This window comes from Paenibacillus sp. strain BS8-2 (assembly GCF_054483835.1).
Genome location: NZ_CM137010.1, coordinates 4,636,659 through 4,694,329, shown reverse-complemented (window position 1 = coordinate 4,694,329; position 57,671 = coordinate 4,636,659). Strand labels below are relative to the sequence as shown.

The following is a 57,671-nucleotide window of genomic DNA, read 5'->3' as shown; positions in this document are numbered from 1 at the left end:
AACTCGAGTCACCTCAAATTCAAGATGAAGTTGGTGTCCCGGCTTTACTTGTTTTTTGAAGCGACAATTATCAATACCGGTTAATAATCCGATCTTGTTAGGATTGCTTAACCCATTAGACATGGCGATTCCACCAACTTGTGCCAGTGCTTCAACAATCAAAACCCCGGGCATAACTGGATAATCGGGAAAATGACCAGTGAAGTATGGTTCATTGACTGTCACATTTTTAATACCAACTGCTTTCTTTCCATCAACAACTTCTATGATTTTATCGAACAGAAGAAAGGGGTACCTATGGGGGATAATCTCTTTAATTTTATTTATATCAAACATGATTTGCCTCCTCTGATATTGGCATCATATTACCCATTATACTGCTAACTGGTAATATCGACCATATTAATGCAGCCTGTTACAGCAAAGGCAGCCGATCACGTATCCGGCTGCCGTCATTTCGTGGCGCTATTGTTCTCCGTTAGTTGAACGATTCTTCGGTAATAAAAAATCCAACAGGATAGTTCTCTTCGTCTTCTGCAGTTACATCAGGGTACTGACTAAAGACTGATTGAAAATTGTCATGTCTGATTAATGATCAATTAGTTGTTCAATTCTTTCTCTACTTATAATATCAATCAACACCATGTCGCTGGACCAAAAATATGCGCCGTTCAAGCATTCACCGGATTGTATATTCTTTTGCCTCAACGTCTCGATATTTTGGTAAGTAAAAAAACTGGCAGTCCATTTCGAGCGATCTGGCAAGACAACAATAACATCGGAATTGTCATCCTTACAATCCCATGAGCCCTCGGGCCATATTTCAGCTTCTATCCATATATAACGATTCAAAAAGTTCATGGCCAGTCTCCTATCTATGGGGCTACATTTAGCTATCGTTCTCCGTTAGTTCAATAGAAGACCTTAATCTTTTCCCAATGTTTTAGTAGTTCCCAAGAAACAAGACTCGTTCTTGGATACTGTATTTTTGCTTAATTTTCACTGAAGTAGAAGGTGTTTCCTACATCCTGGGCTTTACAGCCAGTTAGAAGGTACACATTAGGGTTCTGTGATTCATCCATTGGTTCTCTCTTTTTGATCCCTCCACAAGTTGTGTTTTGTTTGCCATTTGTTTGTCCGTCAAAAACAGCCATGGATTCATCATAGGTATATGCAATTTGTTCCCCATTAAAGGAAAGCTCGTACAAAATTGGGTCGCCTTCATCAGATGTATATTGGGTAATTCGAATAGCGTCTGCATTTTTTTGCTCAATATTTTTCAAGAAAACTTGCCATCTTTCCAAATTTGATGAGGATTCGCCATTCACATTTACAATATCCCCGTTCTCAGCCGCTTTTTCAGGCAAATACGGTTTTTCAACATTGGGTAGAGTCCTTACCTTTGCATCTGTTGAAGAGACATCGTTCTTTGTTGTATCCGAATGATTTTCATTGTTTTGAGACGAACAACTTGTAATTAGTACAGCCATTCCGAGAACCATAAAAATTTTAAATAGTTTGATAACAATCACCTCATTCATCTAAACGCTTCCGTAGTAAAAATGTTGCATATGAAGGGATTATTGGAACTATTCTGCCCTTTAGTTTAACAAGCGACGGATTTCTAAATGGAGATCCGCCGCCAATACAAATTAAAAGTATCGTCGATAAAGCTCTCCCCGACGTTCGCCGCGGAGTTGTGCGTAGATTTGAGTGGTCGATGCTTTCTCATGACCGAGCATACCTTGGATAAAATCTAATGGGGCACCATTATCAAGGAGTTGGCATGCATAAGTATGTCGAAAGCGATGCGGGTATACGTTCGCTTCAATTTCTCCACGATCTGCAAGCCGTTTTAAGGCCCATCTAATCGTAGGTATCGCCATTCTCTTTGTAGGATGCGTATCGGTAACAAATAAGGCTTTGCAGGAGTCCTCACGGCTTGCCAGGTACTTCTTTAACCATACCTTGCACTCGGTCGTGAAGTAAACTTCTCGCTGCTTTGATCCCTTGCCATTAACGATTGCTGAGCAGTTCTCCCAGTTGAGATCCTCGATATTGATCTTCTCCACTTCCCCAACCCGGCAGCCAGTGCTGTAGAGAAACTCAAGCAACGCTCTTTCCCTGAATGACTGACAAGAGATCTTTAAGTGTATAACGTCTTCCTCAATCAAAAACTTAGGAATGCGTTTATCTAATTTGGGTTCTCTTAATTTAAGAGAAGGATTTGAGGTCACATACGTCTCTTCATAAGCATAACGGAAAAGAGAACGAACAAACCGAATTCGATGACCTAGGCTGCTTGGCTTCAAACGATCAGCCTGTTTTGCCAAGTACTCTTTCAGCATAGTTAAAGTTACTTCTGTGATATCAAGATTACCTAGCTCTTGCATTAACATTTTGTGCTGAAGGGCGTAGGCTTTTAAGGTTCTCGTACTGAATCCTTGTATGCGCTTGTCAGCTTCATACAACTTCCACAGCTCACTTAATTTCATAACAAAACCTCCCTCTAGAAGCTATTAAATCTAGTTTGCTTCTAAGGAGATGTTTTAATAATCAGCAGGGGCGTGTTAAACTAGCGTCTCCCGTTAGCGTAACGTCCTTCGATTCGAATCATTTACTTATGATGAATGATCTAACCCATATTTAACCTTCATTCGTTGATATAACCTAAAGCCTTGATTCCGATCGATAATTTCTTTCATCACCTTTTCCCATTCCGTTTCAATCCATTCTGGTTTCTTATCTTTAATTGTTGATTCATCAAATTTTTTACTAATATAAATCAAATCAGCTTTAAGGACTTCAAGTTCTTTTACGATATTTGCTCTCGATTCAACATTAAGCTTTATTTTGTTGGACAGGATGTCATCAGACAAATCAGCTCTGATGTACCAAAATAGATCTTCAAAAAAGTTATACATCTGATAAGATGATGCTCCGTAATGATTAAAGTCACGATCAAGCAAAGTAAAGGATTCTTCTGCGGTATTTATTGAAGTTCCCAAATTCCCTAGTGTATATAAGATTGTATCTTTGGTTGCATTCTCATTTAGGCTCTTAATGACATATTCTAAATTTCCAATAGATTGCGTATTTCCGCCAGTGAATCCATGATTCAACTTTAAATATATGCTGTTCTCTAAAGTGCTTTTGTACTTGTTGATTTGCACACGATAAAAGAAAATAACTGAAATAAATACGAATAAAATAATAATCACTAGTGTTAGAGCCGTTCTTTTCGAGACGTTCATTTTTCCCTCCATTTTTTATGTTTTATCTACCAATAATCTATAAGTTAGTCTAATCTCCACATCATGTAATTAGACGAAACTAACCTGATATTGTTGCGCAATCCTGCCAGTTACTTCAACGAACAAAGGCAGCCGATCACGTAGTCGGCTGCCTTCATGTCGCGGTGCTAACGTTCTTCTTTAGCCTAGTCGATAATTGTCATGCTATTCTGTAATATAATCTTCGATGTCTGTTGAGACGGAATAGTATTGTCCACTATTTCCGTAGTACAAGTATCCATCTCCAATATAGAAGAAATCGGCTTTGGGGAATTTTATCAATACGGTTTCATTCGCAACATCTAGTTTTATTCCCTTAGCTTTTTCAGGAGGTTCTATTGCTTTACTTTTGTTTAGGACATTTACCAAGTCGGATATCTCATTTTCATCTGTAATTGTTTTCTCAATCTTTTCGCTCTTTACCAATACTTCATCTTTACTTTCTAAATTTTCTCCGAATGGGCTTTTATTACTACATCCAACAATCAATATTATGGTCATTATTATTGCTACAACGTACATTCCATACTTCAGATCGATCACTCCTTTCTTTCCAAATTGAACCATAATTTATACGTAATTACAAGGCAGTGAGTTGCGCTAAACTGCCCGTTAGCTTAACGCCGGCTGCTATTTGCTTACTTTTTGATCGACTAATATAATCATTGAAATTTCTCGAACTCATTTTTTAACCAAATCTGATTCTGCTGAGCAACATATAGTTCTAGCCGTATCAGATGTTCTACCAGTTCGGCCTTTGTGGACTGCATATAACGCTGTCTTACGCGCTCTAGGTCACGGTTAATCTTGATCTGCTTGAATGAGTCCATTTCGTCCAGAAGCTGCTTTACAGCCCTTTTACGCGGCTTATATGGCTTGGCAGTTCGGTGCCGAACGAAATAGTCATGAAGTTCACTATTTTTACGGATCGTATTAGGGTGAATGCCTTCACCATCCGGATCCAACTCCCTAGTTAGTTCCGATACAGTGCGATAAGAAACGGGATTATTATCTTTTACAAGCTTATCGATGGCATTGATTCCTAACTCTACGGATCTGTTTTTTCGTTGCTCATATCTGACCTGAAGCCAAGATAACTCATTATTTACGGGCGATTCTGATTTCTGGCGCATGTTTTTCATCCCTCTGGTATCTTTCAATTAATTGTATCTCTTTGAGCTCATTTCGAGCGCGGTTCTTAGTTATCTTCATCTTTTGAGCTTCAAGTGGCAATCCAAGTTTTTCAAATCGCTTCTCACTTTCATCTGCCCAATCGTAAAGAGCCGTTATTTCATCTTTAAACTCTGGCCGTGGAACCTTTGCTGCACAACCGATACATGCCATTTTTGTAGGGCAAACCGAATCGATCGTACAGATACCTCCTACTACCTTTGAAAGGGTACCTACTTTCCCACGGTAGTCATCAAATAATTCTTGAAGTTCCTCTGGCCCTCTTAATATCCCCTTCTGAATATCGATTTGAGTAATCCAACTTTCATGGAGACTATTAATTGAATCGGAAATTTGCTGGGATGTGGGAGCTGAGTAGTATGCAGTTACCTCAACATCCTTCTGATGGAGGAGCGATTTGACGATATCCAGCGGAAGCTTTTCGCTTTGAACGGCATGCGTTGCAAATGCATGACGAAATAAGTGGGATTTAACGATTACCTGATTGCCTTCAGCTGTTTGAATGATGATGCCGTGTAGTAAGAACCTTAAAATAGCATTGATAGTGAACACATTGATATGCCTAGACTGATACTGAAAAATATACTTTTTAATGTCCAGAAGATGTTTCCGGCTTTCTACATCGAACTCAACATCAGGAATTCCATCATTACCGTATGACTCTTTTAGCATCTTAACAATTTCAGTCATAAACTTAAAAACATCTTCAGGCATGTAGTAATTCTCAGCCTCTTCTCGTCCCTTGGGAGTGAGACGGAAGATGTAATTTTTCCTGGGTGGTGAGGCACTTTTATCGACCGTTATTATACAGCACTCTTTGTCATAGCTGATTTGTAGCAATTCATTTATTCTGGCTCCTGAAGACGTAATAATGTCCAAAGCAAAGCGAGCAAACATACAAGCTACATAAATCGGTTCAATGTTGATGAATACCTTATTTGTGGTTCGCTGCTTCTTTGTAAGATACAAACCCTGGATTAATAAGCCAGGGTTGCGCGGGAGAAACGGGGCTGTAGTCTTACCATCCTCATTCACATCATACCCCCAGTGGTTAAGGTATTCCATTACTTTGGCCCGATGTTCCTCACTTGTATATTGGGTATCCCATTGACCTAATAATCTTAGTCGCAGGAGGTCTAAAAACCAGGGGCCTTCCCCGGCAGAGCCGTCATCGAGTTTTTCGGCCTTAATGTACTCCAGGAAGTAATCCTTATCATTCGGCTCACGATATTGGTTTTTTCCTTCAATCTCGTGTTCATAGCTCGAGATATCCCAGAGTGTGAAGAGCCATCTTTCATTTGCGTACTCCGATTCATCATAATAAAAATCAACTGGTAGCGTCAGGTTGTCGTTTTTAACGGATTGTACAGCCTTAAGATAGGCCTCACGCAGCCGGCTAACTTGATTCCACCTCAAATGGCCGATGGCTCTTATTTCAGGCAGTAGAGGTGTCACGGCAGATGTATCTTCTTTTCTCTTATTCTTTGCGTTGGTAATTGCCTTGGTTCGAACACTAAAATCACGATTATCGAACGGTAAAACCGGCAATTGATATTGAGCAAGGTTCTGCTGAATTTCATCCGTGAACTGTGTTCCAATCCACTTCTTAAGATTAAACATAAATGTATTGTACAGCGTGAGAATACTCTGACGTTGTCTATCCGAGTGTTCCTGAAGAATCTGGCCAGTTACATACATTTCGACGTGAGAGGGCAATAAGTCCTCGACTTTGCTTAACTTAAAGTGATTGAATAGGTCACGGAACCGTGCATTTAAAACCGAAGTTATGTTCATGATTGAGGATGGAGTCAATCCTCGATCCGTTAAGCATAACAACGCCAGGCCAAAATGATCTGCCCATGGATTTCCTAGACATTGCTTTGCAAAATATTTGAGATTCTTCTCCTCGACCTGTTCCCAATAAAAATTACCGTTAGGATCGGTTAAAAACAGGATTCTGTCAGGGAGCTTACCGAATAAAAGCTTAGCCCATGCTTTATCTTGAAATTCGACTGGTAGTTCCATGCTGCTGTTCACTAATCATTCATTCCTTCATAAAAGTCAGTTAACCATTCAGAGTCATCAGAGGTAATACTCTCCACTAACTCGGCCGGATCTTTATTTAGTTGTTCAGGCGTTGAACCATTCTTAATTGATTTAAGATACGCTTTTTCACGTTTCAAGTAATTTTCTTGCATTTGTTCATGTAAGTCGCGGAACTTCTGCTCGTCATAATAATGCTCATACACGGTCAAGGTTTCAGGATCACGCCACTTCATATACTCTATTAATTGTTTCTTTTTCCTCTCAATGTCAGCACCTGAACTCGCGTTTTCATAAATCCCACGCAGTATTGAGGTTACAAACCAATGACGGGCTTTATGAGGATTTATCTTAATTCCAGCACTCATAGTAAGCCGAGTCCAATTCGAGTAGAATGCTGAATATGTGTAAGCCGTGCCTCGTGTGGATAAAAATAAAGGCGCTGAATCAGGTAAGTCTTGAAATTTGACTTGGGTGGGTGCGGATTGTCTCCTCTCTGTATTGACGTATCGTATAAGCAGTTTCAATGTCTCAGGAGAGATTCGAATGAACTTTATTCTTTTCTTGAAGCTCCCCTTATTTATCGCAGCTAACTCATGAATATCTGAACGCTTGCGATAGTCACCAACTGTTAATTCTAATATTTCTGATATTCTTGCGCCTGTCTCAAACATGAATCGAGAAATGACCTCATCCCGAAGACGCCAGTTATCAATGGCCCCAGCGTGATAAATGCGATATGGTAAATCCCAGTCTCCTATAATTTCTGGAACCCATTCTTCGTTAATGATCTTGAAATAAGAATCAGTTCGCCCACGAAACGAAAGAGGCTCTTCAGTACCGGCAGCTTGTGGCATCCTAGGTCTATTCTGGCGTGCTCCAGGTAGTTCACCATAGTTATCTTCCCACTCTAAATCCACCAAAGGATTTTCATAAGGATACATTTTCATACGTAACATGCTCCTGTAAAAGCCCTTGATCGCAGCTAAGAACAACTGGACTGTTTTTGAACTTTTACTCGTCATGTAAATACCTTCATGATTTTCCCTGCCGCGAACTTTGCAATGCATCTCCTGTATTAAATATTGTCTTACAGCTTCCTTAACGCCTTTGGGTTCACCATTCCATTGAACGATGGCCCCCTTATAGCTACTTTTCTTTTCAATCCAATAGAAGAACGGCTTAAGGGTGTTTAAATATGCTAAAACTGAACTCTCATTTATTCGCTTTATCTGATCGTGATAATACTCGGTCAACGGAATAAAGGGCTCCTTCTTAGAATCGTAAACAATCAGCCTGTATTTACTGGTCACTCCTTTGGGACAAAATACATGAAAATAGGATCCCACTTGTCCTCACCGCCACAATCATTTTTGCCACAAAAAAAAGGACCTCCCACATTCTCTTTTGTGGATGTCCATATATAATGTGTAACACTATATGAAAATACAGTAGATTCATAGCTTTGTCAACAAAACTTACATTTTAATATTACGTAGTATTTTGTACATATGTTTATACGAGAAGCATTCCGCGCCCTGTAATGGTCATTCCATAATAACCGGGCATTTTTTGTAACAATTGCCCTCTCTTGTTACATCGCCTAAGGAGGTTCTATTTTCATGGAGCAACGTGATATTTTACGCAATGAGTTACAAGCCTTTATCACGGTGTACAAACTGTTTGTCAAACGGCTGCGGGGTCGCTGTGCTCACATTTACGCCGGACATTTACGACCGTCTGTTTCAATGCTATGAGGTTGGCAGACCGACAGATCCAAGAGCGCGACAAGATCTGGATACCCATAACGAGCGTAAAACTCGCGATGCTCTCCCAAGTCAACATGACTAGGCCAACGTCCCTTTTTCGCAGCGTACAAAATTCGGGCTAGCCCATCTTGTACGCCAATTGCTACGAAGAAAGCTGTTTCGTAATGTTCTTTGTCGCATGCGGTTAGCAGCTTGTTCATCATTCCTCTTTCCTCTTCGTAATACCCCTTCATTCGTCCGCTGAAAGAGCGAATTTCTTCTCGTCTCTCTTGTCGCCCCGATATAAGGCGAAGCGTATCACCAGTTAGTTTCTCACACGCTTTCAGCACGATCCCATCCGATTAGCCAGAAATCAAAACTTATTCCGTCGATTATAAACTGGCACTCCACTTCTCTTCCTCTGGCTGTGGCCGGAATGAAAAAGAATTCCAAATCCGATCGTTCAGTCGCTCGACCCTGTAAATATGATCCGTAGTATCCGTCACTAGCAACATCTTGAGGGAAATGGGTCTTAATAAGTTTCACAATAATGTCAGCTACAGCAAAAAACTTCAACCATCAGATAAACTCCTTGTTGTTCTATATGATTATATCAAATACAGTCCCAAATTTTGAGAAACAATAATTATAACTATTCTGATCATTAACACAAAAAACTGCCGATCGTTCGCCGGCAGTCTCCCGTTAATTAAACCTGAATTACGAAAGTGCTCTCTCATAAAAATATAAAAAAGTGCCCCGACCTTTGGTAGAATGGTGTTTGCGAAGACAACATCACCCAAAGAGAGGAGCACCCATAAGGGAGAGCACTGAAAAAGTCGTTGTTTTGTTGCCTCGAGCAACAAAACAACGACTTTTTGGCATTTATGGTTTAATGGGATCGGGGATGTGTCCCTTAAAGGGCCACTTTGGGCTCCGCCAACTTCACCATTCGTTTCGCATTTACGGCAATTGCCGTTAATACAGCTTGTATTCGCATGCCAAGAAGACCTCGGCTATACTGTGAAATCGCCAGGCCATGATGGTTTTTTAATTCATGGTTCTTCTGTTCAATTTTGTACCTCATCCGGTAGCGTAGCTTAAAGGCTTCGGACTCGTGATACTCGACTGCTTTCCGTTTGAACTCAGGTACAATAGGAACGGAGTACGTTTTTGAGCTAGACCCTGGTTTGTAGCAGCCTTCTTGAAGTGGACAACCCTTGCATTTCTCTACATCAAAGAAGAAAGTAAGCCGCTGGCATTCGTTTCCGTTTTTACGACCCATCTTTGCTTTACGATTACTGTGATGCCCTGCTGGACATTCCACTGATTCACTGTCTTTGTGGTAAACAAACTTCTCTCTTTGCTCGTCCTGATGCCCATATAGCATCATTTCATTTAACTTAATGGTAGGGGTTATTTCGTCCTTCGCGAGAAGTTTGAGGTTTGTAAAACTACCGTAGGCTCTATCGGCTAGCACTTCTTTTACAACAAGCCCTGTTTCGGTGGTATGCTTCAACAGATCAGGGAATGCTTTAGGATCACTTGCATTTCCGGGCTCGACTTTCATGGCCGTAATAATTCCGTCCTCTGTCATCGCGATGCTTTCTTTGTAACCAAAAAATGAAGTTGTGGCGCTTTTCCAGCCAAATCGAGCGTCGGGATCAATCGCCGACTGTACGCCTTTCCAAGCTAATAACCGCTCGTCGGTCACAATTTTCTTCGTTTCCTCTAAACGCGACATCAAGGAACCCTCAGCATCAGGAAGGAGTTGCTCTACGGTCTCACCTAGATGCGCTAGGTAAACAAGCGCCTGTTTTTCTTTCTCCCTCGTTTCCCCTTCAAATTCAGGCATTTTTGGCAACTGCTTCAGTAGGTTCCCATTGTGCTTTTTAACCGCACGTCGCAAACGATTAGCAGCTTGTTTAAGTACTTGAAGAGGCTTGGAGGCTTCATATTTGGAATGGGTATGCGTCGCGTCGACAAGAATAGCCGATGATTTCACAAGTCCCTTTTCTACGCATTGTTTGACGACCTCAGTTAGAAGATTTTCAACCTCACCAGCCCCGATTTTATGGACACGAAAGAGAGAAAGCAGCGAAGGGTCCGGCAAAGGATCTTCTGGGTTTAAACCTATAAACCACTTGTACGCCAGATTTACTTTGGTTTCTTCAATAACTCTCTCGTCGGAGAGGTTGTATAATTTTTGAATAAAGATCAACCGAAATAACATCTCGGGATCTTTCGCTCGCCGGCCATAATACAGGTTATATTGCTCTTGGACAAATTCAAGAATAAAAGAAAAATCGATGAGTTGATGAATTCGAATGAGTAAATGATCTTGGGGTATGAGCTTATATAACTCGCTGTGAAAAGACAGCGTTTGTTGTTTGTTAAGTTGTAACATTTTTTTCACCTCAGGATTATTATATCATATTACCGCGGTGAATCGATGAAGTTGTTATGCAAAAAAGAGACTGATGATCGCTCACCAGCCTCCCTTACATATTCTGTAACCGTTTTTCAGTGCTCTCCCATAAGGTGAAGTCTACCACAAAAATCGCGAACTTGAAAACGGAATTTTCTATGAGAAATGCTACAAATTTTGCAGGCAGCTAGGTGATCCTGGCTTTTCTCGAATCCATTGGATTAATCCATGGCTTGCAGACCTTGGGCCTTCCAAAAGCATCCAACGCTTTATTCCCTACCCATCGCGTCCTTCAGTATCTGATAATAGGCTGGTTGCTCGGATGCGAACGTCTCTTTCATTTTAATTCGCTGCAGCAGGATGCTCTTATTCGTCATGCACTTGGCGGCCGCTTGCCTCATCATACGTTATAGAACAAGGAGTTGCTTCGCTTTGGCAAGTCGCAGGAATCCTTCCTACCTAACTTTCGCGTCCTCAACTTCGACATCATTGCTCCAGTGCTGCCCGAACATTCCATTCTCGATTTGGATTCATTTGTAGAAACCGTTTATGGCCATCAACAAGGCACTGCTGTGGCTGTTATTCGTAAATGCAGCGATATGCGGACGATCATCCTCAGCTTGAACTGGACCTTCTCTGGCAGTATGAAGCAATGGTAACCACCGAGGCGTGGGAAGCCATTGATGTATGGCGCTTCTACAACCAGCGTTGCTGTATAGAGCACTACATCAAGGAAGGCAAAAATGGTTTCGCGATTCATCGTATTCCGACACAGTCGTTTGCTGCCAACGAGATTGACCTTCAGCTCAAGCTTTTGGCTTACAATCTGTTCGAGCGCTTCAAACTCCAATGCTGTGATCCCATTCATCGTTCCTATACGATCCAACGGTTTCGTCGGAAATTCATTCTGTGTGCAGGCGTACTGGTTCGAAGCGGCCGCCAGTTGACCTTAAAGTTGGCGGAAGCGTTCCAAAACCGATGGGCCTGGCTGCACATGGAACGTAAAAGTATTTTACTGGAATAACGAATAATCCCATAATGCGTCTAGGAAAATACCGTTGCCTCTTCATGTTGGGAGGGGGAATCTGTGGCTTCATTTCGCCCCTAAGCGTATTATAGTGAATTCGGTCCACCAGAACTGGTTGATATTCCCTGTTCACGCAACAGACACGGCTTAGTTTTATAAGCTTTGGTTATTCAGGTTGAATTATGATCAAAGTTTCTCGAAAAGTGTAACATTATCAGTAGGCGAAAATACTTTTACGATCAGAGCATTGAATAGCGATGGTATACTACGAATTGCAGAATTAATCGTCGAACAAATAGAGATACACATCCTCCAGATTAGGTCTGGCCATATGTTCGCGCCAATGCTCCGGCCAGCTATCGCCAACCATCCGCACACGGAGTCCGTCGCTGTCATTCGAGATATTGCTTACCTTATATTGCTGCTGGGCAGCCGCCAGCTCTTCCTCAGTCATGTATCGCTCAACAACCTTGCCCTGCATGCCCTTTAGAATAACGGCAGGTTCATCCTGTTGAATCAGCTGACCTTCCTTCATCAGAATAATTTCCTTCGCAATATATTCAATATCCGAAACCACATGCGTTGCGATAATCACGATCTTATTCCTCGATATCGTAGAGATATAATTCCTAATTCGAATTCTCTCCTTAGGATCAAGTCCTGCCGTCGGCTCATCCATGATCAATACAGCAGGTTCATTTAACAAAGCCTGAGCGATCAATATGCGCTGCTTCATGCCTCCGGAGTAGGAGCCGATCTTCTTCCTCGCATCCTTCGTTAAATTGACAACCTCCAACAGCTCCCGAATTTTCAATTCCGCTTGCCGATCGGACAAGCCCTTCAAAGCTGCGACATACCACAGAAACCGGAGTCCTGTGAAGTCCTCATACAACCCTTGCTGCTGCGGCACATACCCTAACACATCACGATAAGAGTTACCAAGACTTCCGATCGAACGATCATTATAAGTCACTACACCTCCATCCGGCTTCAGATTGTCCGTCAGAATATTCATTAAGGTAGACTTCCCTGCTCCATTTGGACCAAGAATCCCATATACGCCTGGGCTCAATACCGTATTCAGCGTACGAAGCGCAGGCCGTGTGCCTTTCTTATACGTTTTTGAAATGCCATTCAACGCTAATTTCATTTCACCCTCACCGCCAATGACAAGGTATGATGCGCAAACTTATTCCACGATAAGATCGCAGCCAACACGCCGGAGCATCCTATTCCGAGCAGGACGTATAAGGCCGCGGCATGCTCTGCGAACAATTCATTGAGCAATTGGACTCCATTCAGCGAATACAGACTGATCCCTTCGAGCCCTGTCATCTGTATGAACAGCGGACAGAGAAGCAGTACCGCGCTTAATAGAATGGCAATCGAGTGTTTCTTGGTGAACAAGGCTGCCACTATGACCCATTCCGCAATGACAAGTGCCCCTAGTAGACGAACACTTACCGAGAATAGCAAGAACTCGAGAATATTAAGTTCAATTGTCACATGCTGAAATTGTTCGACGCTTTGAATTGAGGCTTGCCAATCGATCATGCTATAATGAAAGATTAGATTCACGTATTGCGGCAGCAGAACAAATAGAGCAACAATAAGAGCGAACAGGAACACAGCAACATGCTTGCGGCAAAATAAAGACCACCTTCCCTTCACCGTACTATGCAGCAAGCCTGTCAGTCGAAACCGCGGTTCAATGGCGAACAGCAGACTTGTGCCAATCATAATGAACAGAGTCATTATGATACTATTCCAATGTTCTCTGCCCTGATCGTCAAAGAGATACTCCGTATTAATCTCATTCACAAAGCTCCCTTGAATGCCTCTCTCTTGCTCCAATCTCAGCAAATATTGAAATTGATCCTTTACTCTAGCGAATGCTTGCTGCTTCTGTGATTGGAGCTCTAGAGCCGACTTCTGCAACACATATTCATCGATTGTCACTCGCTCTGCGCTGTAATCTTCTTGGAGCTTAGCCGTAGCCGCAGCTACGGCATTAAACAGTTCCTGTTCCTCCCGGATCATAACGGCTTTCTCATCATCCAACGGGCCGGTAAGCTCATCCAGATAACCGTTATAGAATGCATCTTGTTGTTCAAACCTCAACTCATCCGTATGTATGCCATCCAAGCAAATCATTGCAGCAGCAATAAGAATGATATAACCTCTGCCCGATACCGCGAGTTTGAACCATTCATAGCGGAACAGCTTCGCTCGGAAACGAGGTTTGAAGAACCTTGCTCTTACCTGCCCTAACCAGATCATTATTCTAGGTACCGCAACAGACGGATATTGTTTTGTGTAGATGAACATAGTCCCTGCGACTAATAGGATGAACATAAGAGTACTACCGATGAGCGAGAGGTACAACCGTAGTACCGGGTATCCGAAAAAATTAATGTTTCGATACTCACTGAGCCACGATTGAACCTCGAATAATGCCACGAGATTCATATACTTGAACATCCCGAGTGAGGATAAGGAATCAATCGAGTGATAAGCCCATGCGCTTAACCCCAAGAAGCATGCCAATCCGGTTATGGCTAAGCTGATATGACGGAAGAATGTGAATGCGCAAGCGAAAAGCGATGCTAACAATCCCGTCACGAGCAATTTGCCAAACAGGAAATAAATCAAATAGGATCGAACGCTCATCAGCACATTCGAGTGTTGGAAAACCTCCATCGATTGTATAAATCTTTCCATATTACCGAATCCATAGAGTTCACTCGCCATTAGAATATTGCTGCCATAGAAAAAAGCCGTAAGAAGAATCACAATCAACAGCAGGACAGTCATCTTAGCCGTCATGAGTGAGAATCTACCCCGTCGGAAGGACCTTAATAATGCGATAATGCCCGATTCCTTCTCGATCCAGAACAGGTAGAGGCATACTAATAGAATCGTGACGCCAACGAACACATCCGTGATGCTAAAGGTGGTTGCTGCAACTAATCCGTAATCAATGCCAAGTTCCAGAGGAACGTTCTTTATCGATCGGAAATCCTCCTGTGTCTTCATAATATTACGATAAGAGAAAGAGCCCTTCTCCTGGAATATGGATACAGACAACAGCTTCTCCGCTTCGGTCTGAATGCGAGCCAGATCGTCTTCATAGCTGTTCACTGCTTCCAATTGAGGCAAGATAAGTTCAAGATTGAGCAGCTCTAGCTGAAGAAGCTCTGGGTGTTGCTCATATAGACTATTCTTATAACGCTCTGGCAAATCTGGCGATTGCTCCAGCAGCTTGCGAAGCCGATCCTGTGCCATCGCTGTATTGTCGTTCAGTGATAGACTTCGAAAGGAGCTATAATTCATCAGCAGCTCCTGTTTTTCAGTGGCCTCTTTCAGAGCTTGATCGATTGACAATTGTTCATATTTCGCTAATTCTTGCTGATAGGCCTCTCGATCGCCTTCTATGAAACTAGAATGCTGATCTTGTTGCTGCTGATAAAATAGATAACTGTTGATCAGCAATAAGAGGGGGATAAGCGCAAGCAACAGCGTTTTACTTGTCAGCTTATACCCTTCGGTTAGCATCAGCCTCATTGGCTCGGCACCTCGAAGAAATCTTCGAACGCGAGCGATTCATTGCCTATCTTTGATTTGTCCAGATATCTCACCACATATTGCTTATTCTCTTTGTCCCTGTATATTGCAAACATATAATGTTCATCGCCTACAACCAATTTTTGAACAATAGACATGAACGACAAGTCCACCGTGTTCAAGACCCTCTCATTCTTATCGTAAATTGTCATTTCATTGGCAATGTCCTTGTATTCATCCTTGTATAAATAGAAATACGAAGGTCGTGCGTAGATGTATTGTTCGTCGAAATAGGTCATTGGGACAAAATTGCGATTTAATTCTATGGTTCCCTTGATTTGACCGTCCAAATCTGTTTTATAGTGGTGCCAACCCTCGGGATTTCTAATATCGATTAATTGATTAAAGTCGCTGATTATTAATTGTTTGTTCTGAACACCGCTTACCAGCTTTGAGATCAATTCAGTATTATCGCTGCCCGGCAAGATTTCTACCGCGTTTCCTGATTCTAGGTCATATCTCATTTGAGACATGACACCCGCCCCAGTCTCACCGAAATAGATATATTTCCCATAGGGATAGATATCAGCTAAGTTGCTATTTTGCTTGCAGCCTTCATACAAAACCTCTGCTTTTGGAGGTGTATCGCTCAAGGAAAAGCTTTTCAACTGACAGGTCAAATTGTTATTGGCGTCATATTCCGTTGATACATAATAGAACTTCCCGCGATGTATGGCGTTGCTCAAAGGCGCTGTCATAAAGGAAGCTATTTTCTTCCGCTCCGTTCCATCCTTCTTCATTCGGAATAGCGCAGCTCGCTCTACCACTACATTATCTTTGTTCACGATGATCTTGTTCTGGATCGTGTATAGATAGCCATTATAGGAAGTCAGATACCCATATATGTCCTGAGTATCGACAAAGGCAGAACAAGTTTCTTCAGTTTCGGCAGCAGGATCGTCCATACACTTCGAATCCGGTCTGCCATCGAGAAGCACGGCTTTCATATTCGACCTGTCTGCGTAATAGATATAATTGTTGACGATGAAGTAATAACCTGTCTCGCTTGCCGCTATTTGCTGCCGTTCTCCTTGAATATAGAACGGATACTGATAGTCGGTTTCCGCATTGTAGGTGTCGCTGTAATCGGGCGATGCTTTCGAGCAGCCTGCTAGCAATACGATGATCAATAAACCAATTGTTAATCTAAACCTTACATGAGTCAGCTTCATAGTATCCCCTTTCAACACAGAATAGACGAGAGACAGGGAACGAATACTGTTTATCCTGTCTCTCATCATTTATTGTAATGGACTAAGTATTAAACGCTTAGGGAAGGCGTCCAACTACCATTCATGTAACTGACTGCATGATTAGATGACGCAGAAATGCCTGTAGAAGTAAAATAAGTAGTGGACACTGATGTTGACACAGAATACGAAGCATTTGAATTTGAATTTGATCTTGTTTCCGAAAAAGGTCCTGAACCAAATGAAGCAGTTAATGATACATGTACGTAGGCAACAGTATCATAAGAAGTATCTGCATACGCTGAAGAATCTCCCAAAGACAAATATGCAGATGCAGTATAACCTCCCAAAGAAAAACTATCACTGTCTGATGCAGCAAATGCAGACGGAGCAACGCACAAACACATCGTCATCATTGCGCCATAAAGTAAACACAGCTTCTTTCCAATTCTCTTCAAACAAACCATCTCCTATTCTCTGTTTTATTTGTATGAGTAGTATTTAAGACAATGATTCTACCCATCAGGATATAGGTATACCCAACACATCCTTACACATAAATCCAATTTATCATAAATTTATATTGTTTATATGATGTATAACAATGAAAATGGTGATGTATTGGATCAATTGAATTTCAATGAATGATAAATCGACAGTTTTCTACCCTGCTTAAGAACTTCTTGATTAAGCTTGAAATCCTAAATAAGTTCATTTTTGAACCTGAATTACGAAAGTAGAGCCTTGAAGAAAATATAAAAAAGTGCCCCGACCTTTGGTAGAATGGTGTTTGCGAAGACAACATCACCCAAAGAGAGGAGCACCCATAAGGTGAAGTCTACCACAAAAATCGCGAACTTGAAAACGGAATTTTCTATGAGAAATGCTACAAATTTTGCAGGCAGCAAGGTGATCCTGGCTTTTCTCGAATCCATTGGATTAATCCATGGCTTGCAGACCTTGGGCCTTCCAAAAGCATCCAACGCTTTATTCCCTACCCATCGCGTCCTTCAGTATCTGATAATAGGCTGGTTGCTCGGATGCGAACGTCTCTTTCATTTTAAATCGCTGCAGCAGGATGCTCTTATTCGTCATGCACTTGGCGGCCGCTTGCCTCATCATACGTTATTGAACAAGATTGTTTTTACTCATCTAGGCCGTGGAAACGAAAAAGCTATGCTCCTATCAACACCTATACTGCTGCAATTATTGTTACGCAAACCATCGTTGCCCTTGCAGAAGTCTGTAAATGATTTCTTTCTTATGAATTGGCGCAAGATAAGGAATATCTTGAGGAGAGTCGAGCAATCGCACCAAACGAAGGACAGCATCCAGTATTGATGATTCGATCTGACCAATAACCAGCCTTAATAAGAGGATTAGGCAATCATTTAAGACGAATTGAATATCCGTAGTTTTGCCAGAGCGCGTATAATAGTATTACACAGAAAATATACAAAACTGGAGGATCGAACATGCAAACAATAAAATTGAATAATGGTGTAGAAATGCCGATTCTAGGCTTTGGTGTATTTCAAATGGCTGATCAAAATGAATGTGAGCAAAGCGTATACAATGCCCTTTCGGCAGGGTATCGGAGTATCGATACAGCTGCTTCCTATAAGAATGAAGAAGCAGTAGGTAAAGCGATCAAACGCAGCAGTGTGGCAAGGGAAGATTTATTTATTACGACAAAGCTTTGGGTAGAGGATACCGGTTACGAGCGCACCAAAAAAGCATTTGAAAAATCATTAAAAAAATTGCAATTGGATTATTTAGATTTGTACTTAATTCACCAACCATACGGTGATGTATATGGATCCTGGCGCGCCATGGAGGAATTGTATCGTGAAAGGAAAATCCGTGCAATCGGAGTTAGTAACTTCCATGAAGATCGTTTGATCGATTTAATTATTCATAATGAAGTCGTTCCAGCGGTAAATCAGGTTGAAACTCACCCTTTCAATCAGCAAATCGAAAATTCCAAATTCATGAAAGAAAATAATGTACAGATCGAATCTTGGGCTCCTTTTGCTGAAGGGAAAAATAACTTGTTCTTAAATGAGCTATTGATTTCCATCGCCGAAAAATACGACAAGTCCGTTGCTCAAGTGGTTTTGCGTTGGTTAACACAAAGAGAAATCGTTGTGATTCCAAAATCGGTTCGTAAAGATAGAATAGTTGAAAACTTTAACATCTTTGATTTTGAGTTAAGCCAACAGGACATGGAGTCAATTGCCGCATTAGATACAAAACAAAGCCTTTTCTTTTCTCATCGCGATCCGGAAATGGTGAAATGACTAGGTACACGAAAACTCGAAAGCTAATTTTTCGGCCTCGCTTGAAAGCCGTGAACAATTGATTGCTGGGGGCGGATGCATGACATCCCCCCCCTTTTCTTTTTACACCTGACTTTAATATTTAAAATACGATCCATAATTATATCCTGATCGCTTAGATATCATTTTGCCGGCGGGATACTTTGAGGGTTGTTAAACACATTTGATGGATCGTACTTTGCTTTAACTCTACGCAGCCGTGGATAGTTTTTGCCATAATATACAGGCCCAGAATGTTTAATGCCTTGGTCTGGAACATTAATATAGGAACCTACGATATATGGCTGCAGCTTCTTCCTGGTGTTCCTGGTTAATGCAATATTTCTGGCAGCATGAGATGGCTTAACCCATGAACTATTCCACTCTACATAATATTGAGGTTTACGCCAATAGAATGCAGTGGCCTCAGGTGCTATCCGTCTAATAGCTCCTCCCCAGTTTAGGAAGAAGAAACCTGCAGGTGTACCTTCCTCAACGTTCTCCAAAAACTCGCGCATAGGCTTAAATGCTTTGTCTGGGAATGGACGGTTACCGAAGCCGCTAGAGAACTGATTGCTGAATTTCTGCGTAAGAACCGGATCCGGAGCCAACATATATTTCGTAGCTTCCAAGTAAGGAAGATATTTAATCTCTTTCGTAGGCGTCCCGACACTCGTTATAGGCTCAAGGTAGCGGAGCGCTTCCTTTTTTGAACCGAGGTATATGCCCAGCATACTGACGTTGCCGCCTTTTTTGGGGCCAACCGATAATTCACTGCCGAGCTTGGTGCTCGTGAATGGTGCCCAACGCTGCCAAGCCTTGACGATCTCTTCAAATTGGTTCCAAGGCCATGTGATCGTGAAAACGGTAGCTTTAACAGGCGCGCGCCTTACTTTGAATTTGTATGTGGTGTAAATGCCGAAGTTCCCACCGCCGCCGCCGCGAGATGCCCAGAGTAAATCGGCGTGACACTTTTTGCTCGCTTTCAGAATTTTTCCTGTGGCATCAACCATCTCGAGTCCGATTAGATTATCACTGATCAACCCCGTCGTACGTTGAAGTGGTCCAATCCCACCGCCAGGTGTGATCCCCCCTATTCCGACTGAAGGACTGTCGCCAAATGGAGCCATATAACCCTGGCGAGCAAGCGCATCAACAATCTCTCCTACACGGTTACCGGTGCCAACAACAGCAGTGCCACTCTTTTTGTTTAATTTAATGGTCTTTAGATCGCTTACATCAATAATTATCCCGCCATTGACCTGTGATAGATTTGTTTCCAAGGCGTGTCGTCCGCTTCTCGGCCGAATAGGAACATTGTTTTCACGAGCCCATTTTATTGCATTTGCGACATCCTTCGTTCTTTGAGCAAATACAAATACTTTGGGAAATCGGTCCGTATGCGGATCCCAATTTTTTCGTGCTGCCTCATAACCTGGATCTCCCTTAAATATCACTCGCCCAGTAAGCTTCGTTTTTGTTTTCACATATCCAGCTCCCTATTAAAGAATGTAGTTCTACTAAAACCGTTTAAGCAGATGCTATTTATCGTATGAATGTCTTAACAAACAGGTATAGGCAGTTGCTAATATCGACATTAAAAAAGCCGCAATTAAAAGATTGCGGCTTCTAGCCAAATAAATAATGTAATGGATGAACACGGAATCTATGTTTTCGATTACGGTCCAGATTTAATATAAGCTTTATTTTGCATCGCTAGACGTCAATCATTGTTAACATGCATTCAAATAAGTTATTGCTTATATTATCGTTTGATTATATAATCATTTGCGGATACAAAGACGTTTAGGTAATCATTTCGTTACTAGAAGGAGGAAAGAATTTGCAATCAATTGAGGAAATGTCCGGTGAATTGAAGCTTCTCTCCGATAAAACCAGATTGACAATTATGGCGCTTTTGCGCCACCGAGAGATGTGCGTCTGTGATATCGTAGAAATTTTAGAAACCACCCAGCCCAACATTAGCCAACATCTAAAAAAACTAAGAATGGGTGGTCTCATTAACGAGGAGCGCCGTAGTCAATGGATCTACTATTCATTGGACTTACAAGACAAAGACTATTTGAAGCAACTACTCGATCAGCTTCCATCCATGCAAGAGAAAATCAGTGCAGTTAAAGGCTGTACGTAAACCTGGAGGCATCATGCTGGCACTTGCATCAATTGTATTTTTAGTAACGCTAGTGTTCGTCATTTGGCAACCGAAGGGGCTTAATATCGGCTGGTCCGCTTGTGGCGGTGCAATAATCGCCTTAATCTTTGGAGTCGTTAATTTTCACGATGTGTGGGATGTAACCCAAATCGTTTGGAACGCTACCCTTGCGTTCGTTGCGGTTATTCTAATCTCACTCATTCTTGATGAGATTGGTTTCTTTGAATGGGCAGCGCTACATATGGCTAGATCCGCCAAAGGAAACGGTCATTTGATGTTCGTATACGTCATTTTATTAGGTGCAGCAGTTGCAGCTTTTTTTGCAAATGACGGTGCTGCTCTTATCTTAACGCCTATCGTACTAGCTATGGTTCGGGCGTTGAAATTTGATGAACGTATGATTCTTCCATTTATTATGGCGAGTGGATTTATATCCGATACGGCCTCCCTTCCGCTTGTTGTAAGCAACTTGGTGAATATCGTGTCATCAGACTTTTTCGGAATAGGATTCGCCGAATACGCGAGCCGAATGATTGTTCCAACGATCTTCTCAGTTGCCGCAAGCTTACTTGTGCTCTTTCTCTTCTACCGCAAAAGCATACCCAAGCAATACGACCTGACACAATTGAAGAAGCCGGTTGAAGCGATTAAAGATATGCGGTTATTTAAAATCTCCTGGATTATCCTTGTCGTTCTTCTAATCGCCTATTTGGCAAGTGAATTTATCAACGTACCGGTGTCAATTATTGCTGGTATGGCAGCGATTATCTTTTTGTTGCTTGCCGGTCGGAGCCCGGAGATCCATACCTGGAAGCTTGTAAAAGGGGCGCCATGGGCTGTTGTCACCTTTTCTATTGGCATGTACGTCGTTGTTTATGGACTTAAGAATGTTGGGCTTACGGATGATCTTGGAGAAATCTTTAAATGGATCGGTAATCAAGGTTTATTTGTAGCCACAGTAGGTTCAGGTTTTCTTGCGGCTATTCTCTCTTCGATTATGAATAACATGCCGACCGTTATGATCAATGCGCTTGCTATTAATAATTCGAACTCTACGGGAATTATTCACGAAGCTTTCGTATATGCCAATATAATCGGATCTGATTTAGGCCCCAAAATCACCCCTATCGGTTCACTTGCTACTTTACTTTGGCTGCATGTGTTATCCGCTAAGGGCGTCAAGATTTCCTGGGCTGCTTACTTTAAAACGGGCATTATTCTAACGGTTCCCGTCTTGTTTATTACCTTATGCGGGCTTTATTTATGGCTAAAGGTTGTAAGTTGAGGATTATAAAATTACATTTCAAAGGAGCTTCTAGAATGTATAACAAACCACTAGTTTATTTTCTTTGCACAGGGAATTCATGCCGCAGCCAAATCGCTGATGGCTTCTTGAACGCAATCGGAGGAGATAAGTACGAAGTGAAAAGTGCGGGGCTTGAGGCACATGGTTTGAATCCTAGAGCCGTTCAAGTCATGAAAGAAGTCGGAGTGGATATTAGTGGTAACAGCTCTGATGTTATTAATTCTGATATCTCTAATCGCGCTACTTTTGTAATTACCCTTTGTGGACATGCAGATGAGCACTGCCCTGTCATTATGAATCCTGATGTTATCAAGTGGCACTGGGGGTTTGATGATCCAGCCAAAGCGACAGGCACAGAAGAAGAAATCATGGAACAATTCCGTACGGTCAGAGATTCTATTATAGCCCGAATTGAGCAATTCGTTAGAGAGCAAGGATAAGAATTAGTTCTCCCTTCATGATGGGAAATTTTGTTTATATCTCAACACGAAAGCGAGAGTGGAATTATTCCAGCGCATCTAATCTACGCGTCCAATGATGCAACCTAACAGAATCTCTGGTCAGCTCTTTTTGTTTTAGTACCGCTGTTTGTTTCAATCCTTTGATTACTTTGTCGTAAGGCCGTTGTTGCAAGGCAAGATTAAAGGATTGAATCGCGTCTTGGTAACGTCCGTCCTCGAGATGTTGTTTGCCTGATGATAGCCGGAAATCGAAGGTAACTTGGGCCAAGGTCAGCTTGGTTTCGACGATGAGCGGTCTGACGTCGAAATTGCCTTCATGTTTCGCCAGGATATCACTTAATGTAGAGATCGCAAGCTCGTAACGTTTGCCCTGGTATGCTTGTTTTCCTGCATCTAGAGTCTCCTGTACTTCTCCTTCAAGCTTCAGCTTATCAATCTCTAATAGTTTCTTTTCCGCTTCTCGATCTGGAGGGCCCGCTTCAAGTGCTGTGGAGTATGCTCTTGCTGCTTCTTCATAATTCCGTTCAGATAAGGCTTGCTCTCCAGCGGCCATTTGGACCTGGTATTCTTTGGATACACATCCTGTTAATAAGAAACAAATTGCAACGATAAGGATTCTGGCTTTCATGATGGATATTTCCTTCCCCTGTCATGTCTTTTTTCCATCATACAACAGTTTCAATACTTTCGTCGTATTATTTACATATTAATACATAGCAAAATGCGATACAGGTGTCATCCCTGCATCGCATTTGTTCTTTATGGTCTATTCCTTATCATTTGGCAAAGATTTCGATCGCTTCACGGATGATGACTTCTCCAGCCAACGGTCCGCGGTAAAAGGCCCATTGCTCCATGCCAACCGTGTGGGAGTTTCCAGCTTTTACAACCTCCAAATTGCCGAATACCGGATACTCTTCGGGCTTTACATCCGCCGTGTATTGCGGGCTTTGCAGGAGTACATAGGCATTTGGCGTCATATCCCTAAGCGCTTCTACACTCAATTCTTCGTAAGGCTTGCCATCAGCTTCATGTGACAGTTTAAAGCCCAACCCATGCAAAATCGCTCCTGTATAGGAGTCTGCCGTATATACACGGACCTTGGACTGTGGATACAAGGTGACCGCCGCAACAACTTCAATGCCGTTACCTGCCAATTTCTCTTTTCCATCTTGCAGCTTTTGCTCAAAACCCGCAACAACTGTAGCTGCTTTGTCTTCTTGTTGAATCACTTGACCCATCTTCGCGATAATCGTTTTCCAATCATCAGCGCCTGATCCGGTTACAACCAGTGTCGGCGCGATTTTCTCCAGTGCTTCGTAGCTATTCTGATGACGCGACAGGTCGGCTATGATCAAATCCGGTTCCAAGGCAGTCATCAATTCCAGATTCGGTTCGCTGCGGGCGCCTACCCAGTTCAGCTCGAAGTTTACATGCTCTTCCAGGTATGGTGGCAGCTCTTGCTTGCCTGCGCTTTCTTCGGCAACACCAATCGGCTCGATGCCAAGAGCTAGCGCAATATCAAGCAGATACGTATCCAGTACGATTATTTTCTTGGGCACTTCGCTAAATTCGATGGAACCAAGCTCATGCTCCACGGTCCAAGTTGATGCTGGCTGTTCTGCAGGTGTTGTGGTTGGTTGTGTGGTCTCCCCCGCCGTCGCAGATTGCTTCCCGGAATTTTGGTTGCTTTGATTGCCGTTTTGCCCCCCGCAGCCAGCGATGATCGTGATGGTCAAGGCCATCATTAAGATCCATGACAGCCTCTTTAATGGCTTCGGCAGTAGAGATGATGTTGCTTTCATTGGTGTAGCTCCCCCTGTTAAGTAGTTAAATTTGGCGAAAATGGTGAACAGTATCTCTTTTCATTGAAAATGAGAATTGTTATTATTGATGATAGCAATGGATTATTCGGATTTCCATAGCTTGAAATCTCCGATTCCATATCCGATTATCACATCTAAGCTTGAGGAGCTGCCAGGATTATGCCAAGTATGCGAGCTGCGCATCCTTTCTATACGTTGTCCTCCATTCGATATCTCACTCGTTCTGCTTGTTCTGGTTTAACCGAGTCTCGATTGCCCGTGCCTGCTCTGCTCTATGTAACCAAAGGCAGTGGACGGATTCATGTCGGCGACAGGAATTGGTCCGTAACGACGGATCAACTCCTCCACATCCCTGCCGGCGTGGCTTTCCATGTGGAGATCGACAATGAAGTCGTAGAATATTATCAATTGCTGGTGCGTGCGGCAATGGTGTCGTTTGGCCCAGCAGGTTATCAGGCTGTTGCCATTCGAAGTATTGCGGAGTTTCCGGAGGAGATCCCCGTGATCTTAGACGGTGGTCAGATATGGCGCAATCGATTGTCCGTCTTGTTGTCAGCTTATACGTTATCGAATGGCCGAGCTGACGATTGGGATATGGAGTTAATACAACTCGTGAAGGAGCTGTGCAATACCTGCATACCGGCGGAACAACCACAAGAAGCCGACGGAATTAGTCAAACGATGATATACATGGAACAACACTACGATTCGAAGATTACGCGGGACGCCTTGGCACGCATAGCCATGTTAACACCAGGCGCTTATTGCCGCAGCTTCAAAAAAACGACAGGCGTCACGCCAACCGATTACTTGCAGCAGGTTCGTATCGAGAAGGCGAAGCAACATTTGGCACTCGGATTAAGCCTCAAGGAAGCGGCTGCTGCTGTCAGTTATAAGAATGAATTTCATTTTAGCCGCGTATTCAAGAAGGTGACCGGCATCCCTCCGACGCTCTATATCAAGAGAGAGATGATTCGAGTCGCTATCGCTACGCGCTTCAACTGGCGAGACAACTTCGAGTCTATTGGATTCAAGCCCATTCTGGGCATAGACTGTTACCGGCACCCAGGTATGGACGAGTTTGAATATGAACGGAGAGTTCTGTTGCGTTTGAGTGAATTACGGGAAGCCAAGCCGGATCTCATTATCGCCGATTATTCGCATGAGCCGTTCCACGAGACGTTCAAAAAAATTGCACCTACGATTATTATTCCGCACAGCTTTGACTGGAGAGACACCCAGATGCAATTAGCGGAGTTAGTTGGTCGTGAGCAGGAAGCGGCTTACAGCATACAGCTCTCCGAGCAGATAGCTGCAGAAACGGCTGTTCGTCTTCGCAAGCTAGCTGCTGGCCAAAACATCGCCATGCTTCAGGTCATGTCGGATCATATTATCCTGCAAGGCACTGTTCGTCACCCGCTTAATGAGCTGTTGCATAGGGAGCTTCAACTGCAAGCCGATCCGGCTGTTCCGCGCGACCTATTGCGACTGCAAGCGACTGCTCAGGATATTCCCGAGCTCAAGGCTGATCATTTGTGGATCCGTCTTTACAACGAGCATGTCGATGTGCAACGTGTATACAACAATTTGCAAGCTCGCGATTTTTGGCCCATCATACCCGCGGTTGTGAATAATCAGGTTCGGCATGTTAGCAATTGGTTATTGATGAGCTGGACGCCGCAAGGGCGGCAAGCGATCATGAGTGAGATCGAACAATATTTTGCAAGAGCTTTGTAACGGAGATCGTAATGAGTCACAAGGAAAAACCGAGAGATAGAAGGCATCTGCCCTTCCGTCTCCCGGTTTTGAAAGAAAGCTATTTCAGATTACTCAACATGTTCTTGTACTTGGTGTAGTGCCCACTAACACGTTCGATCATATAATTGTACATAAGCTGGTTCTTCGCCAAGCTAGCCATCTCCTTGTCGATGTCGACGTTATTCCGGTTGTTGAACATGGTCGTATGTTCTTGTTCTACAACCCTGTAAGGAATCACGCCTGATCCCGAAGGCTGCTGCAAATGTCTTTTGTCCGTACGGTTCAGCTCCAATTGATCACCGTTACCCGCGTTAATCATCTTCTCCAGCTCTTCCTCAAAGACAACGTTTTTTACCTTGTAGCCCGGTGTTTCGGCATTCGCGATATTTTGCGTAATCATTTTGTGTTGCAATTCCAAGATGTGGAGCAAGGATTCGTTGCGGATCGAATTGTTGGATTGGATTATTCTAATCACCTCAATGAATGCTTACAAAATTTGCACAACATTAGTAATTACGCATGAGCGGGACAAGCGTTTCACCTTTTTTTACTACAATTATGACCTATCAAAGGAAACTCGCCTATTCGAAGCCTTGCACTTCCGTATTGGGGCGGATTGCCGAGGCAACCGGTTTCGGCTCTTTTTCTTATTTTGTCAAATGTTTCGTCAGATTGACAGGAATGACGCCGAATGCCTATCGGAAGCAGTTCAGGTAAAAGTTTTGTTTAACGAATGAATTTGATCGATGAATCTCTGGAGGATTGAAGCAACACTCCTTCGTCGGATTTAAGCACGCGAGAAATCGGCTCTGCCACTTCCAGCAATTTGCTCCCCGATTCATCCACGAATATAATGCCGTAGTTACTGCTAGGCTGGCATACTAGGCGGTTGTTGATTACTTGTACATGAGCGACCGGTGTCGATAATACAAGCGTATCTTTCCCATTTGGATTAACCTTGTAAAGCTCGAATTTGTTGGCTGCTACCTTAGTTGTGTAGAATAGGTTGCCATCAATATGATCAGTCCATGATATTTGATGTTCGGACAGCTTTATTTCATTTTTCCCGTCTAGCGTGGACGAGTACAAGATGTTGTTTTCGTCTTTCACATAATAAAGTGTATGGCCGATTATCTTAAACCAACTGACACTCTCACCGATAATCTCTACACTTTTATTCGTTTTCAGATTCAATTTGTAAATGTTATTGAGATCCTCGTAACCGTGTGATGCCATTACGTATACTTCATCTCCGATGACAATCGTAGAGGGATCAGGACTACGAGACTCTCCTACATTAATCTTGACATGTACACCATAACTCACGTCTGCATCCCCTAAGCGTTTGCTATTATTGTCCTTCCCCGGGGGTGTGATGTACATATTCCCGCCCTCGAATGCTGAAGCGCCTTGATGAATGATTACCGTGCCGTAAGGTGTTTCACGGAAGTCCTTTTCTGATCCTGAAAGGTTCACCAAGTTTGCCTTCCCGTCTTCGCCGATTTTGACGAAATAGTCGCTCCCCATTACGCCTCCGCCGAGTCGATAGGTAAACCACAACGAATTCTCACGATGTTCAAAGGAAAAAGGTCCAATGAGATCAGAGTCGGTCCGGCTATCCGGGTGATGATAAGAATAAATCTTAACCTTTTCGGAAGGTTTATTCGCTGGAGCACGGTATATATGGTTTACTGTTAATGTCTTCTCCACGAAGTAATAATAACCCTTGAAGAGGGTAACATCATTCTCTAGAGCAAATGCCGGAAGATTCACATTCTGCACCCGTGAATTATGTGACGCGATACTTAGTCCATTGACAGCATTCCACTTATATTCCCAACCGAATTCGTCATGTGCGAACCGCCATGTTAGAGGGAAATATGTAACATTACGGAAGGATAACAACGGATATGTTTCATTTGCGTTATGAATGGCTTTGCCATTGACCGTGACAGCCGATTTGGCAATTTGTGCTGTATACGATGCTGCATTACGGCTTCCGGACTTTTCGGCAACATACGAAGAAGTCACCTCTCTTTGTTGAATACTTAAGCCGGCTGCCGGTGACCAAATGGCCTCTAATCCAAGCAACCTAGTGTCGTACCAAGTCATCGGAATATAGGTGATATTACGATAAACCAGAAGCGGGTATTGCCGATATTGATTTTCTACCGTATGACCATTAAGTGTCACTTTAAATGTGGGAAGCGTAACCTTAACATCAGATGTTGAAGCATGGATTTGGCCCACAGGTATTAACACACTAGCAAATACAGATAATGCGAACAAACATAAAATCCAAGTTTTTCTCATCATTAGATAATCTCCCTCCTTCTCTTGTATTAAACGTGGGATTATATGAAAAAGTTGTAAAAAACAAAAAAACCGCGATATTCGCGGTTTGATCGTCTATAGTTTCCTTAAGTTATTGCGGTCCCACTACGCGATGTGGAACATACAGCTCCTCAAGCGATTTAATTTCTTCCGGCGTAAGACGTATCGTAAGCGACCCCATCGCTTCTTCAAGTTGTGCGATGCTCGTCACTCCAATAATAGGCGCTGCGACAGGCTCCTTCTGGAGCAACCAAGCAAGTGCGATGTGAACACGCGGTACGCCGCGGTTTGCTGATATTTCGGTTACACGATCAGCTATGATGCGGTCGATCTCTACCGTTGCTCCGTATTTCATTTGCTGCGCTTGATCGGTTTGAGTACGATAGGTGGTTTCGGACCACTCACGCGCCAAGCGGCCAGCTGCGAGCGGACTATAAGGAATGACGCCGATTTTCTCCTCTTTGCAAAGCGGCATCATTTCTCTCTCTTCTTCGCGATAGATAAGGTTAAGATGATTCTGCATCGCTACAAAGCGGGTCCATCCATGCTGCTCCGCTACATGCAGCGCCTTCTGGAACTGCCAGGCATACATGGCAGACGCGCCAATATATCTTGCTTTCCCAGCTTTCACGACATCATGCAAAGCTTCCATCGTTTCTTCGATTGGCGTATTGTAATCCCAGCGATGGATTTGGTACAAGTCAACGTAGTCTGTACCTAAACGCTGTAAGCTTTGATCGATTTGACTCATAATGGCTTTGCGCGAAAGTCCTGCGCCGTTAGGTCCCTCATGCATGCGGAAATGAACTTTTGTTGCAATAACGACTTCATCACGGTTTGCGTAATCCTTGAGTGCTCGTCCGACAATTTCTTCACTTGAACCAACCGAATAAATGTTAGCCGTATCAAAGAAATTAATACCCAGATCCAGCGCTCTCTTGATGATGGGACGACTGTTTTCTTCATTCAGCACCCATGGATGCGTCCACCGTTCGGCAACACCAAAGCTCATACACCCAAGACAAAGACGAGAAACATCCAATCCTGTATTCCCCAATTTTACATATTCCATGTTCGTCCCTACTTTCTATTAATAGCATGCATAACGTATAGATGCTTGTCTAAGTCATACTCAGCGTTTTCTCTTTGGTAACAATTGTCTGTTCGTACCTATTTATTTTATTTTCCAAACGGTTCAATGTATTCGCCATCTCTTTAATTCTAACACTCAGTATATCGCGTTGCTCAATAAGCAGCTCTTTTCTTGCTTCAAGCGTTTCATTGCCTTGTTGGAAGAGACTCACGTACTCCATCAGAGTCTCTACAGGAAGACCGGCATTCTGCCGCATACAGATGATAAAATCGACCCATTTGCAATCTTCTTCCGTATAATGTCTGAAACCGCTCTTGTTGCGGTTCACGCGGGGAATCAGCCCGATACGTTCATAATAGCGAAGTGTGTCCTGTGAAACCTTAAATTTTTCGCTTACTTCAGCTATTGTCATTGTCATTTTGTTCACCTCGCATTTATTTGGTTGAGGCGTCAATGACGATGCGATACCTCACATTAACCTTAATAGAATTGTACTACTTGGAGTTAACTCCAAGTCAATAGTCTGGCTAATATAAATCCATTCTAGCCGTTAGAACGAGCAAAAAATAGGAGTCACCACGATTGTAACTCCTACGCGGCTCTCTTTGGATAACTCCAATAGAACACGGTATCCTTTCCCACTTGGGAACAGATACCGTGTTCATATTCGGGATTACTATTCTAGATTCGCATGATTGCTGTACATCGCTGTGCCTTGAAGCTTCTTGCTCTCCATCAGGTCGAGCACGATCGCATCCAACAGTAGTAGAAGGCATTGTTCAAACAACGTGCCCATGGGCTGACTCGAGCTGCCAGACGCGCTGTCTTTTGTCACAGCTGGAATTTGCACGATGGAATCAGCCAGCCGACCTAAGGTTGATTCCGGCACAATGGTTACAACGCCCACGGCAGCCCCGATGCTTTGGGCTTTAGCAGCCATGCTTACCAAGGTTTTGGTTTCCCCGGAGCCTGAACCGATCAGAAGCAGATCTTCTTCGGAGATGCCTGGTGTAATCGTCTCGCCAACAACATAAGCGCGGAATCCCATATGCATGAGTCGCATGGCGAATGCCCGCATCATCAGCCCCGATCGTCCGGCACCGGCTACAAAGATCTTGTCCGCTTCCGTTATCTGCTTGGTAAGCGCATCGACTTCGACCGAGCGGACCGCTTGAAGCGTTTGTTCAAGCTCCTGGAGGATAGACGATGAAAATGTCAGCATACTCATTCGTGTTAACCTTGTTTAATCATCTGTTGCATTTGAGCTGCGACAGCCTGCTTGTCTTCTACACCCGTAATGCCGCCTCCAACAATGACCAGATCAGGCTGTGCGCTGATGACTTCAGGCAGTGTTTGAAGCTTGATGCCGCCGGCTATTGCTGTTTTCGCCTGTTTGACCACACGTTTGATCGTTGCCAGGTCCTCGAAAGAGTTTTTCCCAGCTGCCTGATGGTCATAACCGGAATGAACACAGATATAGTCTACGCCAAGTTCGTCAATCTCTGCCGCACGGGTTGCAATATCTTTGACATTAATCATGTCGACCATAATCTTTTTGTTTTGCTTGCGCGCCTCGTCAACGGCTCCTTTTATCGTGGAGTCGTCGGATACACCAAGAACAGTAATAATATCCGCACCGGCTTCGGAAGCTTTCATAACTTCATAACCGCCTGCATCCATAATTTTCAGATCGGCCAATACTTTCAGCGTCGGGAATTCGTTTTTTATTTCTTTGACTGCGCGCAGTCCTTCGTTAATGACTACAGGAGTACCGATCTCGATTATATCGATATAAGGGGCAACCTCTTTTACAAGTTCTTTTGCCTCTGAGATGTTCACAAGGTCTAGCGCCAATTGCAGTTCCATAGGTTGAATCTCTCCTTTTTAAATAGTGGGTCTAAAGCTCGATGACTTCATCATAGGGTGATACTGACATTTAGGGAAGTACGCACTTTCAAGTAAGTCCGTATCCTGCAGGAAACTGTGGTTGCGCAAAAAAGCAGACTCCATGCGGAGTCTGCCGTTATTCTAGCGTTCGATCTGGATTCGAATCCGTGTTTCTCCCAAGCACCTCTTCGCCATAATGTTTGCCCCAGTTGTACATAAGCTTCAAGATCGGGACCAGGCTTTCCCCATGTAGTGTCAGCTTATATTCGACCTTTGGCGGAACGACCGGATAGACGGTCCTTTCGACAAGCTGATCTTCTTCCAGCTCGCGGAGCTGGTTTGTCAGAATCTTTTGCGTAATATGGGGAATGAGCTTTTGAAGCTCGCTGAACCGTTTTGTACCGTCGATACCCAGATGCCAGAGGATAATAAGTTTCCACTTTCCTCCTATTAATGCAAGGGTCAGTTCTTTCTCACAGTTGATAGGATCGATTTCAATTCGGGAACGTATATCTTTCGCCAAAGTTAAGCACCTCCACTTTGTTTTCCATATCGTTAAAGATTACAAGATTATGGAGAGCATGTCTAGGAAGATACTTCTGATCCGGCGCATCAAGCAATGAACGAACCCAAAGAAGCCACCGTTCTCCGGTGGCTTCTTCTACGATTATACTTAATTCCGAATGAGGTAATCAAACGCGCCGAGAGCAGCTGTCGCGCCGGAACCCATCGAAATAATAATTTGTTTGAATGGACTGTTCGTGCAGTCACCTGCTGCGAACACGCCAGGAATGCTGGTTGCGCCGTGGTGATCGACGATAATCTCGCCAGAAGATGTGAGCTCAAGCGTGCCGCGCAGCCATTCGGTGTTTGGTACAAGACCAATCTGCACGAATATGCCTTCCAGCTCAACATGCTTCACTTCTCCGGATTCGAGATCCGTGTAGGAAACACCGTTCACCTTGTCGGTACCGGTAATCTCCTTCGTTTGCGCGTTCGTCAAGACCGTCACATTAGGCAGGCTGTATAAGCGGTCTTGCAGGACAGAGTCCGCTTTCAGCTCCGCATTATATTCTAGCACCGTCACATGTTTCGTAATACCCGCGAGATCGATTGCAGCTTCTACGCCGGAATTGCCTCCGCCGATTACCGCAACCCGTTTGCCTGCGAATAACGGACCATCACAGTGAGGGCAATATGCAACGCCTTTATTCTTGTATTCTGCTTCACCAGGAACACCGACATTGCGATAACGAGCACCTGTCGATAGGATAACGGTTTTGCTCCTCAGCACGGCGCCATTCTCGAGCTCAACTTCGATTAGATCCTTTTTCTCCAGGCGAGTAGCGCGTTGGAGCTTCATGATATCGACGTTATACTCTTTGACATGTTCTTCCAAGCTTGCAGCGAGTTTCGTACCCTCGGTATACTTCATGCCGATAAAATTCTCAATCCCGACCGTGTCCATGACTTGACCGCCGAATCGCTCCGCTACTATGCCTGTACGAATGCCTTTGCGCGCCGCATAGATCGCGGAACTTGCTCCAGCCGGACCTCCGCCAATGACGAGAACATCAAATGGTTCTTTGTTCGAAAATTCAGACGAATCCGGAGCTGCGACGATCTTGGATACGATCTCTTCGATCGTCATCCGACCGCTGCCGAAGAATTCACCGTTAAGGAATACAGACGGCACAGCCATGATGTCTTTGCTCTCAACTTCCTCCTTGAATACGCCACCGTCAATCATCGTGTGGGTAATACCGGAGTTAAGAACACTCATCAGGTTTAGCGCTTGAACGACATCGGGACAGTTGTGGCAGCTAAGACTAATATAGGATTCAAACACATAAGTGCCGTTGATGCCTTTAATTTGATCGATTACACTTTGATCTACCTTCGGAGCTCGACCGCTGACCTGGAGCAATGCCAAGACAAGCGATGTGAACTCATGCCCAAGAGGAAGACCTGCGAATACAACGCCTGAGTCCGCTCCGCCAGCCCGATTGACACTAAAGCTCGGCGTTCTCGCCAGCCCAGCTTGTTCAAGTGAAATTCGGGAAGACATGCCGGCTAGCTCTTCCAAGAAAGCCAGCATGTCCTTTGATGCGGAGTCAGAATCTGCGCTATATTTGATCAGCAGGTCACTCTCCAAAAGCTGAAGGTATTGGACTAATTGTTGCTTGATATCAGAATCCAACACCTGTCATGCCCTCCTTAGATCTTGCCAACAAGATCAAGGCTTGGCTTAAGTGTAGTCGAACCTTCTTGCCATTTTGCTGGGCAAACTTCGCCTGGATTATTGCGAACGTATTGAGCAGCTTTGATCTTGTTAACCAGTGCGCTAGCATCGCGGCCGATACCGCCAGCCGTAATTTCAACGGTTTGAATTACGCCGTCTGGATCGATGATGAAAGTACCGCGGTCAGCCATGCCGTCAGCTTCGATCAGAACGTCGAAGTTACGGGAAATCGTGTGCGTAGGGTCACCGATCATCAGGTACGTGATTTTGCCGATTGTCTCGGAGCTGTCATGCCAAGCTTTGTGTGTGAAGTGTGTGTCCGTCGATACGGAATATACTTCAACGCCGAGGTTTTTCAGCGTTTCATATTGGTCTTGTAGGTCACCCAGTTCTGTTGGGCAGACAAATGTGAAGTCAGCTGGGTAGAAGCATACTACGCTCCACTTGCCTTTGAAGCTTTCTTCAGAAACATCGATGAACTTGCCAGTTTGGTAAGCTGTTGCTTTAAACGGTTTTACTTCGGATCCAATCAGAGACATAGTTGGTTTCCTCCTGAGTTTTATGTTTTTTTAATTGAGATCAATTAGCAGTCAATAATTATTATTATGTACTGCTTGATATAAATAATATCATCTATCTTCACAACTTACATGAAGAAAAAATGAAATAATTATGACATCCTTCTAAACATACTTCATCTTAGTATTCCCTTTTGTGTTTCGGAATATGCTAAGCCGTTATTTGCGCCAAAAGGTCGTACAATCGGCTTTATCCTCGATATTAAACTGGATCAATTTCCTTAGCAGTTCATAATCCAATTCTTCCTTCCACGGGATCCGAATAAGCTCTTTGGTAGCATCATAGCCTGATTGTGCAATTTCTTCGGAGAACTGGCTCATCGTAATCTTCTCTGGAGCAACCGACATATGCTTTTGCGCTGCGCTAAATCCGATAATAAACGTTTCATGGTCGGTAAACATCGGCTGATTCCATGCCAACTTACATCTTAATGTCGGGAAGCTTTCCAAGATCCAAGCAAAAACCTCTTCTAATCGTTCCCGATGCGTAGTATTGTCGATTTTATCCAAGAATGGTGCAAATTCTTCCATGTGTATACCTCCATCTTCGTTCTATTTCATCGTTGCAGCGGCTATCCGTTCGTGAATTCTACGTTTTCGGTACATCATTTTGCCCGCTTCCGTTACATCTTGGAGCGTCGATCGATTTAAGAATGCCCCGAAAAGCATACCAGCGATTGGAATCATCTGAAACAGCTTTTTCCATCCGAAATTGTCTCGATAGGTCATCATAACCTCACGCCATCCCTGCAGCTGTGACATAACCTGCCCGCTTCTTTCCTTAGATTGAAAAGCGGCAAGCTCCTCTAATATCGCTTTTTTGCCAACGATGTCAGAGGATGAGAATTGCAAGCATTTGACGATAAAGATCCGCTCTGCTTTCTCATCCGGATCATATCCGTAACTAACGGCAATTTCCTGCAACGCTTTAAGCGATATACCTAATAATAACGGAATATCGATCGCAAGCGTGAAGATCCCGCCGATTCCCGTGGTCGCTCCTTGGACTGTGGCCGTATGACTGCTGGATAAAGCGATACGATCGGCAACTTCGTCCATTCGGGCAAGCGGCAAGCTGCTTATCTGACTCATTCCTGAGGCTGCGTCCCATTGTTCTTCCGGATAAAATTTACGATACATCTGTTCTTTGCTGATCAGATATCTTCCGCCATTCTGAAGGTAACTGCCGAGCTCGTCCAACGCTGTGCCAATTTTGTCCTGAACAAACTTAGGTGTAATCCTGTCCAATAACATAAAAGGCAAACGACCAAGCTTCTCCCAGAAGAAGATATCCTTCTGCTCCTTCTCCCATTGCTCGATCATCATTAATTCCATCTTTAAATAATCAACGGTCTCGTTACTTGTAGTCACGCTAGTTCACCTCATTTACAATCTGTCCGTTATTCATACTCTTTGATGATCGAGGAGGTTTCACGAATGAAAATAACGGTCCACATACAAAGAGACCGCCGATTGATACGGGAGGCCACTGAAAATCTGTGGCTTATACATGCTCAAGTATGGCACTACACAAAACAAAGGCTAATTCCATTCGTTATGAATGAGAATTAGCCTTTGTTTCTTTGGTATGCCAATTCTATTTCACTTCATTAACTTCAATATTCGCTTCACATTGACTGTGAATATCGCGACTGCACCTTGCATTTCCATACCTAATAGACCCGAGGTCTCAGCTACATCATACCCGTGTCTATGTTTCAGTTCACTATTCTTTGCTTCAATTTTATAGCGTTCTTTTGCTTTTTCCTTGAAATAGTCACTTTCCTGAAAGAGCTTTTGACCACTGTGTTCGGCTGATTTAATGCTAACCGAATAGGTCTTTGTCTTTGCTCCTTCTTTATAGCAGCCTTCTTTGAAGGGACATTGCTGGCATTTGCTTATATCAAAATAAAAAGTATTGACTTGGTTTTTTGCTACATTTTTTGTACCTGTTCTTGCCTTGCGAATGGCCAGGTGTCCTGCTTTGCACACGTACATGCCTGCATCCTTATTGAAATCAAATTCGTCCTCTTTACGACGAGCGCCATCTGAGATCATAGGGTTTAATTTGGATACCAATTTAAGTTCGTTTTCATTGGCATACTGAATATTATCCTTTTCTGAATAAGCGGTGTCCCCAATTACAGTATCAATCTCCATCCCCGTTTCGATACTTTTCTCAATTAACGTTTGTAATTGCTTTCCATCGTTCTTTTCGCCTGTCGTGATGATCGCAGCAGTAATGATTCGCTCCTCGTTCATGGCGATATGTGTTTTGTAACCAAAGAAAGAGGAGTCCGCTGTTTTGTGTCCTACACGTGCATCCGTGTCGTTTGAGCGTTGCAGTTGTTCATTGTGATCCGCTACGATTTCTTTCAAGTAGTTCAACTTTTCTTGAACCTTTGGATAGTGGCTGATGGCTTCTTCCTTTTCAACAGCCTCAATCACTTTTTGACAATACGCCAACTCATCGGCTATGTCGTTTGTCGTTGTTTTGGGCGGGAATTTCTCTTTCATCGATTCGTCGATTTGGTAGACAGCTTTGCGAAGTAATTTTGATTTTTCTATTAGGAATTCCTTCGGCGATTGCTGATTATATCTTGCTTTTGTGTGTGTCGCGTCTACGATGATTGATTTGCTTTTAATGAGTTCCTTCTCCAGAGCGATTTCCACTGTTTTCTGAATTAGCATGTCGAGCAGATTAATGTCTTTCAAGCGTAGCTTGCGAAACTTCGTTAATGAACTGGGATTGATAACCGCGTCTTCCGGGGCCATATCCAGAAAATATTTAAAGGACATGTCATATTTCGAACGCTCTACGACATCTACATCTGAAAAATCAAAGATGGATTTCAATAACAAATATTTAAACATCCGAATAGGGGGAACAGCATTTCGACCATTGTCTAAGCAATAATTCACTTCTAACTCTTCATGAATAAAAGAGAAATCGACAAGGTCATTAATCTGTCGGAGCATATTGTCTTTTGGGACAACGATATCGTATATGCCCATATATGGACTAAGATTTAAGCTTTGTTGATTTGAAATCATCTGGGTCACCGCCTGTTTTGGTTACCCCTATTATACAAGAAAACAAGATGCTCTTCCTCTTATATGTGGAAGAACACCTTGTTTTTAATTAAAGAACTTTTTCAGTGGCCTCTTGATACGGCGGCCTCTCTTGACTGAGATTGTTTTAATATCCGAAGAAAGCATCCTTTTTAATCTGCCCCTTCGTAATTCCATTCTTTTGAACGAGATCGGCAAACGAAGTAACCATTGCCTTTGGTCCCGCGATATAATATACAGCATCGTTCTTATACTGTCCGGTTACTCCATCCAATTCACGCTGAAGCTCTTCTCGTGATTCCAGATAAGCAACGCTAATAGATGGGTGTGCGGCAATCGCGTCGAGTTCTTCTTTATATAGATAGTTCTGCTTGCTGTCCAAATATAACAGATGGATCGGTTTCATGTCCCGTTTCCCCTGTGATTCCACCTGCTTCAACATTGCACGGAAAGGCGTGATACCGATCCCCCCTGCGATAAAGACAGAAGGCGTGTGTTCTTGAAGCTGGAACCCGCCGACCGGTCCCGTCATATTGACTTTCATGCCTGGCGTCAGTTCCAACATCGCTTGTTTATACTCGCTTGGTTGATGACCGATACGCATGGTAAGTCTAATGATGTTTTCCGAAGGAGCGGAAGCCACGCTGAACGGCTTGAGCGGATTTTTGACCTTTTTATGGGCAATCCGGAACAAGCCATGTTGACCAGCGTTCCAGCTTACATCCCCATCTTTTTTGAATAAAAACGAATATACATCCTCCGACTCTTGGATGCTTTCGACAAACGTGATCTCTTTTTTCTTGAACATCTTCAAGAAGTCCCCAAAGAAACTCATCCGATTTTCTCCCCTTAGTTAACCTGCCAAATATTTGCCTGTAATCGAACGTTCCGCTTGTACAATACCTTCCGGCGTACCTTCGAATACGACCTGTCCGCCTCTGCTGCCTCCGCTCGGTCCCATATCGATAATCCAATCGGCTTGACTGATGACGTCAATATTATGTTCGATGACGATTACCGTGTTGCCCGTGTCGACGAGCCGATTCATAATCCCCATCAGCTGGTTAATGTCGGACATGTGCAAACCAGTTGTCGGTTCATCCATTACATAAATACTGCCGTTCTTGTGGAGTTCACTCGCTAACTTGATCCGTTGGCATTCGCCGCCGGATAACGTGCTCAGCGGTTGACCCAGTGTAATATAGGTGAGTCCGACATCGCTCATAGCCTGCAGCTTGCGAACAACCTCTTTGATCGTAAAGAATTCAAGCGCCTTCTCAACGGTCATCTCCAGTACTTCGGCAATGTTCTTGCCGTTCAGCGTATAGGCCAGCACCTCTTCCTTAAACCGTTTGCCTCCGCAAACATCACATGGAAGCTTGACGCTGTCGAGGAAGGAGAGATCCATATAGGTAACGCCAAGTCCTTGGCAGTTCTCGCAGGCACCCTTGGAATTAAAGCTGAACAAACCTTGGTTGACTTTGTTGGCAGAAGCGAATGCCTTACGAACATCATCCATGATACCCGTGTAGGTCGCAGGATTGGAACGAGTCGAAACGCCGACAGCCGATTGGTCGATGACGATTGCATCTTGATGCTGGCTGAGGAAAACTTCATTAATAAGCGTGCTTTTTCCCGAGCCAGCAACGCCCGTGACGACAGTCATCACGCCTGTAGGAATATCAACGCTCACATCTTGTAAATTATGAAGAGTGGCATTGTTCACGGACAGCTTGCCCGTTGGTTTCCTGCAATCGCTTTTCAGCTCGAGCGGTCGTTTCATATGCGCACCAGTCAATGTACCCGATTCCAGCAAGCCTGGGAAGCTGCCTTCATACACAATATTGCCACCACGGCTGCCCGCATGAGGGCCAACATCGACAATATGATCAGCGACCTTGATGACATCGGGATCATGTTCAACCACGATGACGGTATTGCCTTTGTCTCGCAGCTTCTTCAGCAACTCGTTAAGCCGATGTACATCGCGAGGATGAAGACCTACGCTCGGTTCATCGAAAATGTACGTCACATCCACCAAGCTGCCGCTCAGATGTTTCACCATCTTGACGCGCTGCGACTCTCCGCCTGACAACGTATCCGTTTCCCGATCCAGCGTCAAGTAGTCGAGACCAATGTCGACCAGATGCTGCAAGCGCTCCGCCAACGACTTCACGATTGGAGCAGCAACCGGGTCATTGATTTCTTTCACAACTCGTATGAGATTGCCAACCTCCATCGAAGACATATCGGCAATGTTAAGCCCGTTGATCTTGCAGCTTAACGTAGACTGACTAAGTCTGGCTCCATGGCAGCTTGTACAAGGCCCTTCGGAAATGTACGGCGCAACTAACTTTTGCGTGCGTTCTGACTTTGTTTTGACATCTTGTTTGATATATTTGTTGGTGAATTTCTCAAGCATGCCTTCGACGGTAATGTTCATGGTTTTGCCGGCAAAATCCACTTGAACCTTTCTCGCCTTGCCATACAGCAGCAGTTCCAGCTCTTCGGCCGAATAATCGCTTAGCTTCTTATCGGGATCAAAGGAACCGGATTGCATAATCATATTAAATTCCCAGCCGCCTGGACCAAAATCCGGGAGCATAAGGGCGCCTTCGTTCAGCGATTTGCTTTTATCCACCGCTTTGCTCATATTGACGCCAAGACGGCGACCGATTCCGTTACATTCCGGACACATGCCTTGTGGATCATTAAATGAAAAGACATGGGAAGGTCCAACATGGGGTTGCCCCACACGGGAGAAGAGCAGTCGTAATATAGGCGAAATATCGGTAATTGTCCCCATCGTGGAGTGAGATCCGCCGCCAAGCCGCTTCTGATCCACAATAACCGCCATGCTTAGGTTTTCAATTGAATCCGTATCCGGCTGTGGAACTCGCGGAAGGAACGTCCGGACGAACATGCTGAAATTCTCATTCAATAATCGTGTGGATTCGGCTGCTATCGTATCGAATACGATCGATGATTTGCCGGAGCCGGATACACCTGTGAAGATTGTGATTTGTTTCTTCGGGATCCGAAGGGATACGTTCTTTAAGTTGTTTTCCCTTGCGCCCGTGAGGATGATATAATCTTGATTCGATTCGGACATGTTGCCCTCCCTTTTCATCATTAAAGTATGCACCGACTACATCGCTGCAGCCAGTTGAATCACTACGACATTAATTAGCCAGCAGCTTCTCCAGCTCGCCGCACCAATTGCTCCAGCCATGTCGAGCTCCCTCTAGACCATGTACATTCGAGAAACCTGTCTGCTGAAGTTGAAGATTCACTTTGCCGTCCTCCAGCACTTGCAGTGTCCATACAACCGTGTGTTTCTCATCGCCAACAGCCCAGGTATAAGACAAGCGGCTAGGCGCTTCTACGACAAGCACTTCACCGTTGATGATTCCATCCCAATATGGATTAGGTTCGGCGTGGAATTGAAATTGATGTCCGACTACCGGAATAAAATCGTTAGGGAGTACCCACTTGGCAAGCGTCTCTGAATTCGTTAATGCGGACCAAACCTTATCGATTGTAGTGTTGTACTGAAAATCTAATGTTAAAGCTAGCGTCATCGCTACTCCTCCTCTAATAGTAAGTTAAGGCGCATCATATTGGCGCTCCAGAACTTGTTATAGAATGACAGCCAATCCTGTATTTCTTTAAGGGGGGATGCGTTAAGCCGATATCGTGTTTCTCTGCCCACCTTACGGTCTATTACCAGACCGGCTTCCTTAAGAATCGTCAAATGTTTGGAAACCGCCGTTCGTCCCATATCGAATTGATTCGTTAATTCATGGAGCGGGAGTTCTTCTGCCTCGGACAACAAGTGTATCAATTTACGCCTGGTTGGATCAGCGATTGCGTCGAACACATCCCGCATCGGTTGAGTATCGCTCACAACACCCTCTCCTGCGTAATTATAATCCAGATTAGGACACCATCTGGTGACGTTTTTTATTATAGGACACCATTTGGTGACGTGTCAATGACGACTATACACTCTTTCGTTTGCCGAACAAATGACCGAGCGAAGCCTTGGCACACCAGAGTGCGATCGCTGCGAATAACAACCCCCACACTATTGCGGGCACGCCCGTCGAGCTGCTCAAGCTATGGGTATCGCCTGCAGTCGCTGGTGATACTAGAGCCATGTATAAGATAACCAGCGATGACACGACCGATTCCACCAAGCTTAAGAAAGCGATGAGCAGATAGTAGCCTTTCTGCAGCCAATTCGGCCCTATTAACGCAATCAAAGTAGTAACAATGGCAAAACCAGCGCTCCATGTGATCCCATAGCCGTTTCTCACGAACAAGATTACTGCAGCTAATGCGAGAAAGGAGACTAACAATAGTCCTTGTTTAATCCGACCCTTTGCATACATGGCGAACAATAATACCGTATAAAGCGATGCACCGATATAACCCGCCAAAGCAATGGGAATGAGCATCCAGCCTTCTTGGAATTGCGTGTAGGTAACGCCGCTTTGATCCGCGAATAGATGTATCTCCATGACTTTGCCCTGTAAGACAAGCGCGGCTGCGGCGTGCGCAAGCTCGTGCACCAGTGTATTAACATTGCGGAAAAACGATGAAAACGGAATAAATCGAGTCAATATCAGCACAACAATAAAGATGAGTCCACCTCGGAGCCAAGAGAACACGCTGTTTCCTCCCTTCTATTCACTATTCTCGACCGAAGCGAAAAAAATCTCGCCCCTGTTCAAGAGACGAGATAGACGATCAAGCATATTAGGACCCTTGTACGGTTTTAATTGCTACTTCCATGGCATCAATCACTTTATCACACCATACATCAAATTCTGGATCCTCATGTTGTAGAGCTGGATTGGCCAGGATATGTTCGATAGTCGAGCGGATGCCTTGATCGAAGCGGGTCGTGGCAACAAACTCCGGTACAAGCCGCTTTAACTTCGTATTATCGAATATCACGGAATTCGCTTTGTCACCGATTAATCCTCCAAGGTAGTCCATGCTGCTGGTCGCCGCAAGGAACGTAGATGGTACATGTACGGCATTCAACTTCACGCCTAGGGCGTCTGCAATACAGGTATAGATTTGATTCCATGTGAGCGATTCGTCTGACGTTATGCCGACTGCTTCACCAATCGCATGGATGTTCCCCATTAAACCAATGAATCCCTTCGCAAAGTCAGTGCTGTGAGTCATCGTCCAGAGCGATGTGCCATCTCCATGAATAATGACGGGTTTCTGCTCGAGCATTCGTTTGGCTACTTGCCATGAGCCGCGCGAGCCATGGACGCCAAGCGGGATGGAACGTTCGTTATAGGTATGGCTTGGTCTAACGATCGTAACCGGGAATCCATGCTCACGGTATTGTTGCATGAGATATTCTTCGCAGGCTATCTTATTGCGGGAGTACTCCCAATATGGATTAGCTAGCGGCGTACTCTCCGTAATCTGAACATTCATCAGTGGTTTCTGGTATGCAGATGCTGAACTAATGAAGATAAATTGTTTGGTCTTGCCTGCGAACAGCCTGTAATCTCGCTCAAGCTGCGCAGGCACATAAGCGATGAAATCCGCAACGACATCAAACGATAAGTCTTCGATTAACTTGGCGACGGCTTCTTCGTCCTGGATATCCGCTTGCAAGCTATGTACGCCGGCTGGCAGCTCGGAAGATCGATTCCCTCGATTCAGCACATACAACTGATGCCCTTGTGCAGCTAATTGTTGCGTAATGGCGGAACTAATGGTGCCTGTGCCACCGATGAATAACGCTTTCATGTGTGCCACCTCCGTAGATTACTGTTCATCTTCACCTTACCATTTGCGCGAACAGAACCGCAACCATTCGTTTATTAGATAATAGAAGTTTTTGGTGCAAAAAAAAGAGGAGCCGCTTATTCAGCCAGCTCCCTGTCGTTATAGATGAGGTGAAATGGAGATCAAATACCTGTAAACAGCAGAGCAATATCATCGTTACCGTTTTTTGTTCTCCATCCGTTGAACCCGGCGGCATCGGTAATTCCAGGCTTAAACGTTAATACGTATACTTGACCAGGCGTCATGTCATCCTTAAGCTTTAATGTCACTTCGTGAACCACCGCACCTGTTTGGTTTAATTCATCATGCGAGATCGTTACGTCGCCTCCGCCTTGTTTTTTGATCATAAAATAGGGTTCGTTCACGTTTTTAACTGGTTCACTGAAGATGACTTTAATGGTCGAACGATTGATCACGACGACTTGCTTCGCATAAGGCTGCTCATTCGATACGATGGTTCCGGCGAATGCAAGCTCATTGGCGCCATCATTCGCAAGGAGCGACGATACGCCTGTGATCTTAGCCATATAAACATGGCCTGGCTGGAATAGATCCGGATTTGATTCGGAGCTTGTGCGTAATTGCACAATGACCGTTTTATTGGTCCCCGGCTTGCGTACCGCATATTTGCTCCAACCGGACATGGAGACATTGTTGCCATTATCTTTGAGACTCGAAATCGACAGTGAGCCAACATCCGTATCGGTAATATCTCGATCGAATGTGATTTCGACTGTATTATTGTTAACGGCATTAATTGATTGTAGTTTCACGGGTAGAAGCGGATTGGCCATTCCGCCAAACAACAAACCTGATTTGGTATCCATCACGTTGCCGGCAAGATCGGGTATTCCCGCAACAGTCAAGCTGTAGACGGTTTTGTCTAGCTGAGCAGAAGTCCGAAGTGTGATTGTGCGACCCTCATTGTCGATGCTGGCCGATACAATCGCAAGACCCTGAATGCTGTATCTGCCGGTCTGAACCGCGATATCACGGTTAACCTTCTCGTTGAATCGAATTGTGAGTGAAGCATCGGGATTGACCTTAAAATCCGATTCGATGATCGTTGGTTTAGTAGCATCGTTGCTGCCCACAATTGACAAGTCTGATCTCGTGTCCATCACATTGCCTGCGCTATCCTTAATATTCTTGACGGTGAGCCAATATCTGACGTTGTCTGATTGGTTAGATGTGGTTATCGTCACGATACGTTTATCGTTTGAGAGCTGTATATTCGTTACTTTCAATCCGCCTGAGAAGGAGTAGTTCGATGCATTGACGGCTGAGTCATTGTGTAAGGCTTCTGAGAATGTGAGCGTATATACCTTAGCTGAGATGCGATCGAGCGCAATAATCGTTGGTTTAGTCATATCCGATCTCGGGGATAAGAATGACCAAGTATTGCCATCGATGTTAAGATAATGCGTTCGGTTCTCGAACTGATAACCTGTGGTCAGCAAGACCGACATTCCATCATTGCTCAGCGTAGCTAGATAGATGGGCACATGGTTGCCTGCATGATCGTAGATGGAAAACCGCGAAATATCAGCAGATTCGGTTTTCGACTTTAGATTTACACGGACGGATTGCACGCTAAGCCCTTCAATCGAGCGCACCTCAAGTTCACTTTCCCATCCGGTGAACACCGCATAGATGGCTTCTACAAGTACACTCCGAGTCGCATTGATTGTATAGTCGTTCCGATGTGTGATCCAGCCCTTATTTAAGGCTGTGCCAACAGCGGCTTTTGCCCATTGTGACACCTTGCCATTGAATCCGAAATTCGGATTGGCAGTTACGTTGTTGACTTTCAGGAGCACGGTTGCCAATTCTTCGATCTTCACAGGCGCAGTCGGCTCGAAGCGATTCTCCCCTCGTCCGACCATAATGCCGGCGCTCCGCACCGATTGAACGGCATTGTAAGACCAACGTGTTTTCAGAACATCTACAAAGCTTGGAGTCGAGCTCGAACGTGGCAATTCCAGAAGCTTCTGCAGAACGGCTGCAAATTGCTCCCGCGACATCGATTCGTGGAGACGGGATGAACCATCCTCGAATCCGGTCATAATCCCTTCTTGTTTTAAGACTTGAAACTTGTCTTCCGTGGATAACGTTGAAGCGGCAGCAGCCGAGATGGCGACACTCAGAAATAAGGTTAATGCTAGCCAGATGGAAATAACTTTCTTCATGATTGCAGTCCTCCTAATTAGATTTCTGCCGGTGCCGCCGAAGCAGTGAGGCCTTAAGCGTGCGGGCCAGCGAATGTACCAACTTAAACGACGTCTCCAATAGAAAAGTTACTGTCGAAAATCGCCTTCGTCAAAAGTAGTCATCATTCGATCAAACTTCTGTGCATTCGCCTCGCAATGCTTGTTTGGACGTACGCACCAACACTCCCTCCATACAAAAAACGGCTATCATCCGAAAGGGACGATAACCGATTTTTATTACTTTTTCAGTTTGAGCGTTATCAAGCTGTGAACTTCGTTATTTAGTGATATAGTGAAAAGGTATATGAGAGCCGTCCAAAGTTAACATCATTAATTATTTAATAGGAGTTGAATCACATGCCCCATCTACTATTCCGAGGTGTGAATCCCGAACGTCTTCAGGTCGCTGCGCCGCCTCTTGTAGACCGTCTTGCAGAGGTCTGCGACTGCGGTGCCGATCAATTTACGCTGAATGCCCTGCAAGTTACGAACATCTATGGCAGCGGACCAAACGATCCTCCATTTGCTTTTGTAGAGATTGGATGGTTCGAGCGTGGCGCTGTAACGCGTGCAAAGGTTGCTGATGCGGTGACGGACACGATTATCAATCTGGGAATTCCGGACGTAGAGATCGTGTTCCATACATACAGCGAGCAGCATTATTATATCAATGGCGTTGCAGTTGCCCCATAAAGGCCAACTCTATCTCGACCTAACCTTCGGTGAGGTCCGCGCTTAATTCGCTTGCAATCTCAATCATTTTGGGAACTACGGCTTCGTTTGTTACAGCGACATATAAGTCTCCCATATAATGACGAAACGGGATCGTAAGCTCGCCCACACTCCACATGAAGAAATCGCCTTCGATTGTCATTGTCGCTCCGGGACCAGCCACTGTATAGGATGTCATATATGCGAAATCAGGTTTGGATGCAAAATATTGTTTGCACTCCTCTAACGAAATTTCCAGCGTATCCTGTGGCTCCTGGAAGCTCCTCGTCATTCGGTATCGTTCACTCATCGTGCTTTGCCTCCACTTCATATCAGTCATTCATTTTTTAAGTGTATTATGGGCCCTGATCTCTTGTACGTCAGGGCTTTAACCGTAGTACAGTCATGCATAGCTTACGTTTACGCATTGAGCGCACGTAAAACATCCGTCAAGAATAGCCATGAACGTTCAACAGACGAAATGGACAAATGCTCTTGAGGGGTATGAATATCGTACAAATTCGGACCGTAAGAGACCGCATCCAGATCAGGCAGCTTCCCGATTAGAACTCCGCACTCGAGTCCGGCATGGATAGCTTTTACATCTAGCGGTTTGCCGAATCTGTTTTCATACACAGACTCGAGAACTGGGCGCAGCTTGGAGTCGGCCCGATACGGCCAGCCTGGGAAGTAGCTGTCAGCATGGAAGCCAGCGCCCACACTTTCGGCTAAGGTCTCCAAGTTGCGCAGCACATCGTCGGTTTGCGATTTGAGCGAGCTGCGCGCCAAGCTTTGCAGTACAATCGTATTTTCATTCATCGTTACAACGCCAAGGTTCGTTGATGTGCGAACCAAATTCGGGATAGCTTTGTCCATGCTTACCACGCCATTTGGAATCAGTGTAAGCAATCGAATGACGGTTTGTTTGGTTGCATCATCCCATACGACTTGTTTGTCACCAGAAGGCCAAGCCTCAGCTTCTCGCAAGGATACATTCACGTTCCCATCCGTAACCTGATACTCCGCACGCAGCAGCTTGTTCCATTCAATTAGTCTTGCTTTCACATCGTCTCTTGCTTCATCGGTGAGGCAAACATTCGCTTCTGCTTCCCGCGGAATCGCATTTGCTTTCATCCCGCCACTAATACTAATAAGCGAGAATGGTACTTGACGGCGAAGATCGTCAAGGACACGGCCAAGCAGCTTATTGGCATTGCCGCGTTCATGGATGATATCGTCGCCGGAATGTCCGCCGCGCAGACCATCGACGACAATCGTATAGGCAGCGCCATCGTCCTCTTTGTATGCTCGGGTAATACGCGGGACCTTATGATACAGATTAATACCGCCTGCGCTGCTCACGAATAATACACCTTCACGATCAGAATCGAAGTTGATCATGCGACGACCCTTGAGTGTAGAAACGTCCAATGCGAAAGCACCGCCCATTGTTGTTTCTTCTTCCGTTGTCATCAGAATCTCAAGCTCGGGATGCTCTAGCTCAGGCGAATCGATAATAGCCATAGCTGTTGCTACCGCAATACCATTGTCGGCGCCAAGCGTTGTTCCCTCTCCGTAGATAAAGTCGTCTTCGATACGGAACGTGATGGGATCTGTTGTGAAATCATGGTCGGTACCTTTGTTTTTCTCGCAGACCATATCGAGATGCCCTTGGAAGATCACAGTCGGAGCCGTTTCGTACCCTAGCGATGCTCGCTTCCGAATAATGAGATTATGTCGTTCATCTTGTATGACCTCACAACCGCGCTGACGAGCGAAATCGGCGACATAATCGCTGACCCTCTTCTCATTGCCTGAACCACGCGGTATGGCGGACAATTCCTCGAATAATTGCAAAACCTTTAATAGCCCCGTATATTTGCGTTCCCGATCTACCGTCATTGTACGGCTTCCTCCTCTGCCAGATGATCCAGTAATGCTTCAGCGAACAACTCCAGCCAGCGTTCATCGACTTCGTCAAATCGTGCTATGCTTGGACTATCGATGTCCAATACGCCTATGAGCTTGCCGTTCTTTGACAGCGGGACAACTATTTCCGAACGGGAAGCAGCATCACAAGCGATGTGTCCAGGGAATGTATGAACATCATCCACCCGTATGGTCTTTCCTCTGCTCGCCGCTGCACCGCAGACACCTTTCGATAATGGGATGCGCACGCACGCAGGCAGCCCCTGGAATGGACCCAGCACAAGCTCGCTCTCACGATATACATAGAACCCAACCCAGTTGATATCCTCTAGAAACTGATGAAGTAACGCCGAAGCGTTAGCCATATTAGCGATAGGATCTCGTTCACCCTCAAGTAAGGCACGGAGTTGACGGATTAATTGTTCATAATTTTGCTCTCTTGAGCCATCGTAATTCTCGGTGTGAAACATAGCTGTTCTCCTCTGATTCTGACAGGTATAGGATGTTTTCGGTTTCAGTGTACCACACTTGACGGGTTGAAATCTTTATTGAACGGACAGTTGGACTTCTTTGGTTGCAATCCGCTTCGTAAATTCTCGATCATGCTCCACGAACAGAAGCGTCGGTTCGTAGTCTAGCAGCAGCTCCTCGATCTGTATCCGAGATATAACATCAATGAAATTAAGCGGCTCATCCCAGATATGGAGATGGGCTTGCTCACATAAGCTTCTGGCGATTAAGACCTTCTTTTTTTGCCCGCCGCTATATGAAGCGATATCCTTTTCAAACTGCACCCTGGCGAAATCGAGCTTTCGCAGAATGGATTTGAACAGACTTTCATCAATGCCATATTGCCTGGCATAATCGCTCAAATTCCCTTGCAAATGGGATGTGTCTTGTGACACGTAGGATAGGAGCAGTCCGCTTCCTTTGCTTAACGTCCCTGTATGAGTGATCGCTTCTCCATTAATCAGCTTTAATATGCTGGATTTCCCTGATCCGTTACGCCCCGTAAGCGCAATTCGATCTCCGCGCTCGATCTCGAAGCTGATCCCTTCACAAGCAGCATGGCCATTATAGAAGACGGAGACATGATTCAGCTCAGCAAGCCTGTTCTTATGGTAATGTAGCTGTGTGACCTTCAGATTTTCAGAGCTTTCAACATTTTTGAGCAGCTTCGATTTGTCCTCTATCGCGTTATGTTGCCGTTGCTCGATTGACTTGGAACGCTGCATCATCTTCGCTGCTTTGTGACCAACGTAACCTTTATCAATTTTGGAGCCTGAGTTACGCGTACCATTTTTTGATTTTTCGACCTTGTCGGACCAATCGCTTGTTCGTCTCGCCGATTCCGACAACCGTTTAATATCCTTTTTTAGTTTGTCATTTTCGGCAAGTTCGAAGTCATCCTGCAGCTTTTTATTTGCGAACCACTCTGAGAAATTGCCTCGTTGGATCGTAATGTTCGTCTTATTAATGGACAGAATGTGATCCACACAATGATCGAGGAACGAGCGATCATGCGAAATCAGGATATACCCCTTTTTGCTTCGCAAATAGTCGCTGACTAGCGCTCTTGCCTCCATATCGAGATGATTGGTGGGTTCATCGATCAGCAGAAAATGGTTGTCTTTTAGAAATAATGCAGCGAGAAGCACCTTTGTTTGCTCGCCATTCGATAACGTTCCGAAAGCCCGGTACAACAACTCCTCTCCGACCTGAAGGGCATTCAATTCCTTGGCTAATCTCCAATACTCATAGTCCGGGATTATGTCCTCCACGATTTGTATGGTCATCCTGCTTCGGTCCTCAACCGTAAACGGGAAATAATCAAATTCGACGGGAGCAGTAATTGTGCCGCTGTATTCGTATTTGCCGAGTAGTAATTGCATGAAAGTGGTTTTGCCACGTCCGTTCCTGCCGGTAAATCCTAATTTCCAATCCGTATCGATCTGGAAGCTTACGTTCTCAAAGATGGGATCGTAGCAACCGTCATATGCATAAGTTAGATTCGACACTTGTATCAATGCCATATGGCAACACCTCCGTATAGGAAATAAAAAAAGACCGCAAGAAAGTTACATTCTCGCAGTCCGAATTCATGCCATACAAATTCCGCCCTATACGGATGCGGAAATAAAGGTATGCCGAATACGACTAAAGCGAAGAGGTAACCTTCTTGCCTGTGCATAACGAAACAAACCTACACCTGTGATCAGGCGCTTGCTTGCTTCCGTTACCGACAAGAAATCCTACATCTTCGCTTCAGCTCCATTCGTAAAATTAACAGTAGCTTATCATATCAATGAGATGATGACAACCGCCTGTCGTAAACTAATTTCGCCCCAACAACTCAGCGGAAAACTGCTTTTTAATCATTACCAAAATTTACATCCAAACTTTTTTAAACGTCATGTATATCCTTTTCTATCATGAGCAAAATAACCTCACATCCCATTAAGGAGTGATAAAAATGAGTAGTTCAAACCAACTAGTAGTACCACAAGCAAAAGCAGCGATTAACCAAATGAAAGCTGAAGCAGCTTCCTCGCTCGGCGTATCCCTTTCTCAAGATGGATACAACGGCAACCTGACAACTCGCGACGCAGGTTCTATCGGTGGCTACATCACGAAAAAATTGGTTCAAATCGCAGAGCAACAACTCGGCGGCCAACGTTTCTAGAAACGGGCTTACGAATCTTCAAGATAGCAAGTCAAGAGCAACAGCAAGGCAGCCGATTAATCGGCTGCCTTGTTTCTTTTTATTTCAGCTTTTAGTTTATTCAGCTTCTAATTTCAGTTAATAACATGTTGCGCACGCATAGAGGTTACAGCATCGTACAAATGATGAAAATGAAAGTTTGGTTGAATCCCTGGCGGAATGGATTCGCCCAAAAAAACGGTGCGAACGCCTGCCTGTTCCCCTGCAATGATATCCGTATCCCGATCGCCTACCATAAAAGATTGCTGACGATCGATGCCATACTTATGGATGAGATCAAGCAGCATCCCGGCCTGAGGCTTGCGGCATGAACATCTGGCATGAGGTTTATGCGTGCAATATCGAACATCGTGAATATCTCCGCCTTCTGCTCTGATGAGGGTCATCATATAACCGTTTATACTCTTTAAAGCTGCTTTCGTCATATATCCGAGTCCAACGCCACCTTGATTGGAGGCGACAAACACCTGATACCCTAACTCTCCGAGCTGCTTGATCGCTTCCGCAGCGCCATCAATCAAGCGAAAATCGGATTTGCGGTTAATGTTGCCCGCATGATTAATAACGCCGTCCCGATCCAAAATAAAAGCTTTCATAACCACCCTCCGTCATGTCAACGCACTACTTGTATCATGACTGTCGAGTGATCAAATAATTCAACAGCTGCAATAAAAAATCGGAGGTGCGGGGCAGTCCCTTCAGCGCTTCCGCCGCAAGGCAATAATGCTCCCACATCTGCTTGGCCGCTCCATCTCGTCCATACAACGTAACGAAAGTCGAACTGCTATTATTCTCATCCTGTCCGGCGGGTTTGCCAAGTGTCGCAAGATTGCCTTCTGCATCAAGCAAATCATCTTTGATCTGGAAGGCGATCCCTGCGTGATACGCATAGGTTTGCAGCGTCTCCTTTTCTTGTGAGCCAGCCCCTGCTAAGATAGCCGGCATCATGAGGGATGCTTCAAATGCGATTCCCGTCTTGTAATAACATAATGTATTTAGCTGCTCCACTGTTAGCGACTGCCCGCGTGTACGAAGATCCATTTGTTGACCTCGGCACATGTCGGCTGCCTTTGAGGACGAATAATGAATGAGCGCAAGCACGGTCTTTGGATCGAAGCCAACAAGGGACGATTGCTCCTCGATCGCTTTCTGTATCATAAACAACCCGGTCAACTCGGCAGTTGAGCTGTCATGTACACGATGTAAAGTAGGGCGACCTCGGCGCGTAGAAGCATTGTCCTGAGTCGGCAAGTCGTCAAAGATGAGTGATGCCGTATGCATGTATTCTAATGATTTGATTAACGGGGCAATTGATGCTGGATCCATCCCGTATTCGTCGACACACATGACCCATGCCACAATAGGCCGGATTCGTTTCCCCGAGCCTTCCAGACTGTAATTCGCGGCTTCCGTTAATGTTTCACCGAGATAAACATCTCCTCCCTGATCCGGCAGAGGCAACAAAACATTAATTTTGTCGCGAACAGTTCGCACAATGGTTGTGAAGTAGCTCTTGTGCTCGCGTCCTCGACGCAGCATCGTCACCATCTGTTCCCGGAGCAGCTTATCGAAGAAATCAACCTTCTCCGCTTTCACAATAAGTTGGTCAATGCTTAATTGAAACGCCGTTTTCTCTGGTGCAAAAATCGCCATGAATTCACGGTACGCCTCTTCCCCGATACGGGTTTTGAACCGCCTTAGACCGCCGACAGCTCGTTCTAATATCACGTTTCGCGCAGTTTCATTGGAGTGATAGACCTGATGGATTAAATGAGCAATAACGGACCAATAAAGCTCGTATGGATTGGTCAAATCGTTACGTTCTTTATGATAACGATAATAATAGGTGTAGGGAGTAACGGCACCCTCCTCCATATCGTCGTATAGATCAGCTAAATCATCAGCCAATTGATTGTAGATGCCGTAAAAGAACGTACGTTCGCCAAATTCCTTGTCCGTGCCAGCACCAATAACGGAGCGAACGATCAAACGCGATGATGCCGATTTGAGAATAATGGGCAACAGCAGTTCTTCGTTTGTATAACTCGGATGCGTAATCGACTTGCCCCGATCGATATCTTGAGATTCGAAAAAAATGTAGGATTGCTCATAAAATACAGGTAAAGACGCCTGGCTTTGATGTGTTCTGATCCATTCGAACGCCTCGCGCAGCTCTCCGTGTATATATCGCATGAGCTCGATATTGGCGCCTTTCCAGTCCGAGATGTCTGGAACCGTTCCATGAAGCAATGTATGGCGAATCATTCCAGCATATTGGGATTTTTCATTGTCCTCCAGCAGGCCTGAATCCAATAGATCGTCGATAAATGGATAAGTAAGGCCATAGGAATATCCTAATCGGATTCCTTCGTCTAATCGATGCGATCGTTCTTCTTGCGTGATCGTTGCATCCATATCGTCCATGACATGCAGGACGACACCGATCATAATTTTGATCAGCTTGCGTACAGCGTGTTCTGCATTCATGGCTTCCGGTATATTGGCAGACACATTTCTGAGCTTCTGAATGGCCCAGATCATCGCCGATTCGACGCCTTCGCGCTGAGCCCATCTATATAACCCGGCAAGACTCATGTAATCGGGTTCATTGCTGTTCTCGGCTCCAGAATCCGGCTTCGGGATTAAATGCACCTTAATAAATCGAACCAGATCCTTTATTCGTTCATTCGTTTGCGGGGAAGAAGGATCTTTGCCGAGGTCTCTCATATACATGTAGGTAACACTGCGTTCCAGATAGGCATCCAGATTGCCCGTCAGGCGCTGCCATCGCAAAAATTTCCCATAATCTTTTGAATCGGGTATGCGGCTGGCAAGTGACATTGCAGATTGCCAGCGCTGAGATCGAATATGACTTTTCTTCCAAATATTAAAATCCGAATCCAGCGAAGTCATGTATGTTTTATGTTTAACTTCATGTTGCAGCAAGGAGAGATAACGGGCGGCCTTACGTTCCGCCTCGTCATACCAGGCGTTAGCATGATCCGTCGTCGCAGTTAAGTTATTCATTAGGAAACGCCCCTTATGTGTTGCACATTTTCGATAATCGATTAACCGAGTAGTAGTCATACGCAAGATCCTTATACAGGTTGCTTTAATCTATAGTGTAACAAAAAAAACGATCGCTGAAGAGATCTCACCAGCGATCGGCACGGATTTAATTGTATTATAACAATATTTTACGTCATTAATTAAGTTGGGTTTTCCAAGCCTCGACACCAAGCGCCAATGCTCCACACAATGCAGCATTATCGCCTAATTTAGGCGAAACGATGTATTCGTTAATGCCATTAATTATATCGTCTACAGCGATATATCCATTCAAGTTCCGTCTTACCTCGTCACGCACAAGTGACAACAGCTGCCCCTGATGCATGACCCCGCCGCCAAGAATGATTTTTTTGGGCGATAGGAGTAAGATCGTAGATGAAACAGCTTGCCCGATGTAATAAGCTTCCATGGCCCATGCGGGATGCTCCTTAGGAAGCTCACTCCCCTTGATTCCCCAACGTTGTTCAATCGCCGGACCGGCTGCTAACCCTTCCAGACAATCTCCATGATACGGACATGCCCCTTCAAACCGATCATCCGGATGCCGTCTCGGCAAGATGTGACCACCTTCGGGATGTGCCAAGCCATGGACTAACTTGCCTTCGGAATATACACCGACACCGATTCCTGTCCCAATCGTGAAGTAGACACAACTGTCCAGTCCTGCTGCGGCACCCCACACGGATTCGCCATAAGCCGCAGCGTTGACATCGGTATCCCAGCCAATGGGCACATTCATACTGCGTTGCAGCGTTTCGACGAATGGGAATCCGGACCACCCAGGTTTTGGTGTTGTAGTGACGTAACCGTATGTACGACTGGATCGGTTAATATCGATAGGCCCGAAAGTTCCGACACCGATCGCCTCAACTCCCTTGTTCTGAAAATATTCGCTGATTTTCGCCATGACAACTTCTGGCGCTTCAGTCGGAAAGTGAATCCGATCTTCGATCTCACCTCGCTCATTGCCGATTCCACAAACAAACTTTGTACCTCCGCCTTCAATTGCTCCAATTCGCATGGATTGCCACTCCTATTCATTCGTTATTTTTATTTGAGTTGTCGTATTCCTTATTCAAAATGTCTAATAGTTTTTTTGCCCTTGATTTTCCGATTGTGTAGACTGTCCCAGAATTAGGTAGCTTACTTAGGGTACCTTGACCGTATCGTTCACTGACCCAGAGATAATATTGTTTGTTGCCTAATGAAAACTGATAAGGGGGATCTTCTATATCGACTTGTCCATGTTGTTTATCGGCATATCGTACGGCATAAGTAAATTGTTTGACCGCTTCTGAATCTGTTATGACACGTTCAGTACCAGGACGGACTTCATGAAACCTAATCATTTGCTGAACTACGACCTCGCTCTCTGGAACACGGAGTAAAAAATAACTCGTGACGGTTCCGATTAGAATGAGAATGGTTAACGAAATGGTGATGGAACGAAATTTCATGTACATGACACCTCCTTACACTATTTTACATCGAATTCTTGCCGAATCCACAGTTTCTTTTCAATAGAAAACAGCCCATCGGCTGCTAAAATAGCAGATGGGCTTAATCAGGGAGTTATTATCGTTGTTCTGCAGACCGTTGCTTTGAACGAATATACATCTGCTGGTCGCGTAACCGAACGAGCACCTTTCCGAATCGCCCGCCTTCCTGGTATTCAACCGTTTCGGACGAATACGTTTTTTCAAGGTATGCTTTGATGAGAGCTTCGCTTCTTTCGTCAGCCGGAAGACCGTGAATGCGAAGCCAAGTCAACATTTCTTTTAGAGCTTCTTCGCGATTCTTTTTGGTTGTTTTCAGCTCACGCGACACAATGGATTCATACGTGTATCCCTTCAGGTATAACAGATGCATCAGATAACCAAATTCCATGATGTGATCTTGAATCGGTTTGTCAGACACAATCGGTGCAATTTCGTTCATCAAGCTGTTTTCTCTGCTGCCCGCCGGCATGCTTAAGTAACAGAATTGTTTGGCACAGCTCAGCAATCTTTCAGTGCTTTCCCAGTCGTTGATTACTGGGCACATGGACACGAATACGAGATCAAATTTGTTTAACCACCCTCGCTTAGCTAAGTCAATATTCTCGAACGGTTCTCTGACAAGCTCTATGGTTCCTTCCGGAGCGGACCGAGCATTCTCGATAAACAACTCGGCTAACGGCCCATTTGGTTCGACAGCCGTTACCTTGGCGCCTCTTTCTGCGAAAGCGACCGAAAAACCGCCGGATGCCGCGCCAATATCAAGTACCGACATCCCGCGTAAATCTACATTCTGACCTTCGATCCAGCTAATGATTCGATTCGTTCTTTTTTTGCCGTCTTCGCTGAATACTTCTTTATTAAATACCGCAGCCTTCGAATCAAAGGATCGGGTCGGATCCATACCTGACGATTTCATTTTATTAACTGCCGTGTAGGGGTCATCCTTCCAAGTCTGTTCCCATTTCGCTGCGTCAAAAATCTCATTCATTGTATTAGCCTCCAATGTATTAGGATTTCGTAGAGTTATGATATCTATAATTTATGCATAAAAACGTCCTTTAAGGAGCGTTTTTAATCGATAGTGCCAAATTGGAGATGGTTTGTTCACGTAATCGCTTTTCCATCTGAGCTTCAGCATCAAGTACCACCTTCTGGATGACACACTCCGGTCCATGATCAAGACTACATTCGAAGAGCGATGTCGTCCCTTCGATGGCATGGATGATGTCCAGGAACGAAACACTCTCCCAGCCGCGCTTAAGCCGATAACCTCCACTAGCGCCAGATGCCGACTCGATCATACCGGCTTTGACAAGCTTCGTTAATATTTTGGACAAGTAGGTTGGCGATACATTCTGCTTATCTGCCAGCTGTTGCACGCCGATCGGTTTCTCCGGTGTTGCAACGGCGAGGAATAACATGCTGTGTAAGGCATAATTTGTTGCTTTGGAATATTTCAATGCGATACTCCTTCCTGCTTTCTTCGTAGATATTATGCATCTATAATAACTCCATTCCGGGTGTCCGTCAAATCCATTTTTATAGTCCATTACAAAATCTTAAAAATGAACAACTCCTTAAACAGTTCTGCCTTAATAATCGTGGGGGATTCCAATATCGGATAATACCTCGTGCTCCCGTTCATTGTTATGCTGAAACTACGCAGCAAGCACCTAGTCTGGAGGTTGAATGTCCTTGATTTGGTGCTTATTTGCGTGCAGATGCAAGCGCTCATTCCTAAGGAAAGGAGTCGAATGTCGATCGCGTTGAATTCACAAAGGAAAGCAGCATGAGAGAGCAGCAGACGGTTCTATCAAGAATCCATTCCAACAAACGGGAGGTAATTTGATGAGAAGCAAGCTGATTTTCACTGCATTAATGTTGTTTCTACTTATGGATGCTGTAGCAGCATTCGCAGCGCCGAAGGTGAATACGTTCGAAAGACCCGCAGCCGGTGGTGCCTACACGCTTAGCGAGTGGGGATTCGACGGGTGGAGCGCACCATGGGATCTCGGTATGAGCAACCGAACAATGATTGATACAGCCTACTCGCATACGGGAGGCAAGTCGCTCCGTGTATTCTACCCGCAAGGTCAGATCGGCCCTCAGAATTCCGGAG

At 44.6% G+C, this 57,671-nt stretch carries 55 protein-coding genes and 2 pseudogenes (2 of these 57 cut by a window edge); 10 read left to right on the top strand and 47 right to left on the bottom strand.

Annotation, left to right across the window (positions count from 1 at the left end; all coding sequences use genetic code 11):
- The 10 genes from fabZ to ACX1C1_RS20290 all read right to left on the bottom strand — a co-directional run.
- A protein-coding gene (fabZ, locus tag ACX1C1_RS20335; RefSeq protein WP_458953979.1) for a 3-hydroxyacyl-ACP dehydratase FabZ crosses the window boundary here: on the bottom strand, positions 1-336 show its 5' portion. The gene continues 105 nt to the left of window position 1, outside the view; the window shows 336 of its 441 coding nt (coding positions 1-336); the start codon lies at positions 334-336; its stop codon lies off the left edge, out of view.
- A gap of 656 nt (positions 337-992) precedes the next feature.
- Complete coding sequence (locus ACX1C1_RS20330) at positions 993-1,541, bottom strand: DUF4362 domain-containing protein (RefSeq protein WP_458953978.1); 549 nt, start codon at positions 1,539-1,541, stop codon at positions 993-995.
- 111 nt (positions 1,542-1,652) lie between these two features.
- Complete coding sequence (locus tag ACX1C1_RS20325) at positions 1,653-2,495, bottom strand: tyrosine-type recombinase/integrase (RefSeq protein ID WP_458953977.1); 843 nt, start codon at positions 2,493-2,495, stop codon at positions 1,653-1,655.
- A gap of 126 nt (positions 2,496-2,621) precedes the next feature.
- Positions 2,622-3,254, bottom strand: a complete 633-nt coding sequence (locus ACX1C1_RS20320; protein WP_458953976.1) for an oxidoreductase — start codon at positions 3,252-3,254, stop codon at positions 2,622-2,624.
- Between the two features lie 204 nt (positions 3,255-3,458).
- Positions 3,459-3,836: a hypothetical protein gene (locus ACX1C1_RS20315; protein ID WP_458953975.1), complete on the bottom strand. Its 378-nt coding sequence runs from the start codon at positions 3,834-3,836 to the stop codon at positions 3,459-3,461.
- A gap of 119 nt (positions 3,837-3,955) precedes the next feature.
- A complete protein-coding gene (locus tag ACX1C1_RS20310; RefSeq protein WP_458953974.1) occupies positions 3,956-4,426 on the bottom strand; it encodes a hypothetical protein in 471 nt (156 codons plus the stop codon).
- A complete protein-coding gene (locus tag ACX1C1_RS20305) occupies positions 4,395-6,521 on the bottom strand; it encodes a site-specific integrase (RefSeq protein WP_458953973.1) in 2,127 nt (708 codons plus the stop codon). Before ACX1C1_RS20305 ends, ACX1C1_RS20310 begins: the two co-directional genes overlap by 32 nt.
- A complete protein-coding gene (locus ACX1C1_RS20300; RefSeq protein ID WP_458953972.1) occupies positions 6,521-7,783 on the bottom strand; it encodes a tyrosine-type recombinase/integrase in 1,263 nt (420 codons plus the stop codon). Before ACX1C1_RS20300 ends, ACX1C1_RS20305 begins: the two co-directional genes overlap by 1 nt.
- A 461-nt stretch (positions 7,784-8,244) precedes the next feature.
- Positions 8,245-8,499, bottom strand: a complete 255-nt coding sequence (locus tag ACX1C1_RS20295; RefSeq protein ID WP_458953971.1) for a hypothetical protein — start codon at positions 8,497-8,499, stop codon at positions 8,245-8,247.
- A gap of 692 nt (positions 8,500-9,191) precedes the next feature.
- Entirely contained in the window at positions 9,192-10,682 is a 1,491-nt protein-coding gene (locus ACX1C1_RS20290) for an IS1182 family transposase (protein ID WP_458953438.1), read from the bottom strand.
- A 134-nt stretch (positions 10,683-10,816) separates the two neighbouring features.
- On the opposite strand from ACX1C1_RS20290, the pseudogene ACX1C1_RS20285 reads away from it, so the two are divergent.
- Positions 10,817-11,727 (top strand): annotated as a pseudogene (locus ACX1C1_RS20285) (transposase).
- A gap of 283 nt (positions 11,728-12,010) precedes the next feature.
- On the opposite strand, the gene ACX1C1_RS20280 reads toward ACX1C1_RS20285, so the two are convergent.
- The 5 genes and pseudogenes from ACX1C1_RS20280 to ACX1C1_RS20260 all read right to left on the bottom strand — a co-directional run.
- On the bottom strand, positions 12,011-12,880 hold the full coding sequence (locus tag ACX1C1_RS20280) for an ATP-binding cassette domain-containing protein (RefSeq protein WP_458953970.1): 870 nt from the start codon (positions 12,878-12,880) through the stop codon (positions 12,011-12,013).
- Positions 12,877-15,294 carry a hypothetical protein gene (locus ACX1C1_RS20275; protein ID WP_458953969.1) on the bottom strand — a complete coding sequence of 806 codons (2,418 nt, stop codon included), beginning with the start codon at positions 15,292-15,294 and terminating at the stop codon, positions 12,877-12,879. The genes ACX1C1_RS20280 and ACX1C1_RS20275 overlap by 4 nt, the downstream gene beginning before the upstream one ends.
- Positions 15,291-16,526 carry a hypothetical protein gene (locus tag ACX1C1_RS20270; protein WP_458953968.1) on the bottom strand — a complete coding sequence of 412 codons (1,236 nt, stop codon included), beginning with the start codon at positions 16,524-16,526 and terminating at the stop codon, positions 15,291-15,293. The genes ACX1C1_RS20275 and ACX1C1_RS20270 overlap by 4 nt, the downstream gene beginning before the upstream one ends.
- 89 nt (positions 16,527-16,615) lie before the next feature.
- Positions 16,616-17,002 (bottom strand): hypothetical protein, encoded by a 387-nt coding sequence (locus tag ACX1C1_RS20265; RefSeq protein ID WP_458953967.1) that lies wholly within the window; start codon positions 17,000-17,002, stop codon positions 16,616-16,618.
- A gap of 766 nt (positions 17,003-17,768) precedes the next feature.
- Positions 17,769-17,888, bottom strand: a pseudogene (locus tag ACX1C1_RS20260) (AraC family transcriptional regulator N-terminal domain-containing protein); the annotation flags it as partial.
- A gap of 131 nt (positions 17,889-18,019) precedes the next feature.
- Here ACX1C1_RS20260 and ACX1C1_RS20255 point away from each other — a divergent pair.
- Positions 18,020-18,844, top strand: a complete 825-nt coding sequence (locus ACX1C1_RS20255; RefSeq protein ID WP_458953966.1) for an aldo/keto reductase — start codon at positions 18,020-18,022, stop codon at positions 18,842-18,844.
- Positions 18,845-19,005: 161 nt separating this feature from the next.
- On the opposite strand, the gene ACX1C1_RS20250 is transcribed toward ACX1C1_RS20255, so the two are convergent.
- Positions 19,006-20,349: an FAD-binding oxidoreductase gene (locus ACX1C1_RS20250; protein ID WP_458953965.1), complete on the bottom strand. Its 1,344-nt coding sequence runs from the start codon at positions 20,347-20,349 to the stop codon at positions 19,006-19,008.
- A 356-nt stretch (positions 20,350-20,705) separates the two neighbouring features.
- Here ACX1C1_RS20250 and ACX1C1_RS20245 point away from each other — a divergent pair, with 356 nt between their 5' ends.
- Genes ACX1C1_RS20245 through arsC form a run of 3 tightly spaced genes read left to right on the top strand, consistent with a single transcriptional unit; the run spans position 20,706 to position 22,781 of the window.
- Entirely contained in the window at positions 20,706-21,014 is a 309-nt protein-coding gene (locus ACX1C1_RS20245; protein WP_458953964.1) for an ArsR/SmtB family transcription factor, read from the top strand.
- Between the two features lie 13 nt (positions 21,015-21,027).
- Positions 21,028-22,320 (top strand): arsenic transporter, encoded by a 1,293-nt coding sequence (locus ACX1C1_RS20240; protein ID WP_458957743.1) that lies wholly within the window; start codon positions 21,028-21,030, stop codon positions 22,318-22,320.
- Positions 22,321-22,355: 35 nt separating this feature from the next.
- Positions 22,356-22,781, top strand: coding sequence for an arsenate reductase (thioredoxin) (arsC, locus tag ACX1C1_RS20235; protein ID WP_458953963.1), 426 nt, complete (start codon positions 22,356-22,358; stop codon positions 22,779-22,781).
- A gap of 64 nt (positions 22,782-22,845) precedes the next feature.
- Here arsC and ACX1C1_RS20230 read toward each other — a convergent pair whose 3' ends face one another.
- Together ACX1C1_RS20230 and ACX1C1_RS20225 are read right to left on the bottom strand one after the other, a co-directional pair.
- Entirely contained in the window at positions 22,846-23,430 is a 585-nt protein-coding gene (locus ACX1C1_RS20230) for a tetratricopeptide repeat protein (protein WP_458953962.1), read from the bottom strand.
- A 148-nt stretch (positions 23,431-23,578) separates the two neighbouring features.
- Positions 23,579-24,607 carry an ABC transporter substrate-binding protein gene (locus ACX1C1_RS20225; protein ID WP_458953961.1) on the bottom strand — a complete coding sequence of 343 codons (1,029 nt, stop codon included), beginning with the start codon at positions 24,605-24,607 and terminating at the stop codon, positions 23,579-23,581.
- Between the two features lie 180 nt (positions 24,608-24,787).
- Between ACX1C1_RS20225 and ACX1C1_RS20220 the strand changes: the two genes are divergently transcribed.
- The gene (locus ACX1C1_RS20220) at positions 24,788-26,365 is read left to right on the top strand and encodes a helix-turn-helix domain-containing protein (protein ID WP_458953960.1); all 1,578 of its coding nucleotides are present in this window, start codon (positions 24,788-24,790) and stop codon (positions 26,363-26,365) included.
- Between the two features lie 79 nt (positions 26,366-26,444).
- Here the strand turns inward: ACX1C1_RS20220 and flgB are convergent, their stop codons facing one another.
- Complete coding sequence (flgB, locus tag ACX1C1_RS20215; RefSeq protein WP_458953959.1) at positions 26,445-26,861, bottom strand: flagellar basal body rod protein FlgB; 417 nt, start codon at positions 26,859-26,861, stop codon at positions 26,445-26,447.
- Between the two features lie 44 nt (positions 26,862-26,905).
- Here flgB and ACX1C1_RS20210 point away from each other — a divergent pair, with 44 nt between their 5' ends.
- Positions 26,906-27,103, top strand: a complete 198-nt coding sequence (locus tag ACX1C1_RS20210) for a helix-turn-helix domain-containing protein (RefSeq protein WP_458953958.1) — start codon at positions 26,906-26,908, stop codon at positions 27,101-27,103.
- Between the two features lie 9 nt (positions 27,104-27,112).
- On the opposite strand, the gene ACX1C1_RS20205 is transcribed toward ACX1C1_RS20210, so the two are convergent.
- From ACX1C1_RS20205 to ACX1C1_RS20120, 18 genes are all read right to left on the bottom strand, one after another.
- Positions 27,113-28,702, bottom strand: a complete 1,590-nt coding sequence (locus ACX1C1_RS20205) for a DUF5050 domain-containing protein (protein WP_458953957.1) — start codon at positions 28,700-28,702, stop codon at positions 27,113-27,115.
- Between the two features lie 109 nt (positions 28,703-28,811).
- Complete coding sequence (locus ACX1C1_RS20200) at positions 28,812-29,792, bottom strand: aldo/keto reductase (protein WP_458953956.1); 981 nt, start codon at positions 29,790-29,792, stop codon at positions 28,812-28,814.
- 49 nt (positions 29,793-29,841) lie between these two features.
- A complete protein-coding gene (locus tag ACX1C1_RS20195; protein WP_458953955.1) occupies positions 29,842-30,231 on the bottom strand; it encodes a MerR family transcriptional regulator in 390 nt (129 codons plus the stop codon).
- A gap of 258 nt (positions 30,232-30,489) precedes the next feature.
- Positions 30,490-31,041: a 6-phospho-3-hexuloisomerase gene (hxlB, locus tag ACX1C1_RS20190; RefSeq protein WP_458953954.1), complete on the bottom strand. Its 552-nt coding sequence runs from the start codon at positions 31,039-31,041 to the stop codon at positions 30,490-30,492.
- Between the two features lie 5 nt (positions 31,042-31,046).
- On the bottom strand, positions 31,047-31,679 hold the full coding sequence (gene hxlA, locus ACX1C1_RS20185) for a 3-hexulose-6-phosphate synthase (protein ID WP_458953953.1): 633 nt from the start codon (positions 31,677-31,679) through the stop codon (positions 31,047-31,049).
- A 157-nt stretch (positions 31,680-31,836) separates the two neighbouring features.
- A complete protein-coding gene (locus ACX1C1_RS20180; protein WP_458953952.1) occupies positions 31,837-32,223 on the bottom strand; it encodes a winged helix-turn-helix transcriptional regulator in 387 nt (128 codons plus the stop codon).
- A gap of 150 nt (positions 32,224-32,373) precedes the next feature.
- On the bottom strand, positions 32,374-33,903 hold the full coding sequence (ahpF, locus tag ACX1C1_RS20175) for an alkyl hydroperoxide reductase subunit F (protein ID WP_458953951.1): 1,530 nt from the start codon (positions 33,901-33,903) through the stop codon (positions 32,374-32,376).
- 14 nt (positions 33,904-33,917) lie between these two features.
- Positions 33,918-34,481, bottom strand: a complete 564-nt coding sequence (gene ahpC / locus ACX1C1_RS20170) for an alkyl hydroperoxide reductase subunit C (protein WP_458953950.1) — start codon at positions 34,479-34,481, stop codon at positions 33,918-33,920.
- Positions 34,482-34,679: 198 nt separating this feature from the next.
- Positions 34,680-35,051, bottom strand: coding sequence for an iron chaperone (locus tag ACX1C1_RS20165; RefSeq protein ID WP_458953949.1), 372 nt, complete (start codon positions 35,049-35,051; stop codon positions 34,680-34,682).
- Between the two features lie 21 nt (positions 35,052-35,072).
- Positions 35,073-35,855, bottom strand: a complete 783-nt coding sequence (locus ACX1C1_RS20160; protein ID WP_458957742.1) for an EcsC family protein — start codon at positions 35,853-35,855, stop codon at positions 35,073-35,075.
- Between the two features lie 267 nt (positions 35,856-36,122).
- Positions 36,123-37,574, bottom strand: coding sequence for an IS1182 family transposase (locus tag ACX1C1_RS20155; RefSeq protein WP_458953948.1), 1,452 nt, complete (start codon positions 37,572-37,574; stop codon positions 36,123-36,125).
- 145 nt (positions 37,575-37,719) lie between these two features.
- Complete coding sequence (locus ACX1C1_RS20150; RefSeq protein WP_458953947.1) at positions 37,720-38,427, bottom strand: FAD-dependent oxidoreductase; 708 nt, start codon at positions 38,425-38,427, stop codon at positions 37,720-37,722.
- Between the two features lie 18 nt (positions 38,428-38,445).
- Positions 38,446-40,704 carry an ATP-binding cassette domain-containing protein gene (locus ACX1C1_RS20145; RefSeq protein ID WP_458953946.1) on the bottom strand — a complete coding sequence of 753 codons (2,259 nt, stop codon included), beginning with the start codon at positions 40,702-40,704 and terminating at the stop codon, positions 38,446-38,448.
- 70 nt (positions 40,705-40,774) lie between these two features.
- Positions 40,775-41,173, bottom strand: a complete 399-nt coding sequence (locus ACX1C1_RS20140) for an SRPBCC family protein (RefSeq protein WP_458953945.1) — start codon at positions 41,171-41,173, stop codon at positions 40,775-40,777.
- A gap of 2 nt (positions 41,174-41,175) precedes the next feature.
- Entirely contained in the window at positions 41,176-41,481 is a 306-nt protein-coding gene (locus tag ACX1C1_RS20135) for an ArsR/SmtB family transcription factor (RefSeq protein WP_458957741.1), read from the bottom strand.
- Positions 41,482-41,593: 112 nt separating this feature from the next.
- A complete protein-coding gene (locus ACX1C1_RS20130; protein WP_458953944.1) occupies positions 41,594-42,265 on the bottom strand; it encodes a M50 family metallopeptidase in 672 nt (223 codons plus the stop codon).
- An 88-nt stretch (positions 42,266-42,353) separates the two neighbouring features.
- Positions 42,354-43,373: an SDR family oxidoreductase gene (locus ACX1C1_RS20125; RefSeq protein ID WP_458953943.1), complete on the bottom strand. Its 1,020-nt coding sequence runs from the start codon at positions 43,371-43,373 to the stop codon at positions 42,354-42,356.
- Between the two features lie 161 nt (positions 43,374-43,534).
- Positions 43,535-45,601 (bottom strand): Ig-like domain-containing protein, encoded by a 2,067-nt coding sequence (locus tag ACX1C1_RS20120; RefSeq protein WP_458953942.1) that lies wholly within the window; start codon positions 45,599-45,601, stop codon positions 43,535-43,537.
- Positions 45,602-45,979: 378 nt separating this feature from the next.
- Here ACX1C1_RS20120 and ACX1C1_RS20115 point away from each other — a divergent pair, with 378 nt between their 5' ends.
- Entirely contained in the window at positions 45,980-46,315 is a 336-nt protein-coding gene (locus ACX1C1_RS20115) for a DUF1904 family protein (RefSeq protein WP_458953941.1), read from the top strand.
- Between the two features lie 19 nt (positions 46,316-46,334).
- Here the strand turns inward: ACX1C1_RS20115 and ACX1C1_RS20110 are convergent, their stop codons facing one another.
- The 4 genes from ACX1C1_RS20110 to abc-f form a co-directional block, all read right to left on the bottom strand.
- Positions 46,335-46,643, bottom strand: a complete 309-nt coding sequence (locus ACX1C1_RS20110; RefSeq protein WP_458953940.1) for a hypothetical protein — start codon at positions 46,641-46,643, stop codon at positions 46,335-46,337.
- Between the two features lie 110 nt (positions 46,644-46,753).
- Positions 46,754-48,235, bottom strand: a complete 1,482-nt coding sequence (locus tag ACX1C1_RS20105; protein ID WP_458953939.1) for an aminoacyl-histidine dipeptidase — start codon at positions 48,233-48,235, stop codon at positions 46,754-46,756.
- Positions 48,232-48,732: a GAF domain-containing protein gene (locus ACX1C1_RS20100; RefSeq protein ID WP_458953938.1), complete on the bottom strand. Its 501-nt coding sequence runs from the start codon at positions 48,730-48,732 to the stop codon at positions 48,232-48,234. Before ACX1C1_RS20100 ends, ACX1C1_RS20105 begins: the two co-directional genes overlap by 4 nt.
- A 75-nt stretch (positions 48,733-48,807) precedes the next feature.
- On the bottom strand, positions 48,808-50,295 hold the full coding sequence (gene abc-f, locus ACX1C1_RS20095) for a ribosomal protection-like ABC-F family protein (RefSeq protein WP_458953937.1): 1,488 nt from the start codon (positions 50,293-50,295) through the stop codon (positions 48,808-48,810).
- Positions 50,296-50,735: 440 nt separating this feature from the next.
- Here abc-f and ACX1C1_RS20090 point away from each other — a divergent pair, with 440 nt between their 5' ends.
- Entirely contained in the window at positions 50,736-50,945 is a 210-nt protein-coding gene (locus ACX1C1_RS20090) for a small, acid-soluble spore protein, alpha/beta type (protein WP_458953936.1), read from the top strand.
- 113 nt (positions 50,946-51,058) lie between these two features.
- Here the strand turns inward: ACX1C1_RS20090 and ACX1C1_RS20085 are convergent, their stop codons facing one another.
- The 6 genes from ACX1C1_RS20085 to ACX1C1_RS20060 all read right to left on the bottom strand — a co-directional run bounded on the left by ACX1C1_RS20085 (position 51,059) and on the right by ACX1C1_RS20060 (position 57,012).
- Positions 51,059-51,580 (bottom strand): D-glycero-alpha-D-manno-heptose-1,7-bisphosphate 7-phosphatase, encoded by a 522-nt coding sequence (locus ACX1C1_RS20085; protein WP_458953935.1) that lies wholly within the window; start codon positions 51,578-51,580, stop codon positions 51,059-51,061.
- 34 nt (positions 51,581-51,614) lie between these two features.
- Entirely contained in the window at positions 51,615-54,011 is a 2,397-nt protein-coding gene (locus ACX1C1_RS20080) for a polyprenyl synthetase family protein (protein ID WP_458953934.1), read from the bottom strand.
- Positions 54,012-54,189: 178 nt separating this feature from the next.
- A complete protein-coding gene (locus ACX1C1_RS20075; protein ID WP_458953933.1) occupies positions 54,190-55,074 on the bottom strand; it encodes an ROK family protein in 885 nt (294 codons plus the stop codon).
- Between the two features lie 16 nt (positions 55,075-55,090).
- A complete protein-coding gene (locus tag ACX1C1_RS20070; protein ID WP_458953932.1) occupies positions 55,091-55,510 on the bottom strand; it encodes a hypothetical protein in 420 nt (139 codons plus the stop codon).
- A 118-nt stretch (positions 55,511-55,628) separates the two neighbouring features.
- Positions 55,629-56,540 (bottom strand): class I SAM-dependent methyltransferase, encoded by a 912-nt coding sequence (locus tag ACX1C1_RS20065; RefSeq protein WP_458953931.1) that lies wholly within the window; start codon positions 56,538-56,540, stop codon positions 55,629-55,631.
- A gap of 70 nt (positions 56,541-56,610) precedes the next feature.
- On the bottom strand, positions 56,611-57,012 hold the full coding sequence (locus ACX1C1_RS20060; RefSeq protein WP_458953930.1) for an Rrf2 family transcriptional regulator: 402 nt from the start codon (positions 57,010-57,012) through the stop codon (positions 56,611-56,613).
- 388 nt (positions 57,013-57,400) lie between these two features.
- Here ACX1C1_RS20060 and ACX1C1_RS20055 point away from each other — a divergent pair, with 388 nt between their 5' ends.
- On the top strand, positions 57,401-57,671 hold the 5' portion of the coding sequence (locus ACX1C1_RS20055) for a carbohydrate-binding protein (RefSeq protein WP_458953929.1). Its footprint extends 977 nt past the window's final position; 271 of the gene's 1,248 nt are visible here — the first part of the coding sequence; the start codon lies at positions 57,401-57,403; the stop codon falls past the right edge of the window.

Coding starts and splice junctions, on each gene's coding strand:
- ACX1C1_RS20330 (WP_458953978.1), bottom strand. CDS start 1,541: ATGAATGAGGTGATTGTTATCAAACTATTTAAAATTTTTATGGTTCTC.
- ACX1C1_RS20325 (WP_458953977.1), bottom strand. CDS start 2,495: ATGAAATTAAGTGAGCTGTGGAAGTTGTATGAAGCTGACAAGCGCATA.
- ACX1C1_RS20320 (WP_458953976.1), bottom strand. CDS start 3,254: ATGAACGTCTCGAAAAGAACGGCTCTAACACTAGTGATTATTATTTTA.
- ACX1C1_RS20310 (WP_458953974.1), bottom strand. CDS start 4,426: ATGCGCCAGAAATCAGAATCGCCCGTAAATAATGAGTTATCTTGGCTT.
- ACX1C1_RS20295 (WP_458953971.1), bottom strand. CDS start 8,499: ATGATGAACAAGCTGCTAACCGCATGCGACAAAGAACATTACGAAACA.
- ACX1C1_RS20290 (WP_458953438.1), bottom strand. CDS start 10,682: ATGTTACAACTTAACAAACAACAAACGCTGTCTTTTCACAGCGAGTTA.
- ACX1C1_RS20280 (WP_458953970.1), bottom strand. CDS start 12,880: ATGAAATTAGCGTTGAATGGCATTTCAAAAACGTATAAGAAAGGCACA.
- ACX1C1_RS20275 (WP_458953969.1), bottom strand. CDS start 15,294: ATGAGGCTGATGCTAACCGAAGGGTATAAGCTGACAAGTAAAACGCTG.
- ACX1C1_RS20270 (WP_458953968.1), bottom strand. CDS start 16,526: ATGAAGCTGACTCATGTAAGGTTTAGATTAACAATTGGTTTATTGATC.
- ACX1C1_RS20255 (WP_458953966.1), top strand. CDS start 18,020: ATGCAAACAATAAAATTGAATAATGGTGTAGAAATGCCGATTCTAGGC.
- ACX1C1_RS20240 (WP_458957743.1), top strand. CDS start 21,028: ATGCTGGCACTTGCATCAATTGTATTTTTAGTAACGCTAGTGTTCGTC.
- arsC (WP_458953963.1), top strand. CDS start 22,356: ATGTATAACAAACCACTAGTTTATTTTCTTTGCACAGGGAATTCATGC.
- ACX1C1_RS20230 (WP_458953962.1), bottom strand. CDS start 23,430: ATGAAAGCCAGAATCCTTATCGTTGCAATTTGTTTCTTATTAACAGGA.
- ACX1C1_RS20225 (WP_458953961.1), bottom strand. CDS start 24,607: ATGAAAGCAACATCATCTCTACTGCCGAAGCCATTAAAGAGGCTGTCA.
- ACX1C1_RS20220 (WP_458953960.1), top strand. CDS start 24,788: ATGCCAAGTATGCGAGCTGCGCATCCTTTCTATACGTTGTCCTCCATT.
- ACX1C1_RS20210 (WP_458953958.1), top strand. CDS start 26,906: ATGAGCGGGACAAGCGTTTCACCTTTTTTTACTACAATTATGACCTAT.
- ACX1C1_RS20205 (WP_458953957.1), bottom strand. CDS start 28,702: ATGATGAGAAAAACTTGGATTTTATGTTTGTTCGCATTATCTGTATTT.
- ACX1C1_RS20200 (WP_458953956.1), bottom strand. CDS start 29,792: ATGGAATATGTAAAATTGGGGAATACAGGATTGGATGTTTCTCGTCTT.
- ACX1C1_RS20195 (WP_458953955.1), bottom strand. CDS start 30,231: ATGACAATGACAATAGCTGAAGTAAGCGAAAAATTTAAGGTTTCACAG.
- hxlB (WP_458953954.1), bottom strand. CDS start 31,041: ATGAGTATGCTGACATTTTCATCGTCTATCCTCCAGGAGCTTGAACAA.
- hxlA (WP_458953953.1), bottom strand. CDS start 31,679: ATGGAACTGCAATTGGCGCTAGACCTTGTGAACATCTCAGAGGCAAAA.
- ahpC (WP_458953950.1), bottom strand. CDS start 34,481: ATGTCTCTGATTGGATCCGAAGTAAAACCGTTTAAAGCAACAGCTTAC.
- ACX1C1_RS20165 (WP_458953949.1), bottom strand. CDS start 35,051: ATGGAAGAATTTGCACCATTCTTGGATAAAATCGACAATACTACGCAT.
- ACX1C1_RS20160 (WP_458957742.1), bottom strand. CDS start 35,855: ATGGAATTAATGATGATCGAGCAATGGGAGAAGGAGCAGAAGGATATC.
- ACX1C1_RS20155 (WP_458953948.1), bottom strand. CDS start 37,574: ATGATTTCAAATCAACAAAGCTTAAATCTTAGTCCATATATGGGCATA.
- ACX1C1_RS20150 (WP_458953947.1), bottom strand. CDS start 38,427: ATGAGTTTCTTTGGGGACTTCTTGAAGATGTTCAAGAAAAAAGAGATC.
- ACX1C1_RS20145 (WP_458953946.1), bottom strand. CDS start 40,704: ATGTCCGAATCGAATCAAGATTATATCATCCTCACGGGCGCAAGGGAA.
- ACX1C1_RS20140 (WP_458953945.1), bottom strand. CDS start 41,173: ATGACGCTAGCTTTAACATTAGATTTTCAGTACAACACTACAATCGAT.
- ACX1C1_RS20135 (WP_458957741.1), bottom strand. CDS start 41,481: ATGCGGGATGTGTTCGACGCAATCGCTGATCCAACCAGGCGTAAATTG.
- ACX1C1_RS20125 (WP_458953943.1), bottom strand. CDS start 43,373: ATGAAAGCGTTATTCATCGGTGGCACAGGCACCATTAGTTCCGCCATT.
- ACX1C1_RS20120 (WP_458953942.1), bottom strand. CDS start 45,601: ATGAAGAAAGTTATTTCCATCTGGCTAGCATTAACCTTATTTCTGAGT.
- ACX1C1_RS20115 (WP_458953941.1), top strand. CDS start 45,980: ATGCCCCATCTACTATTCCGAGGTGTGAATCCCGAACGTCTTCAGGTC.
- ACX1C1_RS20110 (WP_458953940.1), bottom strand. CDS start 46,643: ATGAGTGAACGATACCGAATGACGAGGAGCTTCCAGGAGCCACAGGAT.
- ACX1C1_RS20105 (WP_458953939.1), bottom strand. CDS start 48,235: ATGACGGTAGATCGGGAACGCAAATATACGGGGCTATTAAAGGTTTTG.
- ACX1C1_RS20100 (WP_458953938.1), bottom strand. CDS start 48,732: ATGTTTCACACCGAGAATTACGATGGCTCAAGAGAGCAAAATTATGAA.
- abc-f (WP_458953937.1), bottom strand. CDS start 50,295: ATGGCATTGATACAAGTGTCGAATCTAACTTATGCATATGACGGTTGC.
- ACX1C1_RS20090 (WP_458953936.1), top strand. CDS start 50,736: ATGAGTAGTTCAAACCAACTAGTAGTACCACAAGCAAAAGCAGCGATT.
- ACX1C1_RS20085 (WP_458953935.1), bottom strand. CDS start 51,580: ATGAAAGCTTTTATTTTGGATCGGGACGGCGTTATTAATCATGCGGGC.
- ACX1C1_RS20080 (WP_458953934.1), bottom strand. CDS start 54,011: ATGAATAACTTAACTGCGACGACGGATCATGCTAACGCCTGGTATGAC.
- ACX1C1_RS20075 (WP_458953933.1), bottom strand. CDS start 55,074: ATGCGAATTGGAGCAATTGAAGGCGGAGGTACAAAGTTTGTTTGTGGA.
- ACX1C1_RS20070 (WP_458953932.1), bottom strand. CDS start 55,510: ATGAAATTTCGTTCCATCACCATTTCGTTAACCATTCTCATTCTAATC.
- ACX1C1_RS20065 (WP_458953931.1), bottom strand. CDS start 56,540: ATGAATGAGATTTTTGACGCAGCGAAATGGGAACAGACTTGGAAGGAT.